General features: G+C 71.3%; 52 protein-coding genes and 2 pseudogenes (2 of these 54 cut by a window edge). 36 read left to right on the top strand and 18 right to left on the bottom strand.

Annotated elements, in window-relative coordinates; genetic code table 11:
• On the bottom strand, positions 1-173 hold the 5' end (the start) of the coding sequence (locus QSK37_RS09360) for an adenylate/guanylate cyclase domain-containing protein (RefSeq protein WP_285619032.1). Its footprint begins 1432 nt before the window's first position; the window shows 173 of its 1605 coding nt (coding positions 1-173); its start codon is at positions 171-173; the stop codon falls past the left edge of the window.
• 119 nt (positions 174-292) lie between these two features.
• On the opposite strand from QSK37_RS09360, the gene QSK37_RS09355 reads away from it, so the two are divergent.
• Positions 293-1219: an aldo/keto reductase gene (locus tag QSK37_RS09355; protein WP_285619031.1), complete on the top strand. Its 927-nt coding sequence runs from the start codon at positions 293-295 to the stop codon at positions 1217-1219.
• Positions 1220-1388: 169 nt separating this feature from the next.
• Positions 1389-2315 carry a hypothetical protein gene (locus QSK37_RS09350; RefSeq protein WP_285581339.1) on the top strand — a complete coding sequence of 309 codons (927 nt, stop codon included), beginning with the start codon at positions 1389-1391 and terminating at the stop codon, positions 2313-2315.
• 18 nt (positions 2316-2333) lie between these two features.
• Here QSK37_RS09350 and QSK37_RS09345 read toward each other — a convergent pair whose 3' ends face one another.
• Complete coding sequence (locus tag QSK37_RS09345) at positions 2334-3233, bottom strand: alpha/beta fold hydrolase (RefSeq protein WP_285619030.1); 900 nt, start codon at positions 3231-3233, stop codon at positions 2334-2336.
• Between the two features lie 801 nt (positions 3234-4034).
• On the opposite strand from QSK37_RS09345, the pseudogene QSK37_RS09340 reads away from it, so the two are divergent.
• A pseudogene (locus QSK37_RS09340) lies at positions 4035-4151 on the top strand (IS5/IS1182 family transposase); the annotation flags it as partial.
• Here QSK37_RS09340 and QSK37_RS09335 read toward each other — a convergent pair.
• Positions 4152-4781 carry a TetR/AcrR family transcriptional regulator gene (locus tag QSK37_RS09335; RefSeq protein ID WP_285619029.1) on the bottom strand — a complete coding sequence of 210 codons (630 nt, stop codon included), beginning with the start codon at positions 4779-4781 and terminating at the stop codon, positions 4152-4154.
• A 127-nt stretch (positions 4782-4908) separates the two neighbouring features.
• Here QSK37_RS09335 and QSK37_RS09330 point away from each other — a divergent pair, with 127 nt between their 5' ends.
• Genes QSK37_RS09330 through QSK37_RS09320 form a run of 3 tightly spaced genes read left to right on the top strand, consistent with a single transcriptional unit; the run spans position 4909 to position 7319 of the window.
• Positions 4909-5733: an enoyl-CoA hydratase/isomerase family protein gene (locus QSK37_RS09330; RefSeq protein WP_285619028.1), complete on the top strand. Its 825-nt coding sequence runs from the start codon at positions 4909-4911 to the stop codon at positions 5731-5733.
• 2 nt (positions 5734-5735) lie between these two features.
• Complete coding sequence (locus tag QSK37_RS09325) at positions 5736-6656, top strand: MBL fold metallo-hydrolase (RefSeq protein ID WP_285619027.1); 921 nt, start codon at positions 5736-5738, stop codon at positions 6654-6656.
• A 51-nt stretch (positions 6657-6707) separates the two neighbouring features.
• Positions 6708-7319 carry a cysteine hydrolase family protein gene (locus tag QSK37_RS09320; RefSeq protein WP_285619026.1) on the top strand — a complete coding sequence of 204 codons (612 nt, stop codon included), beginning with the start codon at positions 6708-6710 and terminating at the stop codon, positions 7317-7319.
• A gap of 442 nt (positions 7320-7761) precedes the next feature.
• Here QSK37_RS09320 and QSK37_RS09315 read toward each other — a convergent pair whose 3' ends face one another.
• Both QSK37_RS09315 and QSK37_RS09310 read right to left on the bottom strand, forming a co-directional pair.
• Positions 7762-9408: a thiamine pyrophosphate-binding protein gene (locus tag QSK37_RS09315; protein WP_285619025.1), complete on the bottom strand. Its 1647-nt coding sequence runs from the start codon at positions 9406-9408 to the stop codon at positions 7762-7764.
• Positions 9405-10181 carry a cyclase family protein gene (locus QSK37_RS09310; protein ID WP_285619024.1) on the bottom strand — a complete coding sequence of 259 codons (777 nt, stop codon included), beginning with the start codon at positions 10179-10181 and terminating at the stop codon, positions 9405-9407. The genes QSK37_RS09315 and QSK37_RS09310 overlap by 4 nt, the downstream gene beginning before the upstream one ends.
• Before the next feature lie 267 nt (positions 10182-10448).
• Between QSK37_RS09310 and QSK37_RS09305 the strand changes: the two genes are divergently transcribed.
• Positions 10449-11948: an LCP family protein gene (locus QSK37_RS09305; RefSeq protein WP_285619023.1), complete on the top strand. Its 1500-nt coding sequence runs from the start codon at positions 10449-10451 to the stop codon at positions 11946-11948.
• Here QSK37_RS09305 and QSK37_RS09300 read toward each other — a convergent pair.
• A complete protein-coding gene (locus QSK37_RS09300; protein ID WP_285619022.1) occupies positions 11923-12780 on the bottom strand; it encodes a glycosyltransferase in 858 nt (285 codons plus the stop codon). The genes QSK37_RS09305 and QSK37_RS09300 overlap by 26 nt on opposite strands.
• A gap of 169 nt (positions 12781-12949) precedes the next feature.
• On the opposite strand from QSK37_RS09300, the gene QSK37_RS09295 reads away from it, so the two are divergent.
• The 7 genes from QSK37_RS09295 to QSK37_RS09265 all read left to right on the top strand — a co-directional run bounded on the left by QSK37_RS09295 (position 12950) and on the right by QSK37_RS09265 (position 21225).
• Positions 12950-13819, top strand: coding sequence for a glycosyltransferase (locus tag QSK37_RS09295; protein WP_285619020.1), 870 nt, complete (start codon positions 12950-12952; stop codon positions 13817-13819).
• Positions 13803-14957 (top strand): UDP-galactopyranose mutase, encoded by a 1155-nt coding sequence (glf, locus tag QSK37_RS09290; RefSeq protein ID WP_285619019.1) that lies wholly within the window; start codon positions 13803-13805, stop codon positions 14955-14957. Before QSK37_RS09295 ends, glf begins: the two co-directional genes overlap by 17 nt.
• Complete coding sequence (locus tag QSK37_RS09285) at positions 14954-16858, top strand: glycosyltransferase (RefSeq protein WP_285619018.1); 1905 nt, start codon at positions 14954-14956, stop codon at positions 16856-16858. Before glf ends, QSK37_RS09285 begins: the two co-directional genes overlap by 4 nt.
• 64 nt (positions 16859-16922) lie before the next feature.
• Positions 16923-17819, top strand: a complete 897-nt coding sequence (locus QSK37_RS09280) for an ABC transporter permease (protein ID WP_285619016.1) — start codon at positions 16923-16925, stop codon at positions 17817-17819.
• 2 nt (positions 17820-17821) lie between these two features.
• Positions 17822-19210: an ATP-binding cassette domain-containing protein gene (locus QSK37_RS09275; RefSeq protein ID WP_285619015.1), complete on the top strand. Its 1389-nt coding sequence runs from the start codon at positions 17822-17824 to the stop codon at positions 19208-19210.
• Entirely contained in the window at positions 19210-20382 is a 1173-nt protein-coding gene (locus QSK37_RS09270; protein WP_285619014.1) for an acyltransferase family protein, read from the top strand. The genes QSK37_RS09275 and QSK37_RS09270 overlap by 1 nt, the downstream gene beginning before the upstream one ends.
• Positions 20383-20505: 123 nt before the next feature.
• Positions 20506-21225, top strand: coding sequence for an ADP-ribosyltransferase (locus QSK37_RS09265; RefSeq protein ID WP_285619012.1), 720 nt, complete (start codon positions 20506-20508; stop codon positions 21223-21225).
• Positions 21226-21406: 181 nt separating this feature from the next.
• Here QSK37_RS09265 and QSK37_RS09260 read toward each other — a convergent pair whose 3' ends face one another.
• The 5 genes and pseudogenes from QSK37_RS09260 to QSK37_RS09235 all read right to left on the bottom strand — a co-directional run bounded on the left by QSK37_RS09260 (position 21407) and on the right by QSK37_RS09235 (position 27540).
• Entirely contained in the window at positions 21407-22528 is a 1122-nt protein-coding gene (locus tag QSK37_RS09260; protein WP_285619009.1) for a GDSL-type esterase/lipase family protein, read from the bottom strand.
• Positions 22529-22586: 58 nt separating this feature from the next.
• Complete coding sequence (locus tag QSK37_RS09255; RefSeq protein WP_285619008.1) at positions 22587-25487, bottom strand: hypothetical protein; 2901 nt, start codon at positions 25485-25487, stop codon at positions 22587-22589.
• A 452-nt stretch (positions 25488-25939) separates the two neighbouring features.
• Positions 25940-26689: a GNAT family N-acetyltransferase gene (locus tag QSK37_RS09250; RefSeq protein ID WP_285619007.1), complete on the bottom strand. Its 750-nt coding sequence runs from the start codon at positions 26687-26689 to the stop codon at positions 25940-25942.
• Positions 26690-26767: 78 nt separating this feature from the next.
• Positions 26768-27304 (bottom strand): annotated as a pseudogene (locus QSK37_RS51645) (Clp protease N-terminal domain-containing protein); the annotation flags it as partial.
• Positions 27305-27306: 2 nt separating this feature from the next.
• Positions 27307-27540, bottom strand: coding sequence for an RNA polymerase subunit sigma-70 (locus QSK37_RS09235; RefSeq protein WP_285581371.1), 234 nt, complete (start codon positions 27538-27540; stop codon positions 27307-27309).
• 193 nt (positions 27541-27733) lie between these two features.
• Here QSK37_RS09235 and QSK37_RS09230 point away from each other — a divergent pair, with 193 nt between their 5' ends.
• The 5 genes from QSK37_RS09230 (at position 27734) to QSK37_RS09210 (ending at position 33941) form a co-directional block, all read left to right on the top strand.
• Positions 27734-29335, top strand: a complete 1602-nt coding sequence (locus QSK37_RS09230; RefSeq protein WP_285619006.1) for an acyl-CoA carboxylase subunit beta — start codon at positions 27734-27736, stop codon at positions 29333-29335.
• Between the two features lie 4 nt (positions 29336-29339).
• On the top strand, positions 29340-31277 hold the full coding sequence (locus QSK37_RS09225; protein ID WP_285619005.1) for an acetyl/propionyl/methylcrotonyl-CoA carboxylase subunit alpha: 1938 nt from the start codon (positions 29340-29342) through the stop codon (positions 31275-31277).
• 2 nt (positions 31278-31279) lie between these two features.
• Complete coding sequence (locus tag QSK37_RS09220) at positions 31280-32032, top strand: enoyl-CoA hydratase-related protein (RefSeq protein ID WP_285581375.1); 753 nt, start codon at positions 31280-31282, stop codon at positions 32030-32032.
• A 104-nt stretch (positions 32033-32136) separates the two neighbouring features.
• Positions 32137-32910 carry a CPBP family intramembrane glutamic endopeptidase gene (locus tag QSK37_RS09215; protein WP_285619004.1) on the top strand — a complete coding sequence of 258 codons (774 nt, stop codon included), beginning with the start codon at positions 32137-32139 and terminating at the stop codon, positions 32908-32910.
• 92 nt (positions 32911-33002) lie between these two features.
• The gene (locus tag QSK37_RS09210; protein WP_285619003.1) at positions 33003-33941 is read left to right on the top strand and encodes a Ppx/GppA family phosphatase; all 939 of its coding nucleotides are present in this window, start codon (positions 33003-33005) and stop codon (positions 33939-33941) included.
• A 199-nt stretch (positions 33942-34140) separates the two neighbouring features.
• Here QSK37_RS09210 and QSK37_RS09205 read toward each other — a convergent pair whose 3' ends face one another.
• Positions 34141-34299, bottom strand: a complete 159-nt coding sequence (locus QSK37_RS09205) for a hypothetical protein (protein WP_285581379.1) — start codon at positions 34297-34299, stop codon at positions 34141-34143.
• A gap of 219 nt (positions 34300-34518) precedes the next feature.
• Positions 34519-35817: a tetratricopeptide repeat protein gene (locus tag QSK37_RS09200; RefSeq protein WP_285619002.1), complete on the bottom strand. Its 1299-nt coding sequence runs from the start codon at positions 35815-35817 to the stop codon at positions 34519-34521.
• A gap of 502 nt (positions 35818-36319) precedes the next feature.
• Between QSK37_RS09200 and trxA the strand changes: the two genes are divergently transcribed.
• Positions 36320-36676 (top strand): thioredoxin, encoded by a 357-nt coding sequence (gene trxA / locus QSK37_RS09195; RefSeq protein ID WP_285581382.1) that lies wholly within the window; start codon positions 36320-36322, stop codon positions 36674-36676.
• A gap of 4 nt (positions 36677-36680) precedes the next feature.
• Here the strand turns inward: trxA and QSK37_RS09190 are convergent, their stop codons facing one another.
• Positions 36681-37685: a sodium:calcium antiporter gene (locus QSK37_RS09190; RefSeq protein ID WP_285619001.1), complete on the bottom strand. Its 1005-nt coding sequence runs from the start codon at positions 37683-37685 to the stop codon at positions 36681-36683.
• Positions 37686-38187: 502 nt separating this feature from the next.
• Between QSK37_RS09190 and thrS the strand changes: the two genes are divergently transcribed.
• Complete coding sequence (thrS, locus tag QSK37_RS09185; protein ID WP_285619000.1) at positions 38188-40149, top strand: threonine--tRNA ligase; 1962 nt, start codon at positions 38188-38190, stop codon at positions 40147-40149.
• A 73-nt stretch (positions 40150-40222) separates the two neighbouring features.
• On the opposite strand, the gene QSK37_RS09180 is transcribed toward thrS, so the two are convergent.
• Positions 40223-40756, bottom strand: a complete 534-nt coding sequence (locus QSK37_RS09180) for an Asp23/Gls24 family envelope stress response protein (protein WP_285618999.1) — start codon at positions 40754-40756, stop codon at positions 40223-40225.
• 108 nt (positions 40757-40864) lie between these two features.
• A complete protein-coding gene (gene mraY, locus QSK37_RS09175) occupies positions 40865-41932 on the bottom strand; it encodes a phospho-N-acetylmuramoyl-pentapeptide-transferase (protein ID WP_285618998.1) in 1068 nt (355 codons plus the stop codon).
• Between the two features lie 188 nt (positions 41933-42120).
• On the opposite strand from mraY, the gene QSK37_RS09170 reads away from it, so the two are divergent.
• Both QSK37_RS09170 and QSK37_RS09165 read left to right on the top strand, forming a co-directional pair.
• On the top strand, positions 42121-42672 hold the full coding sequence (locus QSK37_RS09170; protein ID WP_285618997.1) for an HIT family protein: 552 nt from the start codon (positions 42121-42123) through the stop codon (positions 42670-42672).
• A 16-nt stretch (positions 42673-42688) separates the two neighbouring features.
• Positions 42689-43084, top strand: coding sequence for a thiol-disulfide oxidoreductase DCC family protein (locus QSK37_RS09165; RefSeq protein WP_285581391.1), 396 nt, complete (start codon positions 42689-42691; stop codon positions 43082-43084).
• A 10-nt stretch (positions 43085-43094) separates the two neighbouring features.
• Here QSK37_RS09165 and QSK37_RS09160 read toward each other — a convergent pair whose 3' ends face one another.
• Positions 43095-43946: a polysaccharide deacetylase family protein gene (locus QSK37_RS09160; RefSeq protein ID WP_285618993.1), complete on the bottom strand. Its 852-nt coding sequence runs from the start codon at positions 43944-43946 to the stop codon at positions 43095-43097.
• A gap of 124 nt (positions 43947-44070) precedes the next feature.
• Complete coding sequence (locus QSK37_RS09155) at positions 44071-46212, bottom strand: elongation factor G-like protein EF-G2 (RefSeq protein ID WP_285618991.1); 2142 nt, start codon at positions 46210-46212, stop codon at positions 44071-44073.
• Between the two features lie 260 nt (positions 46213-46472).
• On the opposite strand from QSK37_RS09155, the gene pgsA reads away from it, so the two are divergent.
• The 13 genes from pgsA to ruvB form a co-directional block, all read left to right on the top strand.
• Positions 46473-47087: a phosphatidylinositol phosphate synthase gene (pgsA, locus tag QSK37_RS09150; protein ID WP_285618989.1), complete on the top strand. Its 615-nt coding sequence runs from the start codon at positions 46473-46475 to the stop codon at positions 47085-47087.
• A 7-nt stretch (positions 47088-47094) separates the two neighbouring features.
• Entirely contained in the window at positions 47095-47970 is an 876-nt protein-coding gene (locus QSK37_RS09145) for a phosphatidylinositol mannoside acyltransferase (RefSeq protein WP_285618988.1), read from the top strand.
• A 30-nt stretch (positions 47971-48000) separates the two neighbouring features.
• On the top strand, positions 48001-49146 hold the full coding sequence (locus QSK37_RS09140) for a glycosyltransferase family 4 protein (RefSeq protein ID WP_285618986.1): 1146 nt from the start codon (positions 48001-48003) through the stop codon (positions 49144-49146).
• Between the two features lie 2 nt (positions 49147-49148).
• Complete coding sequence (locus QSK37_RS09135) at positions 49149-49682, top strand: hypothetical protein (protein WP_285618984.1); 534 nt, start codon at positions 49149-49151, stop codon at positions 49680-49682.
• Positions 49683-49816: 134 nt separating this feature from the next.
• Positions 49817-50848, top strand: coding sequence for a DUF3048 domain-containing protein (locus QSK37_RS09130; RefSeq protein ID WP_285618983.1), 1032 nt, complete (start codon positions 49817-49819; stop codon positions 50846-50848).
• Between the two features lie 117 nt (positions 50849-50965).
• On the top strand, positions 50966-51895 hold the full coding sequence (gene pdxS / locus QSK37_RS09125; RefSeq protein WP_285581474.1) for a pyridoxal 5'-phosphate synthase lyase subunit PdxS: 930 nt from the start codon (positions 50966-50968) through the stop codon (positions 51893-51895).
• Between the two features lie 182 nt (positions 51896-52077).
• The gene (locus QSK37_RS09120) at positions 52078-52653 is read left to right on the top strand and encodes a DUF6928 family protein (RefSeq protein ID WP_285618981.1); all 576 of its coding nucleotides are present in this window, start codon (positions 52078-52080) and stop codon (positions 52651-52653) included.
• 88 nt (positions 52654-52741) lie between these two features.
• The gene (pdxT, locus tag QSK37_RS09115; protein WP_285581405.1) at positions 52742-53347 is read left to right on the top strand and encodes a pyridoxal 5'-phosphate synthase glutaminase subunit PdxT; all 606 of its coding nucleotides are present in this window, start codon (positions 52742-52744) and stop codon (positions 53345-53347) included.
• Between the two features lie 151 nt (positions 53348-53498).
• Positions 53499-54251 carry a YebC/PmpR family DNA-binding transcriptional regulator gene (locus tag QSK37_RS09110; protein ID WP_285581406.1) on the top strand — a complete coding sequence of 251 codons (753 nt, stop codon included), beginning with the start codon at positions 53499-53501 and terminating at the stop codon, positions 54249-54251.
• Positions 54252-54388: 137 nt separating this feature from the next.
• A complete protein-coding gene (locus QSK37_RS09105; protein WP_285618979.1) occupies positions 54389-55525 on the top strand; it encodes a GNAT family N-acetyltransferase in 1137 nt (378 codons plus the stop codon).
• Between the two features lie 91 nt (positions 55526-55616).
• Positions 55617-56165 (top strand): crossover junction endodeoxyribonuclease RuvC, encoded by a 549-nt coding sequence (ruvC, locus tag QSK37_RS09100; RefSeq protein ID WP_285618978.1) that lies wholly within the window; start codon positions 55617-55619, stop codon positions 56163-56165.
• Positions 56165-56773: a Holliday junction branch migration protein RuvA gene (ruvA, locus tag QSK37_RS09095; protein ID WP_285618977.1), complete on the top strand. Its 609-nt coding sequence runs from the start codon at positions 56165-56167 to the stop codon at positions 56771-56773. Before ruvC ends, ruvA begins: the two co-directional genes overlap by 1 nt.
• A 55-nt stretch (positions 56774-56828) precedes the next feature.
• Positions 56829-57671, top strand: the 5' portion of a protein-coding gene (ruvB, locus tag QSK37_RS09090) for a Holliday junction branch migration DNA helicase RuvB (protein ID WP_285618975.1). 213 nt of this gene lie beyond the right edge of the window; 843 of the gene's 1056 nt are visible here — the first part of the coding sequence; it begins with the start codon at positions 56829-56831; its stop codon lies beyond the right edge, outside the window.

Raw genomic sequence — 57671 nt, 5'->3', positions numbered from 1 at the left:
TCGGGCATCACGAAGGTCGAGAACAGCAGGACGAACAGCGCGCCGGCGAGGTTGGCGCCGCCGACCGCGACGATGAGCATCCACCGCGTACGGCGTTCGAGGCCGACGCGAGAGACGCCGGACGGCCCGTCGAGCCACGTCCGGAGCCGCTCGGCCCGATTCCTGCCGCCCACCGCCATCCCTCCCGTCGCGGGACATTCGGGGACACTAGTGTTACCGAAAGCCGGGGAGCGGACGACGGTGGGCGGCCGATTGGCCGCGGGACATGGGCGGAATCGGGGGAACGGTACGGATGCGGATGGGGATCGGCCTGGCGGCCCTGGGCCGGCCGGCCTACATCAACGTCGGCCGTGAGGGCGCGCTGCCCGCGGAGCGCACGGTCGAGGCGATGCGCGCGGCGACGTGGCGGGTGCTCGACGCCGCGTACGCGGCCGGGGTGCGGTGGATCGACGCCGCGCGGTCCTACGGCCGGTCGGAGGAGTTCCTCGCGGGGTGGCTGGACGAGCGCGGCCACGCCGACGTCACGGTCTCCAGCAAGTGGGGGTACGCCTACGTCGGCGGCTGGCGTTCCGACGCCGCCGTGCACGAGGTCAAGGAGCACTCCCTGGACCGGTTCCGCACGCAGCTCGCCGAGACGCGGGGGCTCCTCGGCGACCGGCTCGACGTGTACCAGGTGCACTCGCTGACCGCCGACAGCCCGCTCTTCGGCGACGCCGCGCTGCTCGACGCCCTGGCGGAGCTGGCCGCCGAGGGCGTGCGGGTCGGGTTCTCCACCTCCGGGCCCGCCCAGGCCGACACCGTACGCCGGGCGCTCGCGCTGGAGGTCGGCGGGCGGCGTCTGTTCACGACGGTCCAGTCGACGTGGAACGTCCTGGAGTCCTCCGTCGGCGACGCCCTGGCCGAGGCCCATGCGGCCGGCGCCCACGTGATCGTCAAGGAGGGGCTCGCCAACGGCCGCCTGGCGGCCGAGCCGCCCGAGACCGTACGGCGGGTGGCGGCCGGGCGCGGCCTGACCGCGGACGCGGTCGCGCTGGCGGCGATCCTGGCGGAGCCGTGGGCGGACACGGTGCTGTCCGGGGCGGTGAGCGTGGAGCAGATTCGCACGAATCTCGGCGCGGAGTCCGTTCCCCTTTCGCCGGGCGAATTGCGTGAACTGTCCGCTCTCGCCATGCCGCCGGACGCATACTGGCAGGCCAGGGCCGCGTTGCCCTGGAACTGACAGCGGCGGAGGGCGCGAAGTCGCCGTCCGAGGTCGGTCGAATGTCGGGACATGGGCGTTTCCATGCGCGAATATGACTCTTGATACCCGATGAGTTACCCGCGATCATCGGGGCCCGTGAGACGAGGAAAGCCGATGCCCAGTCGACGCCGCTCGGAAGGCCCGGCGCATGGGCGCCTCTGACCTCAAGGGAGCCATCCTCGCGGCGATGGCGACGATCATCTACTACCTGGGGTTCATCGTCTTCCGGGTCGCGGCGAACCGCATGCCCGTGCTGCGCGGCACCCGTCCGCTGCGTCTGATCAGGCATACCTACACCAACCGGCTGTGGCTCACCGGCCTGGTCATCGTCCTGTCCGGCGTCGCGACACAGGTCGAGGCGCTGACGATGCTGCCGCTCAGCCTGGCCGAGCCGATCTTCGTCGCGAGCCTGGCGTTCATCCTCTTCTACGCCGGCGTGTTCTTCCGCGAACGGCTGACCGGCCGCGAGTGGTTCAGCATCGCGCTGTTCGGGGTCGCGACCGCGTTCATCGGCGTCTCCAACGGCGCCCGCGAGGTGCTCACCAGCAGCGTCGCCGGTCCGGCCGTGCTGGCCGCCGTGGTCGTCCCGGGCGTGCTGATCAGCGCGGTCGTGCTGGTGGGCGGCGACGTGCGCGCGTTCGGCCGCCACGCCCGGCCGCTCGCCGGGGTCGCGTACGGGTTCGGGTCCGGCATCAGCCTCGGCATCTCCGAACTGGCGATCAAGGGAGTCGCGTCGGTCTACAGCACGCACGGCCTGGCCGCCGCGGCGTACACGACGCCCTATCCGTACGTCGCGGTGGGGATGGCGGTGTTCGGCCTGGCCCAGCTGCAGATCGGGCTGCAGCGATGCCGGATGTCGATCGTGGTGACGGTGCTGACGGTGGCGGCGAAGACGGAGCTGGCGGTGTTCGGGCCGCTGCTGTACAAGGAGCCGTGGCCGGACGACCGGCTCCTGCTGGCACTGCGCATGAGCGGTTTCGGCCTGGCCCTGGTGGCCCTGGTGCTGTTCCCCCGGCACGAGGCCGTCCAGGAAGCCGACGGCCTCCCCGTACTGGCCGCCCGAGAACGCGCCTGACCACCGGCCTGTCCGCCTTCATCGCGCATCCGCGGATCCGCGGGTGTGGGCCTCCAGAGCATCGATGATCTCGGGCCAGAGCTCGCGCGGGCGGTCGTGACCCATGTCGGGGATCAGCAGAAGCTCGGCTCCGGGCACCAGCTCCGCGGTGCGCCGCCCGCCACTGGGGTCGATCAGTGTGTCGTCCAGACCGTGGATCACCAGAGTCGGCACCTGGAGCTCGCGGAGCGCGTCGGCACGCGAGCCACTGAGGATCATCGCGCCGAGCTGACGCCCGACCCCGGCGGGGTGGTAGGCGCGGTCGTAGCCGGCAGCGGCCAGCTCTCGAAGGGCCGCGGGGTCGCCGTAGCGCTTGGAGGCCCACACGAGGTCCCGGTCCGCCGCTGCGACGTACCCGTCGCGGTCTCCCGGCCTCGGGCCGAACAGCACCGCCCGGGCTTCGGGACTGGGCCGGCCGTATTCACTCTCGCCGGTCGAGGACATCATCGACGTCAGGGTCAGCACCCGCTCCGGCCGGGTGATGGCCATCGTCTGAGCGATCATCCCGCCCATCGAGGCTCCGACCACATGAGCTCGTTCGATGCCGAGCGCGGTGAGCAGGCCCAGGCCGTCGTCGGCCATGTCCTGCAGCCGGTAGGGAACCATCGCGAGGGCGGAGGGAAGGTCTCCCGAGCTCACCGCGGCGATGAACCGCCCCATGTCGACCGGGTGATCGTCGAACTTGGTGGACAGCCCGCAGTCGCGGTTGTCGTAACGGATCACATGGCGGCCGCGGTCCGCCAGCGCACGACAGAAGTCCTCGTGCCAGGCGATCATCTGAGCGCCGAAGCCCATGACGAGCAGAACCGGGACGTCACGGGGATCGCCGAAGCTCTCGTAGGCGATGGACACTCCGGACGACACGTCAACGATCGGCATACGTGGACCTTGCCAGGATCGGCCGTCATCCGGCACCTGGATTACCGGCGCGCCGGCCGCCGCACCAGCGGAGACCGTGAGCGACATCGGAGCAAGGCGAACCTCGGCCGCCTTCCCACAGCCGCCCTCACCTGGCAACTCAGCGAGCCGGTCACGGCCAGCGCCGGCGCCAGCGCCTGCGCCTCGCCGCCGCCGGTGCATGCCGGCGGGAGGACCAGCGTGGTGAGCGGCCACGGAGGAGAGAAGCCGCAGCCACTGACGACCGACACGAGAACCACGCCGATGGCCGTGACGCCCGAACTCCACCATCGGTCCAGCCGTATCCGGTGAGGCATCGTCACCCCGCCCGAGCCCAGCCGAAACCGCCCGCCGAAGCACCCTTGCCGAGACCACCTTCGGTGGGATGAGGCTCTGGCGGGATGGGCCCGTTGGGGGCACGGCCAGTGGCGAGACGGCCGTGGCGAGACGGTCTGCGGGGACAGCCTGCAGGGGGACGGCCGGTGAGGGCGGGTGGTGGTCGGATGGCTGGTGGCGGGGCGGCTTGTGGCGGGCTGGACCTGTAGGCGTGGGCCTGCGGGGGTGATGGGTGCCGTTTTGTGACGACAGTCCACGCTCTGCCCGCGCATCCGCGGCAGGGATCGGCTGCGGGCCGGAGCCGATGAGGCCTAGGGTGAGGATTGGACGGTCAGCGCCGATTCGACCATTGCCCGCGCTCACCAGCACGCGGCCGGCGCTCGCCATGTCCTGGCCGCCAATGCGCCCACAGGGGACAACAAGAATTCCGATGCCGGTCCGGGCGGTGAGGCGCTGGGGCCGTCTCGTGGCGGGTCGAGCACGAAGATCCACCTGGTCGCCGACCGCCGATGCCGGCCGATCGCCCGGATCCTCAGCCCTGGCCAGCACGGTGATTCACCGCGTTCATCCCGCTGATGGATCAGAGGGGGAGAAGGCGGGTGGTGGGGCCGTCCGCATTCGGAGACCGTCCATGACCAGTGAAAGTAGCTGGTCGGCTTCGCCTGGCGTCTCTTCGGTAGCCAGGGCGATCGCGTGGGTGAACCTGAGCAGCTGTGAGGTGCCGATGTCAGGACGGACAGCTCCGGATTGTTGGGCCCGGACGAGCAGGGACTTTCCAGCCGCGCGTATCAACTCCTGGCATGAGGCCGGGGACTGCTCTTGTCCGGTCGCGGTGGACATGAGCCAGGCTGCCAGGCCTCGGTAGGTGGTGACGTGCACGACGAGGGCCCGTAGCCAGGTGACGAGCGCGTCATGGGGTGACTCGCGGCCGAGCAACTCCTCCGCCTGAGCGCACAGCGTCTGGACTCGGTCCCGGAAGACCGCGTCCAGCAGGGCCTCTCGGCTGGGGAAATGCCGGTACAGCGTAGCGTTGCCGACCCCCGCGTTACGGGCGATGTCGTCCAGGGAGGCATCGGCTCCGTAGGCGGTGAAGGCGTCCCTCGCCGCCACGAGGAGCCGATCGTAGTTTCGGCGTGCATCGGCGCGCATGGGGCGTTGTGCCGCTTCGGGCGCGCCGGTCTCCGGCTTGATCACGTACGTTCCTCGGTCGGTGTTGCAAATCGGGGAGTGTCCCCATATTGTACTGGCATCGAATCGGGGACGGTCCCCGGTTATGTCCCTTGCGTCAGCGAGGGGGCGTTGGATTGGGAGGTGCGGGCCGATGCCCAAGGAAGTGGATGAGTGGCATGACCGTCTGGGCGGATTCGTCGGGCGGCCGGCGTTGGATGAGTATGCAGATAAGTACTCCGACCATTTTGTCGTAGAGCGTAACGGCGGGGTCATAGAACTACGAATGCACTCCAAGGGCGGCCCCGCCGTCTACTCCCTGGGACTTCACAACGCTTGGGGTCAGGCCTGGCAGGAGATCGGCAACGACCCCCGCAACGAGGTCGTGATCCTGACGGGAACCGGTAACGCGTGGCTGGCCGGCGTCGACCCTGCCTCCTTCGCCCAGCCGTTTCATGAATGGCCCGGCGATATCGCCCACGAACTCTACTACGACGGGATGAAGCTCCTGGAGAACCTTGTCTTCGGAGTCGATGTCCCCACCATCGGGGTGGTCAACGGTCCCGGCTTCCACACCGAGCTCGCCCTATTCTGCGACATCACACTCGCCGCCGAGGACGCGGTCTTCTCCGACGGGCACTTCGCCGCCGGGCAGGCGCCGGGCGACGGTCTGCAACTGGCCTTCCAATCCTTGCTGGGGCCCAAACGGGCCGCTCATGCCTTGTACACCAGCGAGCGGATCGACGCTCGCAAGGCGCTGGACCTGGGACTGGTCAACGAGGTGCTGCCCACCGACGATCTGTTGCCTCGCGCACGACAGATCGCCCAGACGATGATGGACAGGCCCCGATCCACGCGACGCCTGACCCACGCCATCGTCCAGCGCCCCTTCCGGCGGCGATTGCTGGAGGATCATGGTTTCGGCATGGCCCATGAGCTCTTCGGCGTCTTTACGGACCGGCCCGGAAATCGGGGTTAGCAGTGGCCGACGATGATGGCGGCACCGCCGAGGCGACCCTGGATTGGTACGGCTGCGCGACCTTCCGCCTGACCGTCGGCGAGCTGGTCGTCTTCCTCGATGCCTACATCGATCGGTTTCCCGGTGCGCCGGGACCCGACGTGCGCACCGACGATATCGACAGAGCCGACTGGATCGTGATCGGCCACTCTCATTTTGATCATTTGTGGGGCGCGGAACGCATCGCCCGGCGCACCGGTGCCACGATCATCGGCAGCCACGAAACCATCCGCATCATGGAACGAGAGGGCGTTCCCGACGATCAACTGCTACCGGTCAGCGGAGGCGAACGCATCCGGCTGTCGGCCGACGTGACCGTCGCGGTCTACCCCAGCTTGCATTCCTCGGTCTGGACCCACCAATTCCCCGCATCCGACGAAGCATGCCTGGGCGATCTGTGGCTCACCTACCAGGAACGCCAAGTCCGACAGGCCGAACGGCCCCCGGCCACCGGGCTGGCCGGCCTCTCTCCCCAGATGCTCGCCCACTTCCAACTCAGCAACCAGCACCCGCGCGGCGATGGCGGCGCACTTCTCTACCTGTTCGAAACCAGCCAAGGCCGCCTGCTGTTCCAAGACACCTCTGGACACTGGAGTGGAATCCTGCGCGACCTACGCCCCGACGTGGCCATCCTCGCCGCAACCGGCAGGCCCACCATCGACGGCGAACCGATCCAGGGCAGCCTCGCCGACTTCATCGCCCGGCAGGCCCAGCTCCTCCATCCCGCACGCGTGATTCTCAGCCACCACGACGACTTCCTGCCCGGCCGCACCATTCCCGCCGACATCGGCCCGATCCGCGCCGCACTGGCCCGGGCAGCCCCCCGTACCGAACTGATCGAACTGACCTACACCAGCGGCTACCCGCCGTTCGCCAAATCGTGACAGCAATCCGAACCGGTCGATTGCCGGAATTTGAATGCGTATAGGTGCATTGTGACTTTTCATCACGACCCAGCAAGGACCGGCCTGCTGCTGGTCGACCCCTACAACGACTTCCTCAGCGAGGACGGCAAACTGTGGCCGCGGCTAAAGGAAGTTGCCGGGGAAGTGCATGCGCTGGACCATCTGCGCACCATCGTGGACACCGCGCGGCGGGTCGGTGTCCAGGTTTTCTTCGTGCCCCATCACCGCTGGGAACCGGGCGACTACGAGGATTGGAAGTTCCCGACCCCCACCCAGGTGGCCTCTGCCGAGCTTCAGACCTTCGCCAAGGGTACCTGGGGCGGTGCCTTCCACGACGATTTCCAGGTCCAGCCGGGCGACGTCGTAATCAAGGAGCACTGGGCGCAGAGCGGTTTCGCCAACACTGATCTGGACCACCAACTCAGGCAGCGTGGGATCGATCACGTCGTGACCGTCGGCATGCTCGCCAACACCTGCATCGAGTCCACCTCGCGTTCTGCGACGGAGCTGGGCTACCACACGACCCTGGTCAGGGATGCGACTGCTGCCCTCAGCCGTGAGGGGATGCATACCGCCCACGAGATCAACGGGCCCACCTTCGCACATGCGATCGTGACCACCGACGAACTCGTCACCGCTTGAAGATCCCGGGACAGACCGGGTGCCCTCGTTGCCGTGCTCGACTGTCGGCGGCGGCACCGCCTCTGCTTTCGCGGCCGACCGGCCTGCTGCGATCAAACGCTCGATCACTTGGCGTAGCTGGCCGGCCGTGACCGTTGCGGCATCCTCACCCGGTCCCAGCCGATTCTCCTCTCAGGAGAACCCTTTGAGAGGAACACCCGCCTCTCGCCCGGTCCGACACGTCCGGCCGCCTACGACCACTGGCACCAAGCCCTCGGAATCACCCATCTGGTGCGGCCCGGAAGGCGGCGCAGGTGGGGCGCCTGCGCGCGAGCGGCGGTGTGCCGGCCGCGCCCGAGCGCGGTGCCGCTGGGGGCCTCGCAGGCGGGCACACGCGGCGTCGGCTACACCGTCGGCCGGGCGTGGGGCGCACTGGCCGGGGTGCGGTGCGGTGGGTGGGTGGTCAGTGGCCTCGGAAGGCCTCCTCCAGCCACCAGGCGGGGCGGCCGGGGGTGACCTTTGCGTCGATCAGCAGGGGGTGGTCGCGGGGCCCGGTGAGCCAGTCGGTCAGCGGGGTGAGGTCATCGCGTCGGCGGGCGGTGATCGCCGTGCAGCCGAAGCCGCGTCCGATCTCGGCGATGTCCGCCGGGGGGAACCGGACCGTGTCGAGCCGGTGGCCGTGCGGGCCGAAGTGGTGGACCTCCGCGCCGTACGCCTCGTCGTCGTAGACCACGATGACGAGGCCCAGCCCGAGGCGTACCGCCGTCTCCAGCTCGGCGATGCTCATCAGCGCGCCGCCGTCGCCCAAAGCGGCGACGGTCAGCCGGTCCGGCCGGGCGATGGCCGCGCCGATGGCGGTGGCCAGCCCGAGCCCGATCGACTGGTACGCCTGGGTGAAGACCAGGCCGTCGGCGTCGGGGACCTCGAGGTACATCGCCGGGTAGCCCATGAAGTTTCCGGAGTCGACCGCGACCGTGCGCTCGGCCGGCAGCAGGTCGTCCAGGGCGATGGACAGTGTCCGGGGATCGATCGAGACGTCGTCGGAGTCGTCGTCGTAGGGGATGTCGCGCCAGCGTCGCTCCCGGGCCAGTCGTGCGGCCAGCGCGGGGGAGCGGGCGCCGTCGGACGCGTGGCCGCGCCGGGCCAGCTCCGCCTCGGCCGCCGCCGCGGTGCCGGCGACGTCGCCGACGAGCCCGAGGTCGATCGGCCGGTTGGCGCCGAGGGCCTCGGTGTCGAGATCGACCTGGACGACCGTCGTGTCCTCGCCGACCAAGGTGCCGTGCCGCAGCGTCCACATGTTCAGCGAACACCCCCAGCCGACGAGCACGTCGGCGCCCCGCACCAGCTCGGCCGTCACCGGCGAGGCGAAGCCCCCGCTCACGTCGAGGTCGAACTCCTCGCCGCGGAACAGCCCGCGCGCCACGGCGGAGGTGGCGAGCAGCGCCCCGGTGCGCGCGGCCAGCGCCACGAGAGCCTCCCGCGCTCCGCGCGCGCCCCGGCCCGCCAGGAACACCGGACGCTCGGCTCCGGCCAGGACGTCGGCCAGCCGCGCGACCCCCTCCGGCCCGGGAACGGGCACGGACGGGACGGGCGGACCGGACGTCGGAGCGGGTGCGGCGGGGAGCTCGGCGGACTGGACGTCGAGCGGCAGGCCCAGGACGACCGTGCGGCGTTCGACGACCGCGGTGCGCCAGGCGCGGGCCAGGTCGGCGAGGGCCGAGGACGGGGAGTGCACCCGCTCGGGGACCGCGCCGACCGCGGCGGCCAGTGCGGCCTGGTCGACGCGGAAGTTGGACCGCACCGCCGACCCGGCGGTCTCGGCGGCCAGCACGAGGAGCGGCGTGCGGCTCTTGGCCGCCTCGGTGATCCCGGTGAGCGCGTTGGTCAGGCCGGGGCCCTGGTGCACGGACAGCACCCCCACACCGCCGCCCGCCCGCGCGAACGCGTCGGCCATCGTGGCCGCCCCGCCCTCGTGGCGGGCCGCGACGAACCGCGCCCCACCCGCCACCAGAGCGTTGGTGACGTGGAAGTTGCCGCTGCCCACGACGCCGAAGACCGTGCGCACGCCCAGGCCGATGAGCGCCTCGCCCACCGCCTCCGCGACGATCAACGCTCGACCAGGGCGAGAACCCGGGCCGGGCTGCCCGAGCCGCCCACGATCGGCAGCGGTGAGGCGATCACCGCGGCGCCGCGCACGGGCAGGCGGTCGAGGTTGCGCAGCTGGGTCAGCCCGTACTTCCCCGCGCCCAGCAGGAACGAGTGGCAGGGGAACGGCGGGTCCAGTCCGGGCGCGCCGCCGGCGTCGGTGCCGACCGTCTCCACTCCGAGCCCGAGGATCGGCGTCTCCTCGGCCAGCCAGCGCGCGCACTCCGCCGATATGCCCGGTGTGTGCGAGTGGCCGCTCTCGTCGGCGTTGAGGAACGCGTCCTGGTCGCCTGAGCGCGCGTCCCAGCCGGTGCGGTAGAGCAGCCAGCCGCCCTCGGGCAGCGGCCCGTTGGCCTTCGTCCAGTCGCGTACGTCGTCGATCTCGAGCAGGAAGTCGGGGTCACCGGCCACCCGGTCGGCGACGTCCAGCACCACCGCGGGGGCGAGGAGCCGTCGCGGCGCCACCTGGGAGACGTCGTCGCCGTCGCGGCCGGTGATCCAGTGCACCGGGGCGTCGAAGTGGGTGCCGGTGTGCTCTCCGGTGACGATGTCGTTCCAGTACCAGGCAGGCCCGCGGTCGTCGTACCGGCTGATCTCCCGCAGGGAGAAGTGCACCGTGTTGCCGAACGGCTCCGGCAGCCGGAGGATCGGCGTGTCCTCCGAGAGCGGCGCGGTCAGGTCGATGACCTCGATCGAGCCGTCACCGATCGCGGCGGTCAGTTGAGCGAGCAGCGACATTGCGTCCTCCCACCGGCCCGTACGCGGAGGGCGTCCCCGCGGGCAGTGGCCCGAACGTACCCGGACCGGAACGGCGTCGGCCAGCCTGAGAAGTGTCCTGTGGAAAACCTTGAGCATCCGGATTCCGCGCTTCGCGCAGTAGACCGTTAATGTCTGCCATCGGCGGCTTTACCGACTTATGGACAACGAGTCGCGGTCGTGCTGCGTCCAACGGGTGAGCGGAACTTCTCGTACGGCCACGGCCTGCGAACGGACTGATGAGGTGTGATGGCGGACAACGACGCCGACGGCCCGGCCAAGGAAACGGGCCCACGGGCCGAGACGGACCCGCCCGAGTCCACCGAGCCCAAGGCCGAGTCCACGGAGCCGGACGAGGCCGAGGAGACCGGGGCGCACGAACCCGAGAACGCCGACGAGGCGAAACCCGAGCCCGAGCCCGCGCCGCCCGGCCGTAAGCGCCGCCGCGGCCTGCGGTGGGTCGCCGCCATCGCCGCGATCGTCGTGCTCGCCGCCGGCGGGACCGTCGTGTTCCTGTACGAGCGTCTCCAGGGCAACATCCACAAGGAGCACGTCGAGGACCAGCTCGGCGCCAACCGCCCGGCCAAGCTGAACAAGTCGATGAACATCCTGCTGCTCGGCTCGGACTCCCGCGACGGGGCGAACAAGGCCTACTGGTCGCCCGACATCAGCGGCGAGCGCTCCGACACGACGATCCTGCTGCACATCTCGCCCAACCGCGACCACGCCGTCGCCGTCAGCTTCCCGCGCGACTCCATGGTCCAGGTGCCCGGCTGCACGAAGAAGAACGGCCAGAAGGTCGCGCCGTACTTCGGCATGCTCAACTCCGCCTTCGCGTACGCGGGCGCGCCCTGCACGTGGAAGACGATCGAGTCCACCACCGACATCCACATCGACCACTACGTGAAGATCGACTTCACCGGTTTCAAGCGGGTCGTCGACGCCCTCGGCGGGGTGGAGATCTGCGTGCCGCACGCGGTGTACGACCCGCGCGCCAACCTCAACCTCAAGGCCGGCCGCCAGGTCGTCAAGGGCAACGACGCCCTCGGCTACGTGCGGACGAGGTACGGCCTGGGCGACGGCTCGGACCTGGAGCGCATCCAGCGGCAGCAGAAGTTCATGGCCTCGGTGGTCAACAAGGCCACGAGCACCAGCATGCTCACCGACCCGGCCAAGACGTACCGGTTCCTGAACGCCGTGACCAAGTCGATCGCGACCGACGACAAGCTGAACGTGTCGGCGATGCGCAAGCTGGCCACGAGCCTGCGGGGGATGACCGCGGGCACCGTGCGGTTCGTCACCGTCCCGACCCAGGTCTACCCGAGGGACCCGAACCGCGTGCAGTGGAACACGGCCGAGGCCAAACCGCTGTTCGACGCCATCCGCAAGGACGACGCGCTGCCCGCGCCCGCCCCGGCGCCGCCGCAGGCCGAGCAGCCCAAACCCCAGGAGGTGAAGGTCCACGTCGTCAACGGCTCCAAGCAGGTCGTCAAGGACCTGCGAGCCCGCCACTTCCGGGTGACGGCGGCCAAGGGCCCCGTGCAGCAGGAGACCAAGATCCTCTACGGCACCGGCGCGGAGCGCCAGGCGGACGCGCTGGGCGTCGCCGTCCCGGGCGTGCGGATCCTGCCCGACCCGACGGTGCCCCCGGGCACGGTCTCCCTGGTCGTCGCGCCGGCGGGCGTTCAGGTGACCCCGGAGATCCCGAAGGTCAACGGCGAGATCAAGGCCGACCAGGTTCCCTGCTAGCCGCCGGAAGCACCACGGCGTTGGGCCGGGGTCCGGACCGGACCCCGGCCCACAGGCCGCGGACCAGCTCGCGCACCAGCCGGCCCCGGCCGGACGACCGGGCGAACGCGCGGGCCCACCGCCGCAGCGTCGCCCCGGCGTACAGCAGCCGCTCGCCCGGCCCCAGACACCGGCTGCGGGTGAACAGCCACACCTTGTTGCGCACCTCGTGGAAGAAACGCGTGCTCACGTCGAACACCGGCGCGGCCGTGTGGTGCACCACGACGCTGCGCGGGCACAGCAGGCCGAGCCGCCCGCGCAGCAGCCGCAGCGTGTACTCGAAGTCGTCGTTCCACAGGAAGTAGTCCGCCACCGGCGGCCCGCACTCCCGTACGACGGCGGCGTCGAGCAGGACCGACACGAACGAGGCCGAGCGGACGCGCGGGTGACCGGCGACGTCCGACGGCCGCGAGCGCGGCGTGTTCATCGGGTGGTCGCGCCCGTCGGTCCACAGCACGCGGCTGGCGGCGAGCGCGGGCCGGTGCTGTCCGAACGTGGACAGCAACTCCTCCAGCGCCGACGGCCGGGGGAGGGTGTCGTCGTCCATCAGCCACAGCGCCGTCGCGCCGAGGTCGAGCGCCCGCGCGATGCCGGCCGCGAAGCCGCCGGCGCCACCCGTGTTGTACGGCAGGGCGAGGAGGTCGACCGCGGGAAAACGGGAGCGCACCAGTTCGGCGGTGCCGTCGGTGGAGGCGTTGTCGACGACGATCACCACGTCCGGCGGGCGGGTCTGCGCGTCGATCGCCGCGAGCGCGCGGGCCAGGAGATCACGCCGCTCGTACGTGACAACCACGGACGCGACATAGGCGTCCTTAAGCCTGATACCTACTGTTACCTCACTATTACCGTTTAATGCCGGTAAAACCCTGGAAAGTGAGTCCGCAAACTTAGCATAAGATGCATTCCGCCTAACTGGCCCCAGCTCTTCCCGTACCAGGAACATCGCCCTTCGAGATGGATGCATGGCCGAACCCTTCTCGCTCCTCCTCACCGTCTACGCGGGGGACCGCGCGGACTATGTCCGCGACGCCTTCCGCAGCGCGGTGGACGCGCAGACCCGCCGCCCCGAGCAGGTCGTCCTCGTGCAGGACGGTCCGGTCTCGGCGGAGCTCGACGCGTGCCTGGCGGAGGTACGGGCGGGCAGCCCGGTGGAGGTGACGTTCCTGCGCCTCGAGCGCAACGCCGGCCTCGGCGTCGCGCTGGACGAGGGGCTCGCGGCCAGCCGGCACGACGTCGTGGCCCGCATGGACGCCGACGACATCGCGATGCCGCAGCGGTTCGCGGTCCAGCTTCCGGTCATCGAGGAGGGCGCGGACCTGGTCGGCGCGGGCATGCTGGAGTTCGGCACGGACCGGCAGGACATCGTGGGCCGGCGCACGCCGGTGTCCGCGCCCGCCGACATCGCCAGGTACGCCCGCCTGCACGACCCCTTCAACCACCCGACCGTGGTGTACCGGCGGCGCGCCGTGCTCGCGGCGGGCGGCTACGGCGATCTGCCGCTGATGGAGGACTACTGGCTCTTCGCCCGTATGATCGCCACCGGCGCGACGGTCGTGAACCTGCCCGAGCCGCTGGTTTACTACCGCGTGGGCGACGGGGCGTACGAGCGGCGCGGCGGCATGGCACTACTGCGCGCCGAGCTGCGGCTGCAGCGCGAACTGCTGCGCGGCGGGTTCACCACCCGCGCCCAGTACGTCCGCAACGTGAGTGTCCGCGGCGGATACCGGCTGACGCCGGCGTGGATCCGCCGTCCGCTGTACCGGCGGTTCGTGGCCCCGAGAGGGGCGCGCGAGACGCCGGCCGTCCTTCCCGGGGATGTCGGTGAACGCTGATCTGGTCATCGCGGGCTCCGGCCTGTTCGGCCTCACCGTGGCCGAGCGCTGCGCCCGCGACCTGGGGCTGCGCGTGCTCGTGGTCGAGCGCCGCGACCACGTCGGCGGCAACGCCTACAGCGAGACCGAACCCTCGACCGGCATCGAGGTGCACCGCTACGGCGCCCACCTGTTCCACACCTCGAACGAGCGCGTGTGGGAGTACGTCAACCGGTTCACCTCCTTCACCGGCTACCGGCACCGGGTCTTCACGGTCTTCAAGGGCCGCGTCTACCCGATGCCGATCAACCTGGGCACCATCTGCGCGTACTTCGGCCGTGTCATGTCCCCGGACGAGGCGCGCGCGCTCGTCGCCGCGCAGGCCGCCGAGGTCACCGACCCGCGCAACCTGGAGGAGAAGGCGATCTCGCTGGTCGGCCGCCCGCTGTACGAGGCGTTCATCCGCGGGTACACGGCCAAGCAGTGGCAGACCGATCCGCGCGAGCTGCCCCCGGAGATCGTCACGCGGCTGCCGGTGCGGTACACCTTCGACGACCGCTACTTCAACGACCGGTACGAGGGCCTGCCGACCGGCGGCTACACCTCCTGGCTCGAACGCATGGCCGATCACCCGAACATCGAGGTGCGCCTCGGCACCGACTTCTTCGACCTGGACGCCGCCGGCAACGTCCCGGTCGTCTACACCGGCCCGCTGGACCGCTACTTCGACCACGCCGAGGGGCGGCTGGGCTGGCGCACCCTCGACTTCGCGCCCGAGGTCGTGGCGACCGGCGACTTCCAGGGCACGCCGGTGATGAACTACGCCGACGAGGACGTGCCGTACACGCGGATCCACGAGTTCCGCCACTTCCATCCCGAGCGCGAGCACCCGCCGGACCGCACCGTGATCGTCCGGGAGTACTCCCGGTTCGCCGACGCGGGCGACGAGCCGTACTACCCGATCGACACCGCCGCCGACCGGGCCAAGCTCGTCCGCTACCGGGAGCTCGCCCGCTCCGAGAAGGGCGTGTGGTTCGGCGGCCGCCTCGGCACGTACCAGTACCTCGACATGCACATGGCGATCGCGTCGGCGCTGACCATGTACGACAACCGCCTGCGCCCGCACTTCGCGGCCCGCGGCACCAAGGGGGCCAGATGAGAGTTCTGCAGCGGGTCGTGCTGCCCGCCGACCGCGACCTCGACGTGCAGAAGCTGTACGTCGAGAGCCGGGGCGGACGGGGCGGGACGGCCACCGCGGGCCCGGGCGCCCGCGAGGTGCGGATCGCCGGGCGCCGCGGCGTCGTCGTCGCCCCCGGCGGCCGGGCCTCGTTCTGCACCTACTTCAACGCGTTCCCGGCGAGCTACTGGCGCCGCTGGACCGTCGTGGAGTCGGTACGCCTGCGCCTGCGGCTGCGGGGCGACGCCATCGTGGTGGTCTACCGCTCGACCGGCAAGGGCTTCACCCAGCGCGTCACCCAGCTCGAGGTCGACGCGGACACGGCCGTCGACCGTGAGCTGGAACTGCCGCTGGAGCCGTTCATCGACGGCGGCTGGTACTGGTTCGACGTCGCCGCCGGCGACCGCGAGGTCGTGCTCGACCGCGCCGAGTGGTGCGCCGACGCCGACCGGCCGCACGGCAGCGCCAGCATCGGCATCACCACCTTCAACCGGCCGGACTACTGCGTCGACCAGCTCCACGCGCTCGGCGAGGCGAGCGACGTCCTGGACGTCATCGACGAGATCTTCGTGATCGACCAGGGCACCCGGCGGGTGGCGGACCGGCCGGACTTCGCGGCGGCCGAGCGGGCGCTGGGCGGGCGGCTCCGGCTCATCGACCAGGGCAACATCGGCGGCTCCGGTGGGTTCTCCCGCGCGATGACCGAGACCCTCGACGCCGGCCGCAGCGACTACGTCCTGCTCCTGGACGACGACGTCGTGGTCGAGCCCGAAGGCGTCCTGCGCGCCGTAGTGTTCGCCGACCTCGCCCGTACGCCGACGATCGTCGGCGGCCACATGATGGACATCTTCCACCGGTCGGTGCTGCACGTCTTCGGCGAGACGATCGCCCGTTACCGCTGGTGGATGACGCCGGCCCCGCACACCTTCCTCGGCCACGACCTGGCCGCCCACCCGCTGCGCGAGACGCCGTGGCTGCACCGGCGCGTCGACGTCGACTACAACGCCTGGTGGATGTGCCTGATCCCGCTCGACGTGATCCGCAAGGTCGGCCTGTCGCTGCCGTTCTTCATCAAGTGGGACGACATCGAGTACGGCGTGCGGGCCCGCGAGGCGGGGTTCCCCACCGTCTCCCTGCCGGGGGCGGCGGTCTGGCACGTGCCCTGGCACTCCAAGGACGACACGCTCGACTGGCAGGCCTACTTCACCGAGCGGAACCGCCTCATCACCGCGCTGATGTACTCCCCGTACGCGCGGGGCGGCAACATGCTCAAGGAGAGCCTGTTCATCGCCACCAAGCACGCGCTCGCCATGCAGTACTCCACGGCCGAACTGATGCTCAGGGCGGTCGAGGACGTGCTGCGCGGCCCCGCGGATCTGCACCGGTCGATGACGACGAAGATGGCCGAGCTGCGCGCCCTGCGCGCGGGCTTCACCGACGCGCGCGCCGAGCCGGACGTCGACGAGTTCCCCGAGATCAAACGCCGCAGGCCGCCGAAGAAGGGCCGCGCGCCGGTGGCCCCCGAAGGGCGGCGGGCGATGATCCGGACGGCCCTGTCCGGGGCGGCGCGCCAGCTCCGGCCGGTCGACTCCTACTCACGCGAGCACCCCGAGGTCGCGGTGCCGCACGTCGACCAGACGTGGTGGCTGCTGTCGCGGTACGACAGCGCCCTGGTGTCCTCGGCCGACGGCACGAAGGCGGCCTGGTACCAGCGCGACCCGAAGCGGTTCCGGTCGCTCGTGCAGCGGAACATGGCCCTGCACGCGCGGCTCATGCGCGAGTGGCCCGAGCTGAGCCGGCGCTACCGCGAGGCGATCCCCGAGCTCGCGTCCGTCGACCAGTGGCGGGAGACGTTCGAGGCCGCCCGCCGGGAGGATACGTGACCGAGCGGAGCGAGAGAACCGGGAAGCACAGCACGTTCGTCACGGGGCTGACGAAGGAGGCCCCGTGACAGTACCGCCATTGGTCGCTCCCGGTCGCGGGGGCGGGCTGCACGACGTCGTGCGGCGGCGCTACCTCCTGCGCCTGCTCGTCCGGCGGGAGCTGCGCAGCCGCTACCAGGGGTCGCTGCTCGGGCTCGGCTGGTCCTACGTGCGGCCGGCGGTCAACTTCGCGGTCTACTTCTTCGTCGTCGGCATCTTCCTGAAGATGAGCAAGGCGATCCCGAACTTCCCGGTGTTCCTGTTCTCCGGGATGGTGCTGGTCAGTTTCTTCACCGAGACGCTGATCACGACGGCGTGGTCGGTCGTCGGCAACGCCTCGCTCGTGAAGAAGGTCTACCTGCCGCGTGAGCTGTTCCCGGTCTCCTCGATGCTGGTGTCCGGCGTGCACATGCTGCCGGCGCTGGGCGTGCTCATGGGCGGCGCCGTCTGGGCCGGGTGGACGCCGTCGTGGGTCGCGACCGGCTCGATCGTCCTGGCGTTCGCCATCGTCGCGGCCCTGGCCATGGCGTTCGGCCTGCTGTTCGCCGCGGTGAACGTCTTCTTCCGCGACTTCGGGCAGGTCGTGGACATCATCAACATCGTCGTCCCCTGGTCGGTCCCGATGATCTACCCGTGGACGACCGTGCAGGAGGCGGCGCACGGCGGCTGGCCGCTCCAGGTGTACCTGGCCAACCCGCTGACGAGCGCGGTGCTGCTGTTCGAGCGGGCGTTCTGGTGGCCCACCAACGACCAGGCCGCCACCCTGCCCAACGGCGCGCCGGCCCTGCCCGGCGGCCTCCTCGCCTTCCCCTACCACCTGACCGTCCGCGGGCTGGTGAGCCTGCTCGCCGCGCTGCTGCTGCTGGCCGTGGCCCAGCTCGTCTTCGCCCGCCTGCAGCGGCGCTTCGCCCAGGAGCTCTGAAGATGGAATCGATCGTCGTCGACGGGGTGTCCAAGCACTTCACCCTGCGGCACGCGCACTCCATCAAGGAGATCACCGTACGGGCGGTGCGTCGGCAGAGCCTGTCCGAGCGGTTCACCGCGCTGGACGACGTGTCGCTCACGGTCGCGCAGGGGGAGTCGCTGGCCCTCATGGGCCTCAACGGCTCGGGCAAGAGCACGCTGCTCAAGCTCATCTCCGGTGTCATGCAGCCGGACGCGGGGTCGGTGCGCGTACGGGGCCGGGTGGCCGGCCTGATCGAGGTCGGCGCGGGACTGCACCCGGACCTCACCGGGCGGGAGAACATCTTCCTCAACGCCGCCATCCTCGGCATGACCAAGGCCGAGACCGAGGCGCGCTACGACGAGATCGTGGCGTTCTCCGAGATCGAGGACTTCCTCGACACGCAGGTGAAGTTCTACTCCTCCGGCATGTTCATGCGGCTCGGGTTCGCCGTCGCCGTGCACACCGACCCGGAGATCTTCCTCGTCGACGAGGTGCTCGCGGTCGGCGACCCGCCGTTCCAGAAGAAGTGCCTCGAACGCATCAAGGAGTTCCACGCCGAGGGCCGCACGCTCGTCATCGTCTCCCACGACATGGGAACGCTGGAGCGGGTCTGCGGGCGCGGCGTCGTGCTGGAGCGCGGCCGCACCGCGTACGAGGGCGGCATCGAGGGCGCGGTCGACTTCCTCGCGCCGCCCGCGACGCCGCTGGAGGCCGAGCAGCGGAGGCGCGCCCGCGAGGAGGCGACGCTCGCCGCGCTGCCGGCCGACGACGTGGCGCGGGCCGAGGCCGAACTGCTCGTCCGGGAGATCATGCCCGACGCGCCGCGCCTGCCGGACCCGCGCGCGACGCTGGAGTACGCCCTGTCGCTCGCCGCCGGGCAGGACGGCATGGCGCTGGAGTTCGGCGTGCACACCGGCGGCACGCTCGCGGTCGTCGCCGAGGCGCGCGAGGGCAAGAACGTCTTCGGCTTCGACTCGTTCGCGGGGCTGCCGGAAGACTGGCGTGAGGGGTTCCCGGCCGGCCACTTCGCCGTCGACGAGCCGCCGGAGGTCCTCGGCGCCGAACTCGTCGCCGGGCTGTTCGAGGACACGCTTCCGGGCTTCCTCGCCGAGCATCCCGAGCCGGTGGCGTTCGTGCACGTCGACGCCGACCTGTACTCCTCGGCCCGTACCGTCCTCACGCACCTCGGCCCCCGGCTGAGCGTGGGCACGGTGATCGTCTTCGACGAGTTCTTCGGCTATCCGGGCTGGCGGGAGCACGAGTACCGGGCGTGGGAGGAGTTCGTGTCCGCGTCGGGCGTGCGGTTCGACTACGAGGGGTTCACCGAGGGGAACGAGCAGGTCATCGTGCGAATCACGGGTATCTGATGGACGCCGGGACGACGCGGTCCGACGCGGTGCCGACGGAGGCGGTGCCGACGCGGACGCCGTCGGAGGAGACCTCGCCGGCGCAGGCCGAGCGTCGCGCGATGGGCCGGCTCCGCGAGCTCGACGTGCTGCGCTTCGTCGCCGCGGCGGTGGTCATGCTGCACCACTACACCGGCGTGCCGGCCCCGGAGTGGCCCGGCGGCAACGCCCGGCGGATCTTCCCCGGGCTGGCGCCGTTCACCCGGTACGGCTTCCTGGGCGTCGAGCTGTTCTTCCTCATCAGCGGGTTCGTCATCCTGCTGAGCGCGTGGGGCCGCAGGCCGGGAGACTTCATGGTGTCGCGTTTCCTGCGGCTGTTCCCGGCGTACTGGGTCGGCGTGGTGCTGTCGCTCGCCGCGTACCTGGCGTTCGACTCGTGGGTGTCCTTCGGCCCGAACACCGACGGCCCGCTCAAGCGGTTCCTGCCGAACCTGACCATGCTGCAGGAGGGCGTCGGCTCCCAGCGCATGGAGGTCGTCTACTGGACCCTCTACGTCGAGCTGCACTTCTACGTGCTGATCGCGCTGTTCACCTGGTGGGGGATCACGTTCAACCGGTGCGTGGCCTTCATGACGGGCTGGCTGATGTTCAGCGTCTTCGCGCTGGAGTCGGGGGAGAACTTCCTCAAGGTCGTCCTGCTGTGGAGGTACGCGCCGTTCTTCGTGGCCGGGATGGGCTTCTTCCTCATCTACCGGTACGGGTCGAACATCATCGTCTGGCTGCTGATCGCCCTCTCGTGGGCGCTCGGCTGCTACTACGACGTCAAGTACAACTTCCCCGACTTCACCGCGGCGCCGCACTCGCTGTACATCATCCCGGCCGGGGTGACCGTGGTGTTCGCCGTCATGGCCCTGGTCGCGACGCACCGGCTGTCGTGGCTGCGCTGGCGCGGTCTCACCTTGCTCGGCCTGCTGACCTACCCGCTGTACCTGGTCCACCAGACGGTCTCCCGCACGTTCGTCCCGCGCCTGCTGCCGCACATGGGCCGCTGGGAGGTGCTCGCCGTGCTCATCGTGACCGCGCTCGTGGCGTCGTACCTGATCCACGTGCTGATCGAACGCCCGGCCCAGCGCCTGCTGCGCCCCAGGCTGAAGGCGGCGCTGACGAGGATCCGTACCGCCGACAAGTCATGATGCCGAGAGGCATCCGCTTTTTTTTGTCCGCATGTCACAGCCGGCCGGGCCGTCTCGTCTCAGGTGTCAGACGCAGGGTCCCGATCACGAGGCTGATGGTCGGGATGTCGTGAACGGACATCAATGCCTGAGTTCATCCTCGGCCCGTCGGAAGATGAGGGGCTCTTCAAGCGGCTGGGAGAGCTTTTTCGAAGCCCCCGGGCGTCGGGTGGTCCGTCGGAGGGCGGCGAGGTCGCCGATGAGTTCCCGCGATCGTCACAGCCGTTCGCGTCAGCGCCTTTCGGCTCGCGGTCGGTCAGCCCATCGTACGGTGACAGAATATGGGGGGAATGCGTCGAAAAAATGGCTGGTAGGCACTACATGGCCATCGACACGTACAGCTCGAATGAGCGCTACATCAACAGATACCTGCGAGATGCCGACTACTTCGATCGCCTGGAGCAGATCTGGAGCATGGCGCCGACCATAAGGGAATCGACACTAGCTCAGATCCAGGCCATCCGCGAGGTGATGCGGCTCCGGCCGGTGCCGGACACGATCGATGTTTTTCGCGCGGTCAAGATGAAGCCCGGTATTTTCACGGTGCCGATCGAGGAACTTCCCGGAACTATTCAGCGAGATCCGGCTTTCCTGTCGACCAATCTGGGCGACCGTCCGGCGTACGAGCGCGACATCATTCTGCATCTACGTGTCCCGGAGGGCACCCGGGGGTTCTACATCGAGCCGATCAGCAAAATGGGTGAACACGAGTTGCTGCTCGACGCGGGAAGGTCCTGGTTCGCCGAGGACGTGCTTCGCCGCGAGCGACAATGGCACGTCTACGGATGGGTGCTTCCCGACTGACAGGACAAGCCGGCCTTCGCCGACCTGGGAAGAGGCAGTACCATCCGCTCCGTCTCCTCGGGCGATGGTCTCGTCGCGTTCACAGGGACGCGAGGAGGCGGGCGAGCGCGGTGAAGCGCCCGGCCCGCGGGTGAAGATGTCCCTGAGGCGCGGCCGAAACGAGGTGAGGGACGCCCACGGCCTAGCGGGCCGGGGCGAGGGCGATGGCGTCGATCTCGGCGCTGCAGGTCGCCCTGGTGAGGCGCAGTGTGTCGCGGCCGGCGTTCAGGGCGACGTCGGCCGCGGTGATGGTCCACCGGTCCCAGCCGTACGCCGGGTAGTGCAGTCGCCCGTCCTCCCGGCCGTTCACGGTCAGTCGCTGTTCGCACGGCTCGCCCGTGCCGTTGCCCGCCCGTACGTAGAGGCGGTAGCGACCGGTCCGCGGCATCTCCAGGGTGAACTGCAGGAAGCTGCCCGCCGCCGCGAGATAGCCGACCTTGCCGTCGCCGGAGGCGTTGGCGGTCTCCAGCCGTTCGCCGTCGCTGACCGTCGCGTACGACGGCGACTCCGCCTCCCACCGGGTCATCGGCTCGCCGGTGATGGCGGAGTACCAGCGCGCGGCCATCTTCGCGTAGCCGCCGTTCGTCGGATGGATGCCGTCGGCGAACAGGTCGTCCTTGCCCAGCGCCGCGTGCATGTCGACCAGGTGGACGTGGCGGCCCGCGGACGCCCTCGCCGCGACGATCACCGGGATCGCGGCGTTGTACGCGCGGGCCCGCGCTTCGTTCGCCCGGCCGGCCAGCGGCGTGATCGTCGCGACGTACACCTGCGCGGTCGGCGTCGTCGTGGTGATCAGGTCGACCAGCGCGGCCAGCCGCGCGGGCGCGGCGCGCAGGTCGCGGCGCTGGATGACGTCGTTGGTGCCGATCTGCAGGAGCACGACGTCGGGCCGGTACTTCAGCAGCCAGTCGCGGGTGTGCGTCGTCAGCTGGTGGATGCGCCAGCCGGGATGGCCCTCGTTGTCGCGGTCGGCGAGCTGCGGCGGGCCGCTCGACCGCGAGCCGACGAAGTCGACCTTCCTCCCGTCGGCCTTCATGTACTGCCACAGGTCGCTGCGGTAACCGCCCAGCGACTGCAGCCCGTCGGTGATCGAGTCGCCGAGCGGCATCACGCGTGTCGGGAACACCGCCGGATCGGCCTTCGGCGCGGCCAGCGGCTCGCGGTGCGGACCGTCCCCGCTCGCCGTCATGCGCACACCGGCACAGGCCGCGAGGCAGAGCAGCGACGCGACCGTGGCGAGGAGGGTCCGGACCAGGCGCGTCACGAAGGGCGTTCCCGGGGGTAGGAGGCGCTCACGGCGATGGGACTTCCGGCAGTATCGCTCACGGCAGGGGTCGCCGCCACAGGGTCGGTTGTTCGCCCCGGTGATCGGCGTTGATCCCGACGCCGAGAAGGTCGGCGCCGGATGAGGTCAGCCCGGTGAGCCACTGGTCGCCGCGCCCGGACAGCCCGGTTCCCTGCGGCGTCTGCGCCGCCCACGCGTGGCCGTCTGCCGAGGTCCACAGCACCACGTCCGTACGTCCCGCGCGTCCGGCCGCGCCAGCGATGACGAAACCGTGCGGCGTGGCGGTCAGGGCGGTGGCGGCGGAGTTGCGGTCGCTGGAGTCCGCGCCGTCCTGTCCCGCCTTCGGCAGCCCGACCTCCTGCCACGACGCGCCGCCGTCGGAGGAGACGAAGGCGAACGCCGTACGGCCGGAGGCGGTGCCGGCCGTGCCGGTCGCCACCAGCGCGTTGCCGTGGACCGCGACCCGGTCGAACCATCCCTCCGCGGCGCCGGACGGCTGCGGGAGCTGTTTCAGCGTCCACTTCAGCCCGTCGGTGGAGGTCCAGACGGCGGGGCGGCCCTGCGGCGCGTCCTTGACCGACGGGTCGCTGACACCGCCGACCGCGACGTAGCCGGACGGTCCGGCGGCGACGCTCCGCATCCAGCGGTTCGCCGTCCTGGTGCCCTCCAGGTCGCCGCCGCTGCCGGGTTTCCAGGACTTGAGGTCGGAGGAGACCCAGGTGCCGGCCGAGAACCCCGACTCGCCGACGATCACGTATCCGGCCTTGCCGTAGGCGGCCGCGTAGGTGGCGGCGTGGCCCGAGCCCGGGTCGAACCCGGCGGCGGAGCGCCAGCTCGTGCCGTCCGGCGAGGTGACCGCGAGCGGCCGGTCCCCGTCGTAGCCCACGGCGAGCCAGCCCGCCGCGCCCGAGGCCGCGTTGATGAGCCGCTGCTTGCCGGGCCGCGCCAGGGCGCCGCCCGTGTCACTCGCGCGGGTCCACCGGGAACCGTCGGGCGAGGTCCACACGGCCCCGTCGCCGTTCGTGCCGCCGACGGCGACCCGCAGGTTCGCCGAGCTCGCGACGTACGCCACGGTCTGGTCCGGCCGGACCGCGCCCGGGATCGCCGACACGTCGACCGGGATCTCCTGGCCCAGCGTGTCGCGTACGGCGAGGACGGCGTCGGCGTCCTGCCCGTCGTCCTCGCGTGCGGCGACGATCGTCGCGCCGGCGGTGACCGCCACGCCCTCGATCGTGCGGCCGGAGGAGAGCGGTACCTCACCGCCGTTCTGCCAGGTGCCGCCGTCGTCGCTGCGGGCGATCAGCACCTTCTTGTCCCCGCCGATGACGGCGGCCATGCCCCGGTCGGAGGACGCGAGCCGCTGGAGGCCGCCGTACCCGGGCAGGTGGATCTCGCCGGCCTTACGCCAGCTCTGGCCGTCCGCCGACGTGAGCATGACACCGTACTGCTCGGACTTGCTGTGGGCGTTGCGGCCCGCGATGAACCCGGTGGGCGTGGCCGCGACGGCGATGCCCGGGCCCGCGGTGCCCTTCGGGTGCGGCACGTCGGCCGCGGCCCACGTGCGGCCGCCGTCGGCCGAGCGCCACACGCCGTCCTTGACGATCTGCCCCTTGCCGTCGGTCGACCAGCCGTACGCGAGGACGAGGTCGCCGTGCGCGGCGACGTCGATCAGCGAGAGCGGACCGCCCGGCAGCGACATCTTCAGCTGGTCGTTGCCCAGCCGCTGCCACTGCCGGCCGTCGGAGGACAGCCACACGACCGGGACGGCGTCGCTGTAGTCGCCCTTCTGGGAGGTGTCGCCGACCGCGACGAAGCCGTTCGCGGTGCGGGCGACCCGGGTGATCTTGTCCCGGCCGAAGACCGCGCCGGTCGAGTCGGGCTGGCGGATCCAGGTCCGGCCGTCGCGGCTCGTCCACACCGCCGTTCCGGCGTGCGAGCCGCCCAGCGCGACCCACGCGCCGGCCGAACCGGCGATCACCCGCGGCGTGTCGCCGTATCCGGGCTCGGCGCCGTCGGGCGTACGGACGTCGGCGAGGCGGAAGGAACGCCCGCCGTCGCTGGAGACCAGGAACTCTCCGCGGTAGTCGGCGGTCTCGGTCTCACCGCCGACCGCGACGACGATGGAGCCGGCCGACGCCACCCCGAGCAGCTCCTGGTCGTGACCGTCGGCCTTGGCGGCCGGGTCCGGCGCGAACGTCGCCCCGGCGAGCTGTGCCGCGGGCCCGGTCGTCGTGTGGTGCAGCGGCCCGCGCCCGGTCAGGAACACCACTCCACCGGCGATCAGCGCGACGACGACCAGGCCGGCCACCGCGAGCAGGATCGGCTTCAGGCGGATGGTCCGGCGGGCGCGTTGGGGCGTGTCCCGCCGCCACGGCTCGTCGTACATCGTCGGCGGGCCGGCCGGCTGCCACGGCTGGGGCCGGTCGTAGCCCGGACCGCCGTGGCCGCCGCCGGGCATCCGGGGGTCGGGCGGGCGCGGCGTCGAGCGGCTGGTCGCCGACGGAGGCAGGTCGAAGACCGTGGCGGGCGGTTCCGCCGGCGGCGGGACGGTCTGGTCCGGCACCGGGGGAGGCTGGTACGCCGCCGCCCGGTCACCCGGAGCGGGCTCCGGCGCCGGGACGTCGGTCACGGTGCGCTGGGTCGGCGGAGGCTCGTGCGCCGGGTTCCAGGGGGGCTGCGGCGGGATCCGCCACGGGTCGGTATCGCCGGCGAACGCCGTCTCGTCGGTGGCCGCCTCGCCGTGCGCGTTCTCGGCGGGCGGCGGTGAGGCAGGCGGGTGCGGTGGGACGGGCGGCGCGGCCCAGGGTGGGAGAGCGGCGGGCGGAGCGGCGTTGCCGTGACCCCAGCCGACGGGCGGCGGGGGAGGGAACGCCCAGGGGTCCTCCGGCGGTGGGTCCGCGTTCGGATCGTCGTCAGGCTCGTGGCCGGTCACGCTCACCCTCCCCGCTCCTCGCCGTGAATGGCGACCCCCCTCGACCTTCTTAATAAAAGTCGTGGCGGCATCTTATCGGGGCAAACAGGTCAAGTGGGTTCTCCGAGGGCGGGTGTGACCTATCCGCCGCTTTTCCCGTCTGGCCGAAACGGTTCTGCGGCCATTCCGCGGACGCCGGTGGGCGGCGGGTCGCTCGGCAAGGCTCCCAAGAAACTCGACACGGTTTCCTACCTGAGGTTCCCGACGGTCTCCAAGAACGTCCGCCCCGTGCTGCGAAACCACAGCGTGCGCGCCTATCGGCCGGCCGGGCCCGAGGGTCCGGAAATCGACGTCGACGTCGTACCCCGGATGACGCCGATCGCCGGGAGCTCGCCGGCCCACCCGGCGTCAAGGTCGCCTGGTTCCCGCGCGCCACCACCGGCCTGCCCGTGGGGCGGTTCGCCCATCGGCGCGAGCGGTCACCTCCGCGCCGTGGCCTCCTGGACGTGCGCGGCGAGCAGCGGCCGGTACCGCATGCCCAGCCCCTGGTAGAGCCGTACGGCGGCCCGGTTCCACTCGTCCACCATCAGGGCCGCGGTGCCGTGCCGGGCCACGGCCTCCGCGGCGACGAACGCGCAGACCGTACGGCCGAGTCCCAGCCCACGGGCGTCGGGGTGCACCGCGACTCCGGCGATCAGCCCGACGGACGGCGCCGGCCAGACGAGCGCGGCCAGCGCCACGAGCCGTCCCGCGTCGTCGCGGAGACCCGCCCAGCGTTCGTCGGCGCGGCTCCCGGGCCGGGCGTCCGACGTCGGGAAGGCCATGTCGAGGAGCGCCGCGGCCTCGGGCAGCTCCGGCCGGGTGAGCCATCGGGCCCCGCCGGCCGCCGCAGGCGCCTCCGTGGTCTCCATCCAGCCGAACGCCCTGGTCGGGGCGAGCACGGGCACCCCGGCGACGACCGCGCCGATGAGGCCGGGGTCCCCGAGCGGCCGGTAGGTCGGTCCCACCTCGGCCAGGACCTGCTCGACCAGGGGAACCGCGGCGTCGGCCCGCCCGTGGACGGCGATCCGGTCCCGGCGGGAGATGTCGTGACCGGCGACGGCGACCGCACGCCCGTCGTCGCTCGCCCAGGCGCGCCCGCGCCCGTCGAGGTCCTGGGCCGCCCAGAGACACAGCGTGTCGCCCGCGCACAGCGCGGTCAGCTCGTCATGGTCGTGGATCGCCCGCATCGGACGGCAGTCTGCCAGGACCGGACGCGCCGCCGGTGACCGGCGTGGCAACTCGGAGGGTCAGGCCGCCTCGGAGGAGATGAGGCGGATGACGTCGTCGCGCAGGGCGGTGAGCTCGACGCCGGACTCCACGAGCACACGGGCGGCCAGGCCCTCGCCCTCGCGGATGAGGCCGAGCAGCAGGTGGCCCGTGCCGAGGTGGTTGTGGCCGAGGCGCAGGGCCTCGCGCAGCGAGAGCTCGAGGACCTTCTTCGCCCGCCTGCCGAACGGAATGTGACCCGCCCGGTACGGTTTGCGGCGCCGTGCGTCGAGCGCGCCCGGGCCGAAGGTCGCCTCGGTGACCCGGCGGACCTCGTCGAGGTCGATCCCCAGCGTCGCCAGGGCGTCCGGGTCGAGGTCGTCCCGTGACGGGCCGGCGATGCCGGCGATCCGCCGCCGGAGCTCGTCCGGGTCGGCGCCCCGGTCGCGCAGCGCCCGGGCGGCCGGTCCGGCGCCGGCGTCCAGCATCGCCAGCAGGAGGTGCTCGGTGTCGATGAACGGCGCGCGCAGCCGCCGGGCCTCCTCCTGTGCCCGCACCACGACCGCGCGGGCCTCCTTGGTGAACCGTTCGAACATCCCTACCGCTCCTTACCGAGAATCCGCCGGCCGCCGCCGTGTTTCTTGTGCACCGCCTGCCGGCTGACGCCGAGGCAGACCGCGATCTCCTGCCAGGACCATCCCTGCTCGCGCGCGTTGCCGACCTGCAGCGCCTCCAGCCGCTCGGCGAGCTCGCGCAACGCGCGGACCGCCCGCAGCCCGACCGCCGGGTCACGGCTGCTCGCCTCCTGGGCGAGCTGGACTCCATCGCTCATGGTGTCAACATAGGTTGACGGTTGGCGCATGTCAACCAAAGTTGACGCGGCGCCGGGCGGGCCGCCCTCGCGCGGCCGGCTCGATCCCGAATGAGATTCGTTTCATCGGTGCGCGATCTTTTCCGGCGCACGGCGCTTGGCCATACTCGATCACGGGCCCACGCCGGAGGCCCGTGCCGACGAAGGACGAGGAATGACGGTTCTCACCAGCGCGCTCGACCCCGGGGGCGACGCCTACGCCGAGCGGCGGGCGGCGATGCTGGCCAAGGTCGCCGAGCTCGAGGCCGAGCACGCCAAGGCCGTGGCCGGGGGCGGGCCCAAGTACGTCGATCGGCACCGCGCCCGCGGGAAGCTTCTCGCCCGCGAGCGCGTCGAGCTGCTCATCGATCCCGACTCGCCCTTCCTGGAGCTGTCCCCGCTCGCCGCCTGGGGCAGCGACTTCTCCGTCGGCGCGAGCCTGGTCAGCGGCATCGGCGTGGTCGAGGGCGTCGAGTGCGTGATCGTCGCGAGCGACCCGACCGTACGCGGCGGATCCAGCAACCCCTGGACGGTCGCCAAGACGTTCCGCGCCGCCGACATCGCGCTGGAGAACCGCCTCCCGCTGATCAACCTGGTCGAGTCCGGCGGCGCCGACCTGCCCACGCAGAAGGAGATCTTCATCCCCGGCGGCCGGATCTTCCGCGACCTCACCCGGCTGTCCGCCGCCGGAATCCCGACGATCGCGCTGGTCTTCGGCAACTCGACCGCCGGCGGCGCGTACCTGCCCGGGATGAGCGACCACGTCGTCATGGTCAAGGACCGCGCCAAGGTCTTCCTCGGCGGCCCGCCGCTGGTGAAGATGGCCACCGGCGAGGAGTCCGGCGACGAGGAGCTCGGCGGCGCCGAGATGCACGCCCGCACCAGCGGCCTGGCCGACCACATGGCGGCCGACGAGTACGACGCGCTGCGGATCGGCCGCCGGATCGTCGCCCGGCTCAACTGGCGCAAGCGCGGCCGCGCGCCGCTGCCCGTACGGCCACCGCGGTACGACGAGGAAGAGCTGCTCGGCATCGTCCCGGAGGATTTGAAGATCCCCTTCGACCCACGCGAGGTGATCGCCCGGATCGCCGACGGGTCGGACTTCGACGAGTTCAAGCCGCTGTACGGCACCAGCCTCGTCACCGGCTGGGCCACCCTGCACGGCTATCCGATCGGCGTGCTCGCCAACGCGCGCGGCGTGCTGTTCGGGCCGGAGTCGCAGAAGGCCGCGCAGTTCATCCAGCTCGCGAACCAGACCGGCACCCCGCTGCTCTTCCTGCAGAACACCACCGGCTACATGGTCGGCCGGGAGTACGAGCAGAGCGGCATCATCAAGCACGGCGCCACGATGATCAACGCGGTGTCCAACAGCCGGGTGCCGCACCTGACCGTCGTCATGGGCGCCTCGTACGGCGCGGGCAACTACGGCATGTGCGGCCGGGCGTACGACCCGCGCTTCCTGTTCACCTGGCCGAGCGCCAAGTCGGCGGTCATGGGCCCGGCGCAGCTCGCCGGCGTGCTGTCCATCGTCGGCCGGCAGGCCGCGCAGGCGCGCGGCCAGAACTTCGACGAGGAGGCCGACGCGCAGATGCGCGCGATGGTCGAGGCACAGATCGAGTCGGAGTCGCTGCCGTTCTTCCTGTCCGGACGGCTGTACGACGACGGCGTGATCGACCCGCGCGACACCCGTACCGTCCTCGGACTGTGCCTGTCCGCGATCAACAGCGCCGCCGAGCCTGCCGCGCAGGCGGGCGGCTTCGGCGTCTTCAGGATTTGAGCGAATGATCTCCAGACTGCTGGTGGCCAACCGGGGCGAGATCGCCCGCCGGGTCTTCCGTACCTGCCGCGATCTCGGCATCGAGACCGTCGCGGTGTTCTCCGACCCGGACGCCGCCCTGCCGCACGCGACCGAGGCCGACCGCGCCGTGCGCCTGCCCGGCGCGTCGCCCGCCGAGACGTACCTGGACCAGAAGGCGATCCTCGACGCCGCGCGGGCCGCGGGCGCGGACGCGGTCCACCCGGGGTACGGATTCCTGTCCGAGAACGCCGCGTTCGCCGAGGCGGTCCTCGCCGCCGGCCTGACGTGGGTGGGCCCGCCGCCGAAGGCGATCGCGGCGATGGGCCTCAAGACCGAGGCCAAGCGGCTCATGCGCGAGGCGGGCGTGCCCGTGCTGCCCGACCTCGATCCCGGCGCGGTCAGCGACTTCCCCGTGCTCATCAAGGCGTCGGCGGGAGGCGGTGGACGCGGCATGCGGGTGGTGCGGGACGCCGCCGAGCTGGCCGGGGCGCTGGAGTCGGCGCGCCGCGAGGCGGAGTCGGCGTTCGGCGATCCGGCCGTCTTCTGCGAGCCGCTGCTGACCGGCGCGCGCCACATCGAGGTGCAGGTGCTCGCCGACACCCACGGCACGGTCTGGACGCTGGGGGAGCGGGAGTGCTCGATCCAGCGCCGCCACCAGAAGGTGATCGAGGAGGCGCCCTCACCCGCGATCGACACCGCGCTGCGCCAGCGCCTGTGCGAGGCGGCCGCCGCGGCCGCCCGCGCGATCGGCTACGAGGGCGCCGGCACCGTGGAGTTCATGCTGGCCCCGGACGGCGGTTTCTTCTTCCTGGAGGTCAACACGCGTCTCCAGGTGGAGCATCCGGTCACCGAGTGCGTGTACGGCGTGGACCTGGTGGCCCTGCAGATCGAGGTGGCCGAGGGCACCGCGCTGAAGGACCCGCCGCGCCCGTCCGGCCACGCGATCGAGGCACGTCTCTACGCCGAGGATCCCGCGGAGGGGTACCGGCCGCACAGCGGCGCCCTGCACACGTTCGCCGTCCCCGGCGTGGACGCGGAGTTCCGCGTGCCCGGCGCGTACGGGCTGCGGCTGGACTCCGGCGTCGTGTCCGGCAGCGTGATCTCCACCCACTACGACCCGATGCTCGCCAAAGTGATCGCGTACGCGCCCACCCGCGGCGCGGCCGCCCGGCGTCTGGCCGCGGCGCTGGCCGGAACGCGCGTCCACGGCCCGGTGACCAACCGCGACCAGCTCGTCGCCGCACTCCGGCACGAGGCGTTCCTCGCCGGCGCCACCGACACGGGCTTCCTCGACCGCCACGACACCACCGGCCGCCGCGCCGATGCCGGGACCGTACGGCTGTCCGCGCTGGCCGCCGCGCTCGCCCAGGCCGCCGCCAACCGCGCGGAGGCCACCGTGCTGGGCGGCCTGCCGAGCGGCTGGCGCAACGTGCCCTCACAGCCCCAACGCGTCGCCTTCGACGAGTCCGGGACCGTGCACGAGGTCGCCTACCGCCTCACGCGCGCGGGCCTGGTCGCCGAGGGGCACGAGGACGTCTCGCTCGTCTCCGCCTCCCCGGACGCGGTCGTCCTGACGGCCGGGGGCGTACGCCTGCGATTCACGGTCGCGCGGCACGGGCACGGGGTGTACGTCGACTCGGTGCTCGGCGCGGTGACGTTCACGCGGGTCGAGCGTTTGCCCGACCCCGCCGAGCAGGTGGCGCCCGGCACCCTGCTCGCGCCCATGCCCGGCTCGGTGATCCGGGTCGCGGTGAGCGAGGGCGACACGGTCGAACGCGGCCAGCCGATGCTGTGGCTGGAGGCGATGAAGATGGAACACCAGATCCTCGCCCCGGCGGGCGGCGTGGTGACCGCGCTGCACGCCGAGGTCGGAGCCCAGGTCGAGACCGGCGCGGTCCTCGCCGTCGTCACGGAGGAGTAACCATGGATCCCCTCGTCCGGTACGCCGAGGACGGCGGCACGGCGACGATCACCCTTGACTCGCCGCGCAACCGCAACGCCCTGTCCCGGCGTCTCGTCGCCGAGCTGCGCGAGGCGCTGACGACCGCGCTCGGCGACGACGGCGTCCGGGTCATCGTGCTGACCGGCACCGGCACGGTGTTCTGCGCGGGCGCCGACCTGAAGGAGCAGTCGGCCGGCGAGCCCCCGCCGGACGTGCCCGGCCTCGTCGGGCTCATCTGGGACAGTCCCAAGCCGGTCGTGGCCCGCCTCAACGGCCCGGCGCGGGCGGGCGGGCTCGGCCTGGTGACCGCCTGCGACCTCGCGGTCGCCCCGGACACCGCGACGTTCGCCTTCACCGAGGTCCGCCTGGGAGTCGTGCCCGCCATGATCGCGGTGACGTGCCTGCGGCGCATGGACCCCCGCGCGGCGGCCGAGTACTTCCTCACCGGAGAGGTCTTCGACGCGCGCCGCGCCCAGGAGATCGGCCTGATCAACCGCGCCGTCCCGGCCGAGGAGCTGGACGCCGCGGTGGCCCACTACACCGGGATGCTCCTGCGCGGCGCCCCGGAGGCCCTGGCCATCGCCAAGCGGCTGCCGCGCACGGTGCCGGCCATGACGGTCGAGGAGGGCTTCGCCCGGATGGCGGAGCTGTCCGCCGAGCGCTTCGGCTCCGACGAGGCCAAGGAGGGCATCGCCGCCTTCCTGGAGAAGCGTGATCCCCGGTGGCTGCCCTGACCTGCTGCTACGGTGCGCGTTGTGACCCGTATCCTCCCGCCGGTCGCGGGCGTTCCGCGGCCGGACGCTGAGCCTCGCCCGTGTCCCGGCGTCCGGTGGACCGCGTGACGCTGGCCCCGGAGGCGCCCGTGGTGAGCCGGCGGCTGCTCACCGCCGAGATCTGGGTGGTCTTCGCCCTCTCGCTCGGGGCCAGCGGCGTCAGCGCGCTGTTGCAGCTCATCGCCTCCCTCACGGCGCCCAAGCCGCTGGCCCGCCAGAAGGCGCTGCTGGTCGGCTCCCTCGCGCCCGGCCGCCCCTGGATCGACCTCGCCTTCCAGCTGTTCAACATCGCCGTCGCGGTGGCGCCCGTGGCCCTCGTGGCGTACCTGCTGGTGCGCTCGGGGGAGTCGCTCGCCACTCTCGGCGTCGACCGGCGCCGGCCGGCGCAGGACGCCGTGCGCGGCGCCGCGCTGGCCGCGGTGATCGGCGGCGGCGGGCTGGCGCTGTACCTGATCGCCTACCACTCCGGCGCGAACCTCACCGTCGTGCCCGCGCAGCTGCCGCCGGTGTGGTGGCGCGTTCCCGTGCTCCTGCTGGCCGCCGCGCAGAACGGCGTGCTGGAGGAGGTGCTGGTCGCCGGTTACCTGCTGCACCGGCTCTCCCAGCTCGGCTGGCGGCCGGGTCGCGCCCTGACGGTCAGCGCGCTGCTGCGCGGCTCGTACCACCTGTACCAGGGCTTCGGCGGCTTCGCCGGCAACGTGGTGATGGGTGTGATCTTCGGCCGGCTCTACCAGCGCTGGGGCCGTGCGACGCCGCTGATCGTCGCGCACACGCTCATCGACGGCGTGACGTTCGTCGGATACACGCTCCTGCACGGGCACGTGTCCTGGCTGCCGTGACCGGCGACGCGAGCGGGTGGCACGGCGACATCTGCCGAAAAGTGCGCTCGGTTGCTGAAAAGGACGCTGGGTGAACCGATAGCTTCTAACTTATGAGACTCGGTGTCCTCGATGTGGGCTCCAATACCGTGCACCTGCTGGTCGTGGACGCACACCAGGGCGCGGCGCCGTTGCCGGCCTTCTCACATAAGAACGAACTGCGGCTCGCCGCGCACCTGGACGACGGCGACCGGCTGTCCGAGGCGGGCGCCCACCGGTTGCGCGCGTTCGTCGACGACGCTCTCCGCGTCGCCGAGGACAAGGGCGTCGAGGAGGTCGTCGCCTTCGCCACCTCGGCGATCCGCGAGGCGGTGAACGGCGAGGAGGTCCTCGGCGACATCCGCGACCACAGCGGCATCGACATCCCGGTGCTGTCGGGGGAGGACGAGGCGCGGCTGACGTTCCTGGCCGCGCGCCGCTGGTTCGGCTGGTCGTCCGGGCGGCTGCTGGTCCTGGACATCGGCGGCGGCTCCCTGGAGATCGCCTCCGGCGCCGACGAGGAGCCCGACGCGGCCGTGTCCCTGCCGCTGGGCGCCGGCCGCCTGACTCGCGACTGGTTCACCGCCGATCCGCCGCCGCCCGAAGAGGTGCGCCAGCTCCGCAAGCACGTCCGTACGACGATCGCCCGCGAGGTCGGTGGTGTGGTCCGGTACGGCGCGCCCGACCACGCCGTGGCGACCTCCAAGACGTTCCGCCAGCTCTCCCGCATCGCCGGCGCGGCCCCCTCCAACCAGGGGCCTCTCGTCCGCCGCGTGCTGTCCCACCACCAGGTCACCGACTGGGCCGAACGGCTGCCGTCCATGACCGCGGCCGAACGCGCGGAGCTCCCGGGCGTCTCCCAGGGCCGCGCCCCGCAGCTCCCGGCCGGCGCGATCGTGGCGGACGCCGCGATGGACCTCCTGGGCGTCGCCGAGGCCGCCGTCTGCCCGTGGGCGCTGCGCGAAGGTGTGATCCTGCGCCGCCTGGACCTGCTGCCCCAGGAGCGTTCCTAGCTGTACTGACCATGGACGTGGCGTGCACTGGTCTTCTCGCCCGGGTCAGCGGCCGGGCGGCCTTTCGTCATGGCCTCCGTGCCGGTGTGACCAGGTGCTTCACCGGATGGGCCGAATTCGGGTAAGGGACCGGTTCACCGGCGTGGTCAGTGCCACCGGTCAGGAGCGGGGCCCGTCGATGGGCCCCGCCTGAGGTCGGTCAGTGGTGGCGGACGACGTGGTGGACCACGCGGTGGTGGACGACGACGTGGTGGTGGACGACGTGGTGGTGGGAGTGGCCGCAGGCCGAGAGTCCCAGAAGTGCCGGCACCAGTGCCATGCCCGCCACGGTCGCCTTACGAAGCCGCTTGACCTTCACGTTGCCCTCCGATTTCAGGCTTTTCTCAGCGTCTATCCAGAAAGTCTGGATGAGCGTACAAGATCAGAGACGCAACGCGCGGACGCGCGGTTCCATGGAGGACACCGCGCGTCCGGGTTCTGTGCGTCGGGCGAGCCGTCAGCGGCCTCATCGAAGATCCGTGCGGTCACGAGCTCCTTACGGTGAGGGAAGAACGGGCGAAGGTCGATGGTGACGTCCTCACAGGTCCATGCAGGACAGGGCGCGCTGGAAGGCGGCCTTCTGGCCGTCGGGCCGCCCGGCCGCGCCCAGCAGCTCGGCCAGGCCGAACCACGCACGAGCCGCCGGACGATGCGCGTCCATCTTCTCCAGGTACTCCCCGGCCTGTGAGAGGGCCATCACGGCCTCCTCACGCTGTCCCAGGCGCTCGTACGCCTCGCCCAGGGCGATGTAGGCGTTCGCGGTCGTGATGCCGCCGGGGCTCTCCAGGAGGTCGAGCGCGCGGCGCGCCAGCGCCGCCGCCTCCTCCGGGCGGCCGAGCAGGAGCTCGGCGCGGGCCTGGACGGTGAAGTTCAGGCTCAGGTCGACCGTGCTGGCGGAGCTGGCGTCCAGGCCGCGCTCGGCCTTGAGCAGCACCTCCTTGGCCTCTTCCGCGCGCTCGGGGTGCGCGTCGAGCAGGAAGATCGCGTAGGCGTTGCGGATCCGGCTGAGGTTACGCGGGTCGTCCTCCTCGCCGAGCAGCGCCATGGCGCGTTCGGCGAGCCGGAGCGCGTGGTCGTACTCGCCGCGGGACTCGGCGACGAAGCCCGCGTTCCAGTACGCCGCCATGAGCGCCTTCGGACTGCCGATCGCCTCGGCCCGGTCGATGAGGCTCTGCGCGAACTGGTTGGCGTACGCCAGGTCCCCGCGGAGGATGTACGCGGCGAGAACGGTGGCGCCGAGCATCACCATCGAGTCGGACCACTGGCCGGTCGTGTCGGACAGGCTCCGCAGCGCGGCCTCGCCGACATCGATGGCGATGGCGAAGTCGCCGCGCTCACGGTGGCAGCGGCTCAGCGCGATGTGCAGCTCGGCCCACGGGTCGGGGTCGGAGTGCGGCGAGATCAGCTCGGCGGCCCGGTTGAGCTCGACGATCGCCTCGTCCAGGTCACCCGTCGCCTCCAGCGCGAGGGCGTGCCCCCAGCGCGCCTCGTGCGCGAGGGCGGGCAGGTCGGCGAGCGCCGGGTGGGTGAGCACCTCGGCGAAGCACGCGCGAGCCTCCTCGGTGGCGCCGTTCTCCAGGGCGATCTTGGCGTACCGAAGAGTTTCCTGCAGCCCGGTCATCGCCTCCTCGGTGACCCCCGTCGTCAGGTAGGCCGCGGAGCAGTCGAGCTTGCGGGCCAGGAGAGCCACCATGCTGGGCGCCGGAGTCCGCTTGCCGCTTTCAATGAGTGACACATAGCTGTCGGAGAGTTCCGGCCACGCGAGCTGCGCCTGCGACATGTTCCTTCGCAGCCGCAGGTTACGGATCCGTTCGCCCAGCGATTCTTGACTTGGCATCCCGCCCGCCTCTACAAGAAAGTGACAGAACAACACGAAAGGATAGAAAAGAATGTCACACCTGCGCAGGGGCCTGGCCCTGATCCTGCTCGCGCTAGTTGGCTGGCTTGTCGCCTTTGGAGCCGCCGGCGCCGTCTCAGCCTCGGCCTCCACCGACACTCCCGCATCGACCAAGAGCAGCTCCTCCATGTGCTGCTGACCTGCTGATCAGCCAAAAGGCCGGCAGACATGTAGCAACGGGTGGTGCGATTCGCGCCCGGTCGGAGCAGGTCCATCGGCGACCCGCGAGAGCCGAACCCTGTGTCCCGGGCAGCTTCGGAACAGGCCGGCGGTGGCCTAGAGTGGCCGCGGCCAGCCGTCTCCCGTCGCGACGTCCGATGGCATGTGGGGTGTCTGCCGGCCCGCGCCGTGGCCCCGGCGGAATGAGCCGGGCGCACGGGCTGTTCTCGCATGTGCGGCACGCGTCGGGTGCCGCACCGTTACGAGCCGAGGAGCTGACGAGATGGCCACGACCACACTGACCGCCGCGAACTTTGACAAGACGGCGGCCGGCGAGGGCATCGTGCTGGTCGATTTCTGGGCGAGCTGGTGCGGCCCGTGCCGGATGTTCGCGCCCGTCTACGAGAAGGCGGCCGAAACGCACGAGGACATCGTCTTCGGCAAGGTCGACACCGAGGCCGAGCAGGACCTGGCCGCGCGGTTCGACATCACCTCGATCCCCACGATCATGGCGATCCGCGACGGCGTCATCGTCTTCGCCCAGCCGGGCGCGCTGCCCGAGCCGGCCCTGGAGAACCTGATCGAGCAGGTGCGCGCCCTCGACATGGACGACGTGCGCAGCCGCCTCGCCAAATCCTGAACGCTCAGACCAGGATCGGGATCAGGCAGGCCGCGAACACCCCGTAGAAGGCCGCCGCCCACGTGAGCGTACGGCCGGTGAAGCGGCCCGTGTTCAGCGCGACCAGCAAGAAAAGTATCGCGATGATCGTGACGACCCCGGACAGCAGCAGCGGGCCGTCGAAGCGCCAGCGCGTGAACAGGATGCCCAGCCCGGAGGGGACGGTCGCCTGGATCATCATCGCGCCGCTGATGTTCGCCAGGGCGAGGTGGGTCTTGCCCTGGCGGACCCAGATGATGGCGTTCATGATCTCGGGCAGCTCGGTGGCGATCGGAGAGAGCAGCAGCGCGGTCACCGCCGCGGGCAGGCCGATCATCGGCCCGATCGCCTCCAGTGCGTGCACGAACAGCTGCGAGGCCACGAAGATGATCACCAGGGTGACGAGGGCCTGGGTGACGACCGCCCAGGTGGCCGGCGTCGCGCGGCGCCGCTGCAGGCGCAGCGGCTCGAGGTCGACCACGTCGTCCCCGCCGCCGGGCTCCGCGCGCAGCTCGCGCCAGAAGTAGACGCCGTACGCGGCGAAGAAGAGCAGCCCGAGCGCGGGCTTGAACGCGAAGGTGACCAGCCCGAGCGCCACCTTGACCACGAAGATCGTCAGGAACCAGCGCTGGTCACGGGCCAGCTTCCGCGTGTCGCCGACGTCCTCGCCGCGTGCGGCGTTCGTTTCCGCGGAGGCCACCTTGCGGCGGCGGGTCAGGAGCATGAAGCCCGTCACCCCGTACGCCGCCGTGGCGAGGGCCAGCGGGCCGCCCATGGCCGCCCCGACCCCGATGTCCTTCTGCTCGGACCCGGAACCGAAGACGACCGCCACGAACGTGACGACGCTCTCGGGCAGGGCGGTCCCGAAGGCCGCCAGCACCGTGCCGACCGCGAGCGGGCCGACCTTCAGGCGCAGTCCCAGCCACTCGACCGCGTTGACGAACCACTCGCAGGAAAGGTAGATCGCGACCGCACACGCAAGGAGGGTCACCACGTGCAGCATGAGAATCCCATCGATCATGTTGCCGTGAGACGAGAAAGAGACCCCGGCCCACGGCGACAGACGTCACCCATTGGCCGAAGGTCTCGTCCACCCCAGAGGGGCCCGGGCACCGGGAGCGAGTGCTCCAGTATGTCGATGGCCGGCGAGCGGGACTACTCCCCTTCGCGACACTCAGCTTACCGCCCGATACCGGTCACGTGCACGAACCCGGCGCGGGACTCCTTTTACCCGGGCGCGCGGCGCCCGGATCGGTTAACCTGGGCACATGCCAGGCGTGCAGGTGACGACGACGCCGGGGACTCCCCGGCGCATCGCTCGCGCGCACTGACCGACGCGACGACGAGGCCCCGGGAGCGATCCCGGGGCCTCGTCGCGTCCCGTGGCCGCTCCCGCCGACAGGAGGAAGTTGACCATGGAGCACGACGCGTCCCACGCCGGCGCACAGTCGGTAGCATTCGATGTCGATATCACTGACCATCGAGGAGATCCCGTGTCTGAACTGCGCATCACCCTCGGCGGAGACGAGCGTGTGGTGGCGGCAGGCACCACTGCGGGTGAGGCGCTCGAGGCCGACGGCCGCACCGTCATCGCGGCCCGCGTGGGCGGGCAGGCCCGCGACCTGGCGCACGTCCTCGCCGACGGCGACGTCGTCGAGCCCATCGAGATCGGCTCCGACGAGGGCCTCGCCATCGTCCGCCACTCGGCGGCGCACGTCATGGCCCAGGCCGTGCAGGAGCTGTTCCCCAAGGCCCGGCTGGGCATCGGCCCGCCGGTGGAGAACGGCTTCTACTACGACTTCGACGTCGAACAGCCGTTCCAGCCCGAGGACCTCAAGCGCATCGAGAAGCGCATGCGCGAGATCGTCAAGCAGGGCCAGGCCTTCTCCCGCCGGGCCGTCACCGACGACGGCGCCCGCGAGGAGCTCGCCGACGAGCCGTACAAGCTGGAGCTGATCGGCCTCAAGGGCAAGGCCGCCGACGAGGAGAGCGTCGAGGTCGGCGGGGGAGAGCTGACCATCTACGACAACCTCGACGCCAAGACCGGCGAGCTGTGCTGGAAGGACCTGTGTCGCGGCCCGCACCTGCCCAGCACCCGCGTGATCCCGGCGTTCAAGCTGATGCGCTCCGGCGGCGCGTACTGGCGCGGCAGCGAGAAGAACCCCCAGCTGCAGCGGATCTACGGCACCGCCTGGGAGTCGCGCGAACGGCAGGACGCCTACCTGAAGATGCTGGAGGAGGCCGAGAAGCGGGATCACCGCAGGCTCGGTGCCGAGCTCGACCTGTTCTCCTTCCCGAACGACATCGGCAGTGGTCTCGCGGTCTTCCACCCCAAGGGCGGCATCGTCCGCCGGGTCATGGAGGACTACTCCCGCCGGCGCCACGAGCAGGGCGGGTACGAGTTCGTCAACACCCCGCACATCACCAAGGGCGACCTGTTCAACACCTCGGGGCACCTCGGCTGGTACAAGGACGACATGTTCCCGCCGATGGAGCTCGACGGCGCGGAGTACTACCTCAAGCCGATGAACTGCCCGATGCACAACCTGATCTTCCGGGCGCGCGGGCGGTCCTACCGTGAGCTGCCGCTCCGGCTGTTCGAGTTCGGCACCGTGTACCGGTACGAGAAGTCCGGCGTCGTGCACGGGCTCACCCGCGTACGCGGCATGACCCAGGACGACTCCCACATCTACTGCACCAAGGAGCAGATGGTCGGGGAGCTGAAGAACCTCCTCACCTTCGTGCTCGACCTGCTGCGCGACTACGGCCTCAGCGAGTTCTTCCTGGAGCTGTCCACCCGCGACGAGTCGGAGAAGTTCATCGGGTCCCAGGAGGACTGGGACGAGGCCACCGCCGCGCTGCGGGAGGCCGCCGACGAGTCCGGGCTCGACCTGGTCGCCGACCCGGGCGGCGCGGCGTTCTACGGGCCGAAGATCTCCGTGCAGGCCAAGGACGCCATCGGCCGCACCTGGCAGCTGTCGACCATCCAGGTCGACTTCAACCAGCCGAAGCGCTTCGGCCTCGAGTACCAGGCCGCCGACGGCACCCGGCAGCAGCCGGTGATGATCCACCGGGCGCTGTTCGGCTCGATCGAGCGGTTCTTCGGCGTGCTGCTGGAGCACTACGCGGGCGCGCTGCCGCCCTGGCTGGCGCCGGTGCAGGTGGTGGGCATCCCGATCTCCGACGACCACGTGCCGCACCTGGAGCAGGTCGCCGCGCGGCTGCGCGAGCGCGGCATCCGGGTGGAGGTCGACACCTCCTCCGACCGGATGCAGAAGAAGATCCGCAACGCGCAGAAGCAGAAGGTCCCGTACATGCTGCTCGCGGGCGACGACGACGTGGCCAAGGGCGCGGTGTCGTTCCGCTACCGCAGCGGTGAGCAGAACAATGCCGTTCCCGTCGCCGACGCGATCGAAGAGATCGCCAAGGCCGTCGAGGAGCGCGTGCAGGTCTGAGCGACACCTGGCGGGCCGCGCCGTACGCGCGGCCCGCGGGCGACGGTTCCCAAGGGCGCGGGTCCGGGTGAGATCAGCCGATCGTGAGCCGCTGGTCGTCGTCCCCGGCCGGTTCGGCGGGTCTGGCCGCCGCCGGCATCCGTACGTCGTCGACGATCACGTTGACCTCGACCACCCGCAGGCCGAGCATCCGGTTGGTCTGGATGGCGACGTTCGTCTTGACCTGGCGGGCCACGTCCATGACCACGTGGCCGTACTCGATCACGATGGTCACCTCGATCGAGACCTCGCGCCCGTCGATCCGCGCCTTGACGCCCTGGTCGCCGCGCCGATGACCGATGCCAATGCGCTCGCGGACACTCTCCACGGCGCGTGCGACGTCGCCGCCTAGGTCGGCGACGCCCTCGACCTCGATCGCGGCCAGTCCGGCGACCTTCTCGACGACCTCGTCCTCGATGTCGATGCGTCCCTTTACCTGCGCGGCGAGCTGCGCCGGCGGCAGGCCGGGCGGAGGGTCCGTCACCAGGACGTTGACCTGCTCCTCGGCCTGAGCGGGGGCCTGCCCCTGCGCTGGAACTTCGGGAACCCCGTCAGCGAACACGGTCATGATGCCTCCCGTAGGTGGCCCCATCTTCGCCGACGCGACGCCCATTTGGCGTCAAAAGCCACATTCTTGGCGATCGTTCCGTACGGGCCGGGTCACCCGGACAGCCGGTCAAAGAGGGAACAGGAAGTGCGGGCTGTCCAGGTAGAAGAGGGCCAGGCCGGTGGCCACGCAGAGCGCCGAGACCAGCCAGAACCGCACCACGATGGTGGTCTCGGCCCAGCCGGAGAGCTCGAAGTGGTGCTGTAGCGGGGCCATCTTGAAGACGCGTCTCCTCGTCATCTTGAAGGAGCCGACCTGGACGATCACCGACAGGGTGATGATCACCGGCAGTCCGGCGAGGATGACCAGGAGCATCTCGGTCTGGGTGCTCAGGGCGAGGCCGACGATGACGCCGCCGAGCGCGAGCGACCCGGTGTCGCCCATGAAGACCTTGGCCGGCGGGGCGTTCCACCACAGGAAACCGATCAGGGCGCCGAGCGCCGCGGCGGCGACCACGGCGAGGTCGAGCGGGTCGCGGACCGTGTAGCAGTGGGGTTCGAGCGTGAGCTTGCAACTGCCACGGAGCTGCCGGTCGCTGATCAGGATGTACGCGCCGAGCACCATGCCCACCGCGCCGGCGGCGAGACCGTCCAGCCCATCGGTGAGGTTCACCGCGTTGGACGTGCCGGCGATCATGGCGAGCGCCCAGAGCACGAAGGGCAGGGAGCCGAGAGAGGGCCCGAAGTCGCGCAGGAACGACAGGTGAGTGGTGGCGGGGGTGATGGCGTACTCGTCGGGGAACCGCAGCGACAGCAGCGCGAAGACCACGCCGACGATGAGGATGCCGATCATCTTCGCGCCACTGCGCAGGCCCAGGCTGCGCTGCTTGAAGACCTTGATGTAGTCGTCGACGAAGCCGACCAGGCCGAGGCCCGCCATCAAGAACAGGACGAGCACGCCGGAGACGGTCGGCGGCGTGAGCGTGGCCAGGTGCGCGATCGCGTACCCGGCGAGCGCGGCGACGATCAACACGGTGCCGCCCATCGTGGGCGTGCCGCGTTTGCTGAGATGGGCCTGCGGGCCCTCCTCACGCACCATCTGGCCGTAACCGAGCCGGCGCACGACGCGAATCCAGACGGGCGTGGCCAGCAACCCGATGATCAGCGAAAGTGCCGAGGCCACGATGATGGTCCTCATGCGTCGTCATCCCTTCTGACCGGCGGGACCATCGCCCGCACCGTCCCGATCCCTGATCGACGGATCGTCCCATCCGCATGGGCGGGGCGCACCTTCCACGCCGGAACTCACCTCGTCGCCGGGTCGTTCCACGTTGGCCGGGTCACCCGGGCGGGGCGGGGCGGTCCGGGCGGTCCTATGCTTCTGGCATGACCGAGCCCAAGCCTGAGGAGCAGTTCGGCGTCGGGGACCCCGACCAGTTCCAGCGTCTGTGGACTCCCCACCGGATGGCGTACATCAAGGGAGAGAGCAAGCCCACCGGCTTGGGCCCGGACGACGGCTGCCCGTTCTGCGAGATCCCCAGGATGGACGACGAGGAGGGCCTGGTCGTCCGGCGCGGGGAGTACGCCTACGCGGTGCTCAACCTGTACCCGTACAACTCCGGGCATCTGCTCGTGTGCCCGTTCCGCCACGTGAGCGACTACACCGAACTCGACGAGGCCGAGACCGCGGAGCTGGCACTGCTCACCAAGCGGTCCCTGACCGCGCTGCGCAAGGCGAGCGGCGCGCACGGCTTCAACGTCGGCATGAACCTCGGCACCGTCGCGGGCGCCGGCATCGCCGCCCACCTCCACCAGCACGTCGTCCCCCGCTGGGGCGGCGACACCAACTTCATGCCGGTCATCGGCCAGACCCGCGTGCTGCCGCAGCTGCTCCGCGACACCCGCCAGATCATCGCGGACGCCTGGCCCCTGGACTGAGCGGGCAGCCCCCCTCATGCGCCCGATCCTGCTGTACGACGGCGACTGCGGCTTCTGCACGGCCTCGGCGCGGTTCATCGAGCGGCACATCCCGACGAAGGCGCGGATGAGCCCGTACCAGTCGGCGGACCTGGCGGCGCTCGGCACGACCGCCGAACGCGCGAGCGGCGAGGTGCTCTGGGCGGAGCCGGGCCGCGTACGCGGCGGCGCGCAGGCGATCGCGAGCCTCCTCATCGACGCGGGCGGTCTCTGGCGGCCGCTCGGCCTGCTGATCCGCGTGCCGCCGGTCCGCTGGATCGCCGCGGGCGTCTACCACCTCGTCACCGTCAACCGCTTCCGCCTGCCCGGCGGCACTCCCGCGTGCGGGCTGCCCCCGTCCGAACGCCCCGGGGCGGGCGGCCCGGCCGGCTGAGCGGCCCTGGTCAGGTCTTGGCGGCCCCGGTGCCCGCTGCGGCGAGCAGGTCGGGAACGGTGACGAACTCGAACCCCTTCGCCCGCAGGCCGCGGATCATCGCGGGCAGTCCGCGGATGGCGATCAGGCGGTCGCGGTGGCCGGTGTCGTGGGCGAGCAGGATGGTGCCGGGCTCGGTGTTGTCGACGATGTAGTCGATGAGGCGCCCGGGCGGGTGCCCGAGATACGACTCCCGCATCTTCAGCGACCACAGCACCACGTGGTAGCCGAGCGCGCCCGCGGCGCTCAGCGTGGTGCCGCCGATGTTGCCCATCGGGGGCCGCAGCAGTTCCGGCTCCTTGCCGGTGACCTCGGCGATCGTGGTGTGCGCCCGGTGCATCGCCCGGTACGCCTGCGGGTGGGTCATGCGGGTCAGGTCCTTGTGCGCCCAGGTGTGGTTGCCGACCGCGTGCCGGTCCATACGACCGTGGATCAGCCGCGCGTTCTCCTGCACACGCTGCCCGACGAGGAAGAACGTCGCGGGGATCCGCGCCTCGTCGAGAATGTCGTGCACCATCGGCGTCCAGTTCGGCATCGGCCCGTCGTCGAACGTCAGGGCCACCAGCCGCTGCGACGTGTCGACCGCCCAGGAGACGTCGACGTGGGCGGGGGAGGGGCGCCAGGGCCCGTCCGTCGGCACGCCGATCGCCGAGACGGGCGTTCCCGGCATCGCGTCGGCGTCGTCGAGTAACCCGCCCGCCGCGAGCCCGCCCATCGTGCCGGCCGCGCCCGCCGCCAGCCCCGCGATCGTCCCTGCTCCGGTCAGCGCCCGCAGCACCGACCGCCGCGAGCTCTTCGGCTCGACGGCCCCCGTATCGCCCATACAGGAGATGGTCGCAAACCGCTGGTTAACGCCGCGTCATCCGCGAGGACGAACGTGGGTCTGCCGTGAGGAGGAGACGCGCCGGCCCCGTGGCCCTCACGGAGGACACGGGGCCGGCCGCGGCTCACGAGTCGGCGATCACCTTGTCGGCGAGCTGCGACGGCAGCGGCTCGTACCGCAGGAACGTCCGGCTGAACGTGCCCGTGCCGTGCGACATGGACCGCAGGTCGATCGCGTACCGCGTGATCTCCAGCTGCGGCACCTCCGCCTTGATGAGGCAGCGGCCGCCCGCGACCGTCTCGCTGCCCAGCACGCGCCCGCGCCGCGACGACAGGTCCGACATCACCGCGCCGACGTAGTCGTCGGCCACGAGCACCGCGACCTCGTCCACCGGCTCGAGCAGCAGGACCTTCGCCTTGGCGGCGGCGTCCTTGAGGGCGAGCTGGCCCGCCGTCTGGAAGGCCATGTCGGAGGAGTCGACCGAGTGCGCCTTGCCGTCGTACAGGGTCACCTTGATGTCGACCATCGGGTATCCGGCCGAGACGCCGCGGTCCATCTGGATGCGCACGCCCTTCTCGACCGACGGGATGAACTGCCGCGGCACGACGCCGCCGACGATCTTGTCGGCGAACTCGAAGCCCGTGCCCGACGACAGTGGCTCCACCTCGATGTGGCAGATGGCGTACTGCCCGTGCCCGCCGCTCTGCTTGACGTGCCGGCCGAGGCCCTGGGCCGTGCCGCCGAACGTCTCGCGCAGCGGCACCCGCAGCGGCACGGTCTCGACCTCGACGCCGTAGCGGCTGCTCAGCCGGTCCAGCAGCACGTCGGCGTGGGCCTCGCCCATGTTCCACAGCACCAGCTGGCGGGTCTCGGAGTTGTTCTCCAGCCGCAGCGTCGGGTCCTCGGCCACGAGCCGCCCCAGCGCCTGGGACAGCTTGTCCTCATCGGCCTTCGACTTGGCCTGGATCGCCGTCGGCAGCAACGGGTCCGGCATCGACCACGGCGCCATCAGCAGCGGCTGCTCCTTGGCCGAGATCGTGTCGCCGGTCTCGGCGTGGGTGAGCTTGGCCACCGCGCAGATGTCGCCGGCCACGCAGGAGGAGACCGTGCGTTGCACCTTGCCGAGCGGCGAGGTCAGCGCGCCGACGCGTTCGTCGATGTCGTGGTCCTCGTGCCCGCGGTCCTCCATGCCGTGCCCGGAGACGTGGACCGTGGCGTCGGGCGTGAGCGTGCCGCTGAACACCCGGACCAGCGAGATCCGCCCGACGTACGGGTCGGAGGCCGTCTTGACCACCTCGGCCACGAGCGGCCCGTCGGCGTCGCAGGTCAGGGCGCCGGCCGGCGAGCCGTCGGTCGTGGTCACCTCCGGGATGCCGTGCTCCAGCGGCGACGGGAACGCCTGCGTGATCACCTCGAGCAGCTCCATCATGCCGATCACCGGGCCGGGGTGGTCGCCGTGGGGCACGGAGGCGGTGAGGACCGGGTAGAAACTGCCGCGCGCGACCGCCTTCTCCAGGTCCTCCACGAGCGCCTTGACGTCGATCTCCTCACCGGACAGGTAGCGGTCCATGAGGGTCTCGTCCTCGCTCTCCTGGATGATGCCCTCGATCAGCGCGCCGCGCTGCTCGGACAGGCGGTCCAGGAACTCCGCGTCGGGCTCGCGCTCGGTGCGGGTGCCGGAGGAGTAGTCGAGGCACTTCTGCGAGAGCAGTGCGATCAGGCCCGCCTCGCACGGGAAGTAACACGGCAGGACTCCCTCACCGAAGGCGTCCTGGCACTCGGTCAGCACCTCGTCGAAGTCGCCCCGCTGCTGGTCGATCTTGGTGATGACCACGGCGCGCGGCATGCCGACCGCGGCGCACTCCTCCCACAGGTTGCGCGTGACGCCGTCGATGCCGTCGACCGCCGAGACCACGAACAGCGCGGCGTCCGCGGCGCGCAGCCCGGCGCGCAGGTCGCCGACGAAGTCGGCGTAGCCGGGGGTGTCCAGCAGGTTGACCTTGATGCCCGCGTGCTCGAACGACGCCAGGGAGAGGTTCACCGAGCGCTGCTGGCGCATCTCCACTTCGTCGTAGTCACTGACCGTCGAGCCGTCCTCGACGCGACCGGGCCGCTGGATCGTACCGGTCGCAGCGAGCAGCGCCTCGACGAGAGTCGTCTTCCCCGCCCCGGAATGGCCGACCAACGCGATATTGCGTATCTTCTCGGGTTGGTCGACCGATGGTGCCCTGCCGGCGGCTCCTTGGGGACCAGCTTTATCCGCCACGCGCCCACCTCCATTGGGAGACCTGGGTGTGACGGGCGCCACACCCGTGGTCACCACCCTTACGGTCTTGGCCGCATATCACAAGGGGGTGACCGGCAAACGCTCGAGTCCTCCTGTATTCAGCCCTTCCCACCTGGGCCGACGTCACGCACTACGATTGGCCCGCCGGGGGAGTTCGGGCACGATCGGGCGGGATCCGCCGGTTGCGCGCGCAGTCACGAGCGTGAACACCGCAACCGCATCACATGACAAGGACGGGAATGCTCAACCAAATACGGCCGGCGCTCTCACGGGTCACCTCGCCGGTCGGACACGCGCTGGCCCGCACCGGCGTGACACCCAACACGGTCACCATCATCGGCACCCTCGGGGTCGTCGTCGGCGCGCTGGCCTTCTACCCCTTCGGACAGTTCTTCTGGGGGACGATCGTCATTACGATCTTCGTCTTCTTCGACCTGTTCGACGGGGCCGTGGCGCGGGTGACCGGGAAGACGAGCCGTTTCGGCGCCTTCCTCGACTCCAACATGGACCGCGTCTCGGACGCGGCGATCTTCACGGGGCTGATCCTGCGCTACGCCGGCCGGGATCACAACGACATGCTCCTCGTCTGCCTCGCCCTGTTCTGCCTGATCTCGGGGGTGCTCGTGTCGTACGCGCGCGCCCGCGCGGAAGGCATGGGCCTCAACGCCACGATCGGCATCGCCGAGCGCGGCGAGCGCCTGATCGTCAGCCTGGTCGCGATCGGACTGACCGGCCTCGGCGTGCCGTACGTCCTGGCGATCGGCCTGTGGGTGCTCTCCATCGCCAGCGTGATCACGGTCGCCCAGCGCTACATCGCCGTACGGCGCCAGGTGGAGGCCGGAGAGCTGTCGTGAGGATCCGATGAGGGACGAGGTGGCCGACGCCGCGTACGGCCTGGGCTGGGCGGCGGTCCGCCACATGCCGGAGCCGGTCGCGCGTGAGATCTTCATGCTCATCGCCGACCGCGTCTGGCAGCGCCACGGCCGCGGCGTCCGCCAGCTCGAGAAGAACCTCCGGCGGGTCGTCGGCGACGACACGCCGGACGACGAGCTGCGCGAGCTGAGCCGCCGAGGCATGCGCTCCTACTTTCGCTACTGGCTGGAGTCCTTCCGCCTGCCGTCGATGAGCCGCGAGCGCATCCTGTCCGGCATGCGCATCACCGGCGTCGAGGAGATCTACAAGGACCTCGACGCCGGGCGCGGCGTGGTCGCCGCGCTGCCGCACATGGGCAACTGGGACCACGCCGGCGCGTGGATCGCGCTGTCGGGCACGCCGTTCACCACCGTCATGGAACGCCTCCGGCCCGAGTCGCTGTACGACCGGTTCGTCGCCTACCGGGCCGGCCTCGGCATGGAGGTGCTGCCCGCCACGGGCGGGGCGGACGACGTGTTCGCCACCCTGTCCCGGCGGCTGGACGGCGGCGGGCTGGTCTGCCTCGTCGCCGACCGCGACCTGACCAGGACCGGCGTCGAGGTCGACTTCTTCGGCCGTCCGGCGAAGTTCCCGGCCGGCCCGGCCGCCCTGGCCGTGCGCACCGGCGCCGCGCTCCGTCCGGTCACCCTGTGGTACGAAGGTGACGACTGGGGGGTCCGGGTGCACGACGAGATCGCCGTGCCCGGCGGCGACGACGATGTCGCGACGATGACGCAGTCGGTCGCCGACACCTTCCAGCAGGGCGTCGCAGCCCATCCGCAAGACTGGCACATGCTCCAACGCGTCTGGGTTGAGGATCTTTGACCGCCGAGGGATGAGAGAGGCGAGCGGCCCTTGAGGATCGGCATCGTCTGCCCGTACACCTGGGACGTCCCCGGTGGCGTCCAGTCGCACGTGCGCGATCTCACGGAGGCGCTGTTCGCCTCCGGGCACGAGGTCTCGGTGATCGCGCCGGCCGACGACACCGAGGTGTCCTCCGGCGCGGCTCCGCTGCCGCCGTACGTCGTGTCGGCCGGGCGCGCGGTGCCGGTGCCCTTCAACGGGTCGGTCGCGCGGCTGTCGTTCGGCTTCCTGTCCGCGAGCCGCGTGCGCCGCTGGATCCGCGACGGCCGGTTCGACGTCCTCCACGTGCACGAGCCGGCGTCGCCGTCGCTCGGCCTGCTGGCCTGCTGGGCCGCCGACGGGCCGATCGTCGCCACCTTCCACGCGTCGTTCGAACGCTCCCGCGCCCTGTCGGCGGCCGGCCCGATCCTGCAGAGCGCGCTGGAGAAGATCACCGCCCGGATCGCGGTGTCGGAGAAGGCGCGCAAGACCCTCGTCGAACACCTCGGCGGAGACGCCGTGCTCATCCCCAACGGGGTGACGACCGAGCGGTACGCCATGGCCGAGCCGCTGCCCGGCTGGCCCGGAGACGACGGGGCGCTCGGCTTCCTCGGCCGCATGGACGAGCACCGCAAGGGCCTGCCCGTGCTGCTGCGGGCGTTCGAGACGCTCGGCCGCAAGCGCCCCGGGCTGCGGCTGCTGGTGGCCGGTCCCGGCGACGCGGCCGAGGTGCGCGCCCGGGTCGCCCCAGAGCTGCGCGACCGCGTCGTCATCCTCGGCCTGGTCAGCGAGGCCGACAAGGTCCGCATGCTGCACTCGGTCGACGTCTTCGTCGCGCCCAACACCGGGGGTGAGAGCTTCGGCATCGTGCTCGCCGAGGCGATGTCGGCCGGGGCGCCCATCCTGGCCAGCGACATCCCGGCGTTCAGCCGCGTGCTGCTCGGCGGGCGCGCGGGCGCGCTGTTCCCGGTCGGCGACTCGGCGGCGCTGGCCGCCACCGCCGCGGAGCTGCTCGACGACGCCCCGCGCCGCAAACAGCTGTCCGACGACGCCAGGGCGGCCGTACGCGCCTACGACTGGTCGACGGTGGCCCGGGACGTGGTCCGTGTCTATGAGACCGTCGTCGGCGACGGCGTCGTCGGGACCTCGTCGAGCTGACCATGCCCGAGATCCTCCTTCACATCGCCCTGATCGCCGCGGTCCTCCTGCTGATCGGGGTGTACGTCTCGTGGCGCGCGACGCGCCTCGACCGGCTGCACGTGCGCCTGGAGACCGCCCGCGCCGGCCTGGACGCCGCGCTCGTACGGCGTGCGGCCGTCGCCCTGGAGCTGGCCGCCTCCCGGCAGCTCGATCCGGCCACGAGCCTGCTGCTCGCCGCCGCCGCGCACGAGGCCCGCATCGCCGACGCCGACAACCGGGAGTTCGCCGAGAGCGACCTGTCGCGTGCTCTGCGCGCCGTCGTCGGCCAGCCGGACTTCCGCCCCACTCTGGAGGCCGGTGAGGACGGGGCGGCCCTCCTGGAGGACCTCGACGCGGCCGTGCGCAAGGTCACCTACGCGCGCAGCTTCTACAACAACGCGGTGACCGCCACCCGGACTGCGCGCCGGAAGCTGCTGCCCCGGGTCCTTCCGCTGCACGGCCGGGCGCCGCTGCCGGACTTCTTCGAGATCGACGACGCCCCTCCGGAGAGCTGAGACCCCCACTCACGGGACCCCTGTGACCGGCGGGACGCATGGTCATACCGGGCCCGCCAAGGAGGGTTCGAGCAGCCCGTTCTTCGGCTAGCCTCGCGACCTCAGGACGTCTGATTTGTCCGGAGGTGCAGGTAGTGCGCTGTTTCCGTACGACGCCGGCCCCGGCCGCCGTGCTCGTCACCACGTTCGTCACGGCGGCCCTCGCGGCCTGTTCGAAGGGACCGGTCACGGCCGCCGCGTCGCCTCCGCCGCCGGTCTCGGCCGGCTCGTCGCCGTCGTCCACGCCGTCGCCCGCCCGGACCCATCCGTTCACCGGCGCGCCGGGCGGCGCGGACGGCCCGGTCCTCGCCGTCAAGATCGACAACACCCGGTCCGCCAAGCCGCAGCTCGGCCTGCGGTCGGCCGACATCGTCTACGTCGAGCAGGTCGAGGGCGGCCTCAGCCGGATCATGGCGGTCTTCTCCTCCAAGCTGCCGTCCCGCGTCGGCCCGGTCCGCAGCGCCCGCATCTCCGACCTGCACCTGCTGCCGCAGTTCGGCCGCCCCGCGTTCGCCTACTCCGGGGTGCAGAGCAAGATGAAGCCCTACGTCGCCCAGGCGCCCCTCCTGGACGTCTCCCAGGACCGTTCGAACACCGGTTACACCCGCACCGGGCCGCACGCCGCCCCGTACAACCTCTACGGCACCCCGCAGCAGCTCCTCGCCCGCGCACCGGGCGCCTCCAGGGCCGGCGACATCGGTTTCCGGTTCGGCCCGGTCCCGGACGGCGGCAAGGCGGTCCCGAGCTTCACCGCCCGCTACCCGGCCGCGACGCTGAAGTTCACCTGGTCACCGGGGGAGAAGCGGTGGCTGCTCACCCAGGACGGCCGCGCCGACCGCGCCGGCGAGGGCGGCCGGGTCGGCGGCGCGACGATCGTGATCCAGCGGGCCCACACGACCCGCTCGCAGTTCCACGACTTCCTCGGCAACTACACGCCGCTCGTCCAGACCGTGGGCACCGGCGGGGCGACCGTGCTGCGCGACGGCAAGGCCTACGACGCGCGCTGGTCGCGGCCGTCGGAGAAGGACGGGACGACCTTCACCACCGCCTCCGGCGCGCCCATGACGTTCGCCACCGGCCAGGTCTGGGTGGTCCTCGTCAACGACGGGAAGCCGACGACGCCCTGAGTCGTACATCATGTCGGATGACGGCCTGATTCCTGACGACATGGCAGGGCGGTCGCGCCGGTCAGCTGCCCCTACCATGGATACGACAGCTTGATCGACTCATTCGAAGAGGTAGCCGTGTCCACCGCCACTCCCGACGCCGCCCCCGACCAGACCAACGCCGTTCCCGAGACCGGCACCGCCCGCGTCAAGCGGGGCATGGCGGAGATGCTCAAGGGTGGCGTGATCATGGACGTCGTCACACCCGAGCAGGCGAAGATCGCCGAGGACGCCGGCGCCGTCGCCGTGATGGCCCTCGAGCGCGTCCCCGCCGACATTCGCGCCGAAGGCGGCGTGTCGCGGATGAGCGACCCCGACATGATCGAGGGCATCATCAACGCCGTCTCGATCCCGGTCATGGCCAAGGCGCGCATCGGCCACTTCGTCGAGGCGCAGGTCCTGCAGGCCCTCGGCGTCGACTACATCGACGAGTCCGAGGTGCTCACCCCGGCCGACTACGACAACCACATCGACAAGTGGGCCTTCACCGTGCCCTTCGTGTGCGGCGCCACCAACCTCGGCGAGGCGCTCCGCCGCATCACCGAGGGGGCGGCGATGATCCGCTCCAAGGGCGAGGCCGGCACCGGTGACGTCTCCAACGCCACCACCCACATGCGGCAGCTCCGCCAGCAGATCCGGCGGCTCGGCTCGCTGCCCGAAGACGAGCTGTTCGTCGCCGCCAAGGAGCTGCAGGCCCCGTACGAGCTGGTCAAGGAGGTGGCGCGGGCCGGCAAGCTGCCGGTGGTGCTGTTCACCGCGGGCGGCATCGCGACGCCCGCCGACGCCGCCATGATGATGCAGCTCGGCGCCGAGGGCGTGTTCGTCGGCTCGGGCATCTTCAAGTCCGGCGACCCGGCCAAGCGCGCCGAGGCGATCGTGAAGGCCACCACCTTCTACGACGACCCCGACGTGATCGCCAAGGTCTCGCGCGGGCTCGGCGAGGCGATGGTCGGCATCAACGTCTCCTCCCTGGCCGAGGGCGACCGGCTCGCGGTCCGGGGCTGGTAGCGGCCGCGTACCGTCCGGAACGTCCGCCGCCGAGGGCAAACGAAGTGTGTTCTCCCCTCCACAGCGCGGGAAAGGCGGGTTACCCTGGGCCGCGACTGAACGCTGGTGCCGCCGGCAGGGTCCGCCGAGCGCGGGAGGGGACGACGCCCATGGGTTGGTCGGTCGCGTTGGCGTGTTCGCGTGTGAACGGAGCCTCCTTCGGGCCGGGGTTGGTTCCGGACGCGGACCGCGCCGTGGCGCTGGCCCGTCGGCTCTACCCGGAGCACTCGGTCACCGAGACCGGCGACACCGTGCTCGACTTCGCGCTCTGGCCCTACGAGGACGAGCTGTTCGTCGGCGCGTACGGCGACGCGCTGGTCGTGTGCGACCGCCGGCTGTTCTGCGTCGACGACCGGGCGCGCCGCCTCGCCGACGAGATCGCCCGCGCGCTGCCGGGCGGCTCGTGCGGCGTGCTGGTCCTGCACAGCGTCGTGTCCGGCTGCTGGTTCCGGTGGTACTCCGGTGACCGGGCGCGCCGCGACGTCTACGTCACCGCCGAGGACGGGGTCGTGGTCGACCTCGGCGAGCGGCTGCCGGCCGAGGCCCCGTTCTGGAAGGCCATCGACGACGGCGCGTCCGACGTCCCCCTGCCGTTCGACTACGAGGAGTACGGCATGGCGCTCGCGCGCGAGCACCTGTTCGGCCGCGACATCGCCGAGCGCGGCGCCGACGGTTTCCTCCCGCTCGAGCTCCCGCTGCGCCGCTTCAAGCTCGCCTGACACGGGGGCCCGGGGAAGCCGGCGCGCGCCGCGGGCGTTGTCACTGGCACTAAGCTCATTGGTACAACTCGACGTGAAGGGCTGGTTCGTGGCTGCTGTCCCGACGGTCGGCGTGCTCGCACTGCAGGGTGACGTCCGCGAGCATCGCCGTGTCCTGGAGTCCTGCGGCGCCGCCACCGCGGTCGTCCGCCGTCCGGAGGAGCTGGAGCGTGTTCAGGCGCTCGTGATCCCCGGCGGTGAGTCCACCACGATGTGGCGGCTCGCCCGGACGTTCGACCTGCTGGAGCCTTTGCGCAAGCGTGTCGAGCAGGGCATGCCCGCCTACGGTTCCTGCGCCGGCATGATCATGCTGGCCGACCGCATCCTCGACGGCGCGGCCGGGCAGGAGACCATCGGCGGCATCGACATGGTCGTACGCCGCAACGCCTTCGGCCGCCAGGTCGACTCCTTCGAGAGCGACGTCGAGATGGGCGGCCTCGACCGGCCCTTCCACGCGGTCTTCATCCGCGCGCCGTGGGTGGAGTCGGTCGGTGCGGGCGCCGACGCGCTCGGCCGTGCCGCGAGCGGCGATTCCGCCGGTAGGATCGTCGCCGTCCGGCAGGGGAACCTCCTGGCGACCTCGTTCCATCCCGAGCTGACCGGCGATCCCCGGATCCACGCCTACTTCCTCGAGATGGTGAAGGAAGCCTCGTGACCTCCGGCCTCCCTCGGGGGTGGGGAGCCGCGTCCGGGGGATCCCGCCGCGCACGGCGTCCAGGCAGTGTGCTGTGACGTTCTGAGACTTTCGGAGATTGGAGGAAGGGGCTCACCTCTTCGGCGGCTCGCCGGGTGGCCCCGCGAAACGCATGAGTGGCCACTCCAAATGGGCGACGACGAAGCACAAGAAGGCGGTTGTCGACGCCAAACGGGGCAAGCTGTTCGCCAAGCTCATCAAGAACATCGAGGTGGCGGCCCGCACCGGCGGCGGCGACCCGGACGGCAACCCGACGCTGTACGACGCCATTCAGAAGGCGCGCAAGAACTCCGTGCCCCTCGACAACATCGAGCGGGCGCGTAAGCGCGGCGCCGGTGAGGAGGCCGGTGGCGCCGAGTGGCAGACGATCATGTACGAGGGGTACGCGCCCGGCGGCGTCGCGGTGCTCATCGAGTGCCTGACCGACAACCGCAACCGCGCAGCCTCCGACGTCCGTACCGCGCTGACCCGCAACGGCGGCTCGCTCGCCGACCCCAACTCGGTGTCGTACCTGTTCACCCGCAAGGGCGTCATCCTGGTGCCCAAGGACGGCACCACCGAGGACGACGTGATGATGGCGGTCCTGGACGCCGGCGCCGAGGAGGTCAACGACCTCGGTGAGTCGTTCGAGGTGATCAGCGAGGCCGGCGACCTGGTGACGGTGCGCAAGGCCCTGCAGGACGCCGGCCTCGACTACGAGTCCGCCGAGGCGAACTTCCTGCCCAGCGTCAGCGTGCCCGTCGACGAGGACAACGCCAAGAAGGTCTTCCGCCTCATCGAGGCGCTGGAGGACAGCGACGACGTGCAGAACGTCTTCGCCAACTTCGACGTCTCCGACGAGATCATGGAGAAGATCGAGGCCTGACGGCCGTTCGTGAACGCCCCCTGCCGCCCGGCAGGGGGCGTTTCCGGCGCGCTTCCGACGCCCCGCTCGTGGCGAGCCGGCCGCCCGCGGAAATCCCCTTGATGCCGCGTCCGGGCCATGCCGTAGCGTCGTGGTCCGTGGAGACGCGCACCCTCGAACCCGCCGACCTCGACGCCGTCCATGACCTGTGGATCCGTGCGTTCGGGCCCTCCGACCGCGATGACGCGTGGGCCCTGCGGGCCATGGGGGAGGGCCGCTTCCTCGGGGTCCGCGACGGCCGCCGCCTCGTCGCCGTCGGGCACTATCACCCGTTCGAACAGTGGTGGCACGGCCGCGCCGTGCCGATGGGCGGCGTCGGCGGCGTCTGCGTCGCGCCCGAGGACCGCGGCCGCGGCGTCGGCCGGCGGCTCGCCGCCGGGCTGCTGGACCTGATGGACGGCCGTCCGCTGTCGGCGCTGTACCCGGCCACCGCTCCGGTCTACCGATCCGTCGGCTACGAGCACGCCGGCGCGCAGTATCGCCTCACCCTGCCGCCCGCACCGCTGCGCACCCTCGCGTCCGGGCCGGTCGAGGTACGCCGAGCCGGGCCCGCCGACACCGGCGAGGTCCTCGCCCTGCTACGCCGCCTGCACGCCGAGGCGCGGCACCACGGCCCGATCGTCCCCGGTGAGGACCAGGTCCGCGATTTCCTCCAGAACGAGCGCGTCTACTCCTATCTGGCCGCCGACGGCTTCCTGGCGTACGGCTGGGACGGCGGCCGAGAGGACATCGCCGTGCACCGCTGCGTCGCCGGGTCCGCCGCGACCGCACGCGCGCTCTGGGCGGTGGTCGGATCCGGTTCCTCCATCGCCCGGACGGTACGGGCCAACGTGGCGCCCGACGACCCGATGTTGTGGCTGCTGCGCGACCGCTCCGAAGACGAGGTGCGCCGCATCGGCTGGATGCTGCGCGTCCTCGACGCGCCCGCGGCGATCGCCGCGCGCGGCTTTCCCGTCGCGGTCTCGGTGGAGGTGCCGCTGCTCGTCGAGGACGAGCTGCGGCCCGCCAACGCCGGGAGCTGGACGCTGACGGTGCGCGAGGGGCGGGGACGCCTGGAGCACGCGGCGGAGCGGCGCGACGCGACCCGGCTGCCCGCGCGCGGCCTCGCCGCCCTCTACGCGGGCGTGCCGATGGCGACGCTGCGCGGCGCGGGCATCGTCACCGGCGACGCCGGGGCCGACCCGCTCCTCGACGCGGCGTTCGCCGGAAAGCCGTTCATGCTGGACTATTTCTGAACGCGACACGCCGCGTGCGAGCCGGGCGGCGGGGCCCATCGGCCGAGTAGCCTCACTGCGAACACGTGTTCGGAGCCGGAGAGGAGCACACGTGCGGGTGCTGGGCGTCGATCCCGGTCTGACCAGGTGCGGAGTCGGCGTCGTCGACGGTGCCCCCGGCAAGCCGCTGCGGCTGGTGAGCGTCGGTGTCATCCGTACGAGCCCGGACGACGACATCGGCACGCGCCTCGTCGAGCTCGAGCGCGGCATCGAGGAGCTGATCGAGCAGACCAGCCCCGACGCCGTGGCCGTCGAGCGGGTGTTCAGCCAGCACAACGTCTCCACGGTGATGGGCACCGCACAGGCCGGGGCGATCGCCATCGCCTGCGGCGCCCGGCGCGGGCTGCCGGTCGCCCTGCACACCCCGAGCGAGGCCAAGGCGGCGGTGACCGGAAGCGGCCGCGCCGACAAGCTCCAGGTCACCACTATGGTGACCAGACTGCTCCGGCTGGACGCGCCGCCCAAGCCGGCCGACGCCGCCGACGCGCTCGCGCTGGCGATCTGCCACGTCTGGCGCGGCGGCGCGCAGGCCCGGCTCCAGGCGGCGCGGACCCGGGCGACCGGGCCGGCACACGACATGAGGCAGGGAAGGACGCGGTAGTGATCGCATTCGTCAACGGCAGGGTCGCCGCGGCGGGGCCCGACGGGGCCGTGGTCGAGGTCGGCGGGGTCGGGCTCGCGGTCCAGTGCACGCCCGCCACGCTGGCCGGCCTGCGCGTGGGCGAAAGGGCGCACGTGCCCACCTCACTCGTCGTGCGCGAGGACTCCCTCACGCTGTATGGCTTCGCCGACGACGACGAGAAGACCGTCTTCGAACTCCTGCAGACCGCCAGCGGCGTCGGGCCCCGGCTGGCGCTCGCGATGCTCGCCGTGCACGACCCGAACGCCCTGCGCCGCGCCGTCGCCACCGAGGACCTGAACGCGCTGACCAAGGTCCCCGGCATCGGCCGCAAGGGCGCCCAGCGCATCGTGCTCGAGCTGAAGGACCGCCTCGGCATGCCCCTCGACGGGGCCGACGGCGACACGCCCGCCCCGTCGTTCGCCGCCGCGGCCTGGCGCGCGCAGGTCCACGCCGGTCTCACCAACCTCGGCTGGACCGCCCGCGACGCCGAAGCGGCCGTGGACGCGGTCGCCGCGGAGGTGGACGGCCAGGACACCTCCGACATCGCCGCCCTGCTGAAGCTGGCGATGAGGAAGCTCAGCCGATGACCGCCCCGGGGGACCGCCCGTCCACCTCGCCCACGGCGCCGACGAAAGAGACGCCGTGACCGAGTGGAGCGAGCGCGAGGAGGAGCGTTTCGTCTCGCCGGTCGCCGACGGCGAGGAGAAGGTCATCGAGGCGGCGCTGCGGCCCAAGCGCCTCGACGAGTTCATCGGGCAGGCGCGCGTACGCGAGCAGCTCTCGCTCGTGCTGCACAGCGCGCTCCGGCGCGGCCGGCCGCCGGACCACCTGCTCATGTCCGGGCCTCCGGGCCTGGGCAAGACCACCCTCGCGATGATCATCGCCAGCGAGCTGGGCATGCCCCTGCGCATCTCCTCCGGTCCGGCGATCGAGCGGGCCGGCGACCTCGCGGCCGTGCTGTCCACGCTCTCCGAGGGCGAGGTGCTGTTCCTCGACGAGATCCACCGGATGGCCCGGCCCGCCGAGGAGATGCTCTACGTCGCGATGGAGGACTTCCGCGTCGACGTGGTCGTCGGCAAGGGGCCGGGCGCGACCGCCATCCCGCTCGACATCGCGCCCTTCACGCTCGTCGGCGCGACCACGAGGGCCGGCCTGCTGCCGGCGCCGCTGCGCGACCGGTTCGGCTTCGTCGCGCACATGGACTTCTACGAGCCGGCCGATCTCCAGCGGATCATCGACCGCTCGGCGCGGCTGCTCGACGTGCGGATGGACGAGGCGGGTGCCGCCGAGATCGCCCGGCGCTCCCGCGGCACGCCACGTATCGCCAACCGGCTCCTGCGCCGCGTCCGCGACTTCGCCGAGGTTCGCGCCGACGGCGTGATCACCGAGGGGATCGCCCGCGACGCCCTGGCGCTGTACGAGGTCGACGCCGAGGGACTGGACCGGCTCGACCGCGCGGTGCTCGACGCGCTGCTGCGAAAGTTC

It is taken from the genome of Actinoallomurus iriomotensis (genome assembly GCF_030269445.1).
GTDB classification, from domain to species: domain Bacteria; phylum Actinomycetota; class Actinomycetes; order Streptosporangiales; family Streptosporangiaceae; genus Actinoallomurus; species Actinoallomurus iriomotensis.
The sequence above is the reverse complement of the archived record's forward strand: the minus strand, read 5'-3'. Positions and strand labels throughout refer to the sequence as shown.

Excerpts from the sequence above, each read along its gene's own strand:
- QSK37_RS09285 (WP_285619018.1), top strand. The coding sequence starts at position 14,954 with ATGAGAGTTCTGCAGCGGGTCGTGCTGCCCGCCGACCGCGACCTCGAC.
- QSK37_RS09135 (WP_285618984.1), top strand. The coding sequence starts at position 49,149 with ATGCCCGAGATCCTCCTTCACATCGCCCTGATCGCCGCGGTCCTCCTG.
- QSK37_RS09145 (WP_285618988.1), top strand. The coding sequence starts at position 47,095 with ATGAGGGACGAGGTGGCCGACGCCGCGTACGGCCTGGGCTGGGCGGCG.
- QSK37_RS09225 (WP_285619005.1), top strand. The coding sequence starts at position 29,340 with ATGATCTCCAGACTGCTGGTGGCCAACCGGGGCGAGATCGCCCGCCGG.
- QSK37_RS09350 (WP_285581339.1), top strand. The coding sequence starts at position 1,389 with ATGGGCGCCTCTGACCTCAAGGGAGCCATCCTCGCGGCGATGGCGACG.
- QSK37_RS09200 (WP_285619002.1), bottom strand. The coding sequence starts at position 35,817 with ATGCCAAGTCAAGAATCGCTGGGCGAACGGATCCGTAACCTGCGGCTG.
- QSK37_RS09275 (WP_285619015.1), top strand. The coding sequence starts at position 17,822 with ATGGAATCGATCGTCGTCGACGGGGTGTCCAAGCACTTCACCCTGCGG.
- QSK37_RS09270 (WP_285619014.1), top strand. The coding sequence starts at position 19,210 with ATGGACGCCGGGACGACGCGGTCCGACGCGGTGCCGACGGAGGCGGTG.
- QSK37_RS09210 (WP_285619003.1), top strand. The coding sequence starts at position 33,003 with ATGAGACTCGGTGTCCTCGATGTGGGCTCCAATACCGTGCACCTGCTG.
- QSK37_RS09230 (WP_285619006.1), top strand. The coding sequence starts at position 27,734 with ATGACGGTTCTCACCAGCGCGCTCGACCCCGGGGGCGACGCCTACGCC.
- QSK37_RS09345 (WP_285619030.1), bottom strand. The coding sequence starts at position 3,233 with ATGCCGATCGTTGACGTGTCGTCCGGAGTGTCCATCGCCTACGAGAGC.
- QSK37_RS09160 (WP_285618993.1), bottom strand. The coding sequence starts at position 43,946 with ATGGGCGATACGGGGGCCGTCGAGCCGAAGAGCTCGCGGCGGTCGGTG.
- QSK37_RS09250 (WP_285619007.1), bottom strand. The coding sequence starts at position 26,689 with ATGCGGGCGATCCACGACCATGACGAGCTGACCGCGCTGTGCGCGGGC.
- glf (WP_285619019.1), top strand. The coding sequence starts at position 13,803 with ATGTCGGTGAACGCTGATCTGGTCATCGCGGGCTCCGGCCTGTTCGGC.
- QSK37_RS09295 (WP_285619020.1), top strand. The coding sequence starts at position 12,950 with ATGGCCGAACCCTTCTCGCTCCTCCTCACCGTCTACGCGGGGGACCGC.
- QSK37_RS09310 (WP_285619024.1), bottom strand. The coding sequence starts at position 10,181 with ATGTCGCTGCTCGCTCAACTGACCGCCGCGATCGGTGACGGCTCGATC.
- QSK37_RS09265 (WP_285619012.1), top strand. The coding sequence starts at position 20,506 with ATGCCTGAGTTCATCCTCGGCCCGTCGGAAGATGAGGGGCTCTTCAAG.
- QSK37_RS09180 (WP_285618999.1), bottom strand. The coding sequence starts at position 40,756 with ATGACCGTGTTCGCTGACGGGGTTCCCGAAGTTCCAGCGCAGGGGCAG.
- QSK37_RS09220 (WP_285581375.1), top strand. The coding sequence starts at position 31,280 with ATGGATCCCCTCGTCCGGTACGCCGAGGACGGCGGCACGGCGACGATC.
- trxA (WP_285581382.1), top strand. The coding sequence starts at position 36,320 with ATGGCCACGACCACACTGACCGCCGCGAACTTTGACAAGACGGCGGCC.
- QSK37_RS09355 (WP_285619031.1), top strand. The coding sequence starts at position 293 with ATGCGGATGGGGATCGGCCTGGCGGCCCTGGGCCGGCCGGCCTACATC.
- QSK37_RS09170 (WP_285618997.1), top strand. The coding sequence starts at position 42,121 with ATGACCGAGCCCAAGCCTGAGGAGCAGTTCGGCGTCGGGGACCCCGAC.
- QSK37_RS09305 (WP_285619023.1), top strand. The coding sequence starts at position 10,449 with ATGGCGGACAACGACGCCGACGGCCCGGCCAAGGAAACGGGCCCACGG.
- QSK37_RS09110 (WP_285581406.1), top strand. The coding sequence starts at position 53,499 with ATGAGTGGCCACTCCAAATGGGCGACGACGAAGCACAAGAAGGCGGTT.
- QSK37_RS09165 (WP_285581391.1), top strand. The coding sequence starts at position 42,689 with ATGCGCCCGATCCTGCTGTACGACGGCGACTGCGGCTTCTGCACGGCC.
- pgsA (WP_285618989.1), top strand. The coding sequence starts at position 46,473 with ATGCTCAACCAAATACGGCCGGCGCTCTCACGGGTCACCTCGCCGGTC.
- QSK37_RS09235 (WP_285581371.1), bottom strand. The coding sequence starts at position 27,540 with ATGAGCGATGGAGTCCAGCTCGCCCAGGAGGCGAGCAGCCGTGACCCG.
- mraY (WP_285618998.1), bottom strand. The coding sequence starts at position 41,932 with ATGAGGACCATCATCGTGGCCTCGGCACTTTCGCTGATCATCGGGTTG.
- QSK37_RS09330 (WP_285619028.1), top strand. The coding sequence starts at position 4,909 with ATGCCCAAGGAAGTGGATGAGTGGCATGACCGTCTGGGCGGATTCGTC.